This window comes from Streptomyces sp. NPDC059832 (genome assembly GCF_042731715.1).
In the GTDB taxonomy this organism is placed as follows: domain Bacteria; phylum Actinomycetota; class Actinomycetes; order Streptomycetales; family Streptomycetaceae; genus Streptomyces.
Genome location: NZ_JBHWIY010000007.1, coordinates 340,233 through 383,278, shown reverse-complemented (window position 1 = coordinate 383,278; position 43,046 = coordinate 340,233). Strand labels below are relative to the sequence as shown.

General features: G+C 72.7%; 40 protein-coding genes and 1 riboswitch (1 of these 41 only partly in view). Of the genes, 30 read left to right on the top strand and 10 right to left on the bottom strand.

Going from position 1 to position 43,046, the window contains the following annotated elements; translation table 11 throughout:
• Positions 1 to 113 precede the first annotated feature (113 nt).
• Positions 114 to 1,754, bottom strand: a complete 1,641-nt coding sequence (gene pgm, locus ACFV8T_RS15980; RefSeq protein ID WP_385327886.1) for a phosphoglucomutase (alpha-D-glucose-1,6-bisphosphate-dependent) — start codon at positions 1,752 to 1,754, stop codon at positions 114 to 116.
• A gap of 216 nt (positions 1,755 to 1,970) precedes the next feature.
• Here pgm and ACFV8T_RS15975 point away from each other — a divergent pair, with 216 nt between their 5' ends.
• From ACFV8T_RS15975 to ACFV8T_RS15965, 3 genes are all read left to right on the top strand, one after another.
• Positions 1,971 to 2,453, top strand: coding sequence for a GNAT family N-acetyltransferase (locus ACFV8T_RS15975; protein WP_385327884.1), 483 nt, complete (start codon positions 1,971 to 1,973; stop codon positions 2,451 to 2,453).
• Between the two features lie 156 nt (positions 2,454 to 2,609).
• On the top strand, positions 2,610 to 4,262 hold the full coding sequence (locus ACFV8T_RS15970; protein WP_385327883.1) for a glycoside hydrolase family 13 protein: 1,653 nt from the start codon (positions 2,610 to 2,612) through the stop codon (positions 4,260 to 4,262).
• A 61-nt stretch (positions 4,263 to 4,323) separates the two neighbouring features.
• On the top strand, positions 4,324 to 4,641 hold the full coding sequence (locus tag ACFV8T_RS15965) for a cupin (RefSeq protein ID WP_326763967.1): 318 nt from the start codon (positions 4,324 to 4,326) through the stop codon (positions 4,639 to 4,641).
• Here the strand turns inward: ACFV8T_RS15965 and ACFV8T_RS15960 are convergent.
• On the bottom strand, positions 4,631 to 5,899 hold the full coding sequence (locus ACFV8T_RS15960) for an MFS transporter (protein WP_385327881.1): 1,269 nt from the start codon (positions 5,897 to 5,899) through the stop codon (positions 4,631 to 4,633). The two genes, ACFV8T_RS15965 and ACFV8T_RS15960, sit on opposite strands and share 11 nt — an antisense overlap.
• An 80-nt stretch (positions 5,900 to 5,979) precedes the next feature.
• On the opposite strand from ACFV8T_RS15960, the gene ACFV8T_RS15955 reads away from it, so the two are divergent.
• Positions 5,980 to 6,867: a LysR family transcriptional regulator gene (locus ACFV8T_RS15955; protein WP_385327879.1), complete on the top strand. Its 888-nt coding sequence runs from the start codon at positions 5,980 to 5,982 to the stop codon at positions 6,865 to 6,867.
• A gap of 30 nt (positions 6,868 to 6,897) precedes the next feature.
• On the opposite strand, the gene ACFV8T_RS15950 is transcribed toward ACFV8T_RS15955, so the two are convergent.
• Positions 6,898 to 8,376 (bottom strand): MFS transporter, encoded by a 1,479-nt coding sequence (locus ACFV8T_RS15950; protein ID WP_385327877.1) that lies wholly within the window; start codon positions 8,374 to 8,376, stop codon positions 6,898 to 6,900.
• Positions 8,377 to 8,522: 146 nt separating this feature from the next.
• On the opposite strand from ACFV8T_RS15950, the gene ACFV8T_RS15945 reads away from it, so the two are divergent.
• The 5 genes from ACFV8T_RS15945 (at position 8,523) to ACFV8T_RS15925 (ending at position 13,162) form a co-directional block, all read left to right on the top strand.
• Positions 8,523 to 9,386 (top strand): helix-turn-helix transcriptional regulator, encoded by an 864-nt coding sequence (locus ACFV8T_RS15945; RefSeq protein WP_385327876.1) that lies wholly within the window; start codon positions 8,523 to 8,525, stop codon positions 9,384 to 9,386.
• Positions 9,387 to 10,102: 716 nt separating this feature from the next.
• A complete protein-coding gene (locus tag ACFV8T_RS15940) occupies positions 10,103 to 10,984 on the top strand; it encodes an ABC transporter substrate-binding protein (RefSeq protein WP_385327874.1) in 882 nt (293 codons plus the stop codon).
• A 138-nt stretch (positions 10,985 to 11,122) separates the two neighbouring features.
• Positions 11,123 to 11,377 carry a type B 50S ribosomal protein L31 gene (locus tag ACFV8T_RS15935; RefSeq protein WP_093540855.1) on the top strand — a complete coding sequence of 85 codons (255 nt, stop codon included), beginning with the start codon at positions 11,123 to 11,125 and terminating at the stop codon, positions 11,375 to 11,377.
• A 538-nt stretch (positions 11,378 to 11,915) separates the two neighbouring features.
• The gene (locus ACFV8T_RS15930; RefSeq protein ID WP_385327873.1) at positions 11,916 to 12,215 is read left to right on the top strand and encodes a hypothetical protein; all 300 of its coding nucleotides are present in this window, start codon (positions 11,916 to 11,918) and stop codon (positions 12,213 to 12,215) included.
• A gap of 14 nt (positions 12,216 to 12,229) precedes the next feature.
• Positions 12,230 to 13,162, top strand: a complete 933-nt coding sequence (locus ACFV8T_RS15925) for a carbohydrate kinase (protein WP_385327871.1) — start codon at positions 12,230 to 12,232, stop codon at positions 13,160 to 13,162.
• 40 nt (positions 13,163 to 13,202) lie between these two features.
• On the opposite strand, the gene ACFV8T_RS15920 is transcribed toward ACFV8T_RS15925, so the two are convergent.
• Positions 13,203 to 14,495: a hypothetical protein gene (locus ACFV8T_RS15920; RefSeq protein ID WP_385327869.1), complete on the bottom strand. Its 1,293-nt coding sequence runs from the start codon at positions 14,493 to 14,495 to the stop codon at positions 13,203 to 13,205.
• 198 nt (positions 14,496 to 14,693) lie between these two features.
• Here ACFV8T_RS15920 and ACFV8T_RS15915 point away from each other — a divergent pair, with 198 nt between their 5' ends.
• The 7 genes from ACFV8T_RS15915 to ACFV8T_RS15885 all read left to right on the top strand — a co-directional run bounded on the left by ACFV8T_RS15915 (position 14,694) and on the right by ACFV8T_RS15885 (position 22,849).
• On the top strand, positions 14,694 to 15,971 hold the full coding sequence (locus tag ACFV8T_RS15915; protein ID WP_385327868.1) for a beta-ketoacyl-[acyl-carrier-protein] synthase family protein: 1,278 nt from the start codon (positions 14,694 to 14,696) through the stop codon (positions 15,969 to 15,971).
• 13 nt (positions 15,972 to 15,984) lie between these two features.
• Positions 15,985 to 17,835: an acyl-CoA dehydrogenase gene (locus tag ACFV8T_RS15910; RefSeq protein WP_385327866.1), complete on the top strand. Its 1,851-nt coding sequence runs from the start codon at positions 15,985 to 15,987 to the stop codon at positions 17,833 to 17,835.
• Between the two features lie 259 nt (positions 17,836 to 18,094).
• On the top strand, positions 18,095 to 18,373 hold the full coding sequence (locus ACFV8T_RS15905; RefSeq protein WP_385327865.1) for a phosphopantetheine-binding protein: 279 nt from the start codon (positions 18,095 to 18,097) through the stop codon (positions 18,371 to 18,373).
• On the top strand, positions 18,370 to 19,593 hold the full coding sequence (locus ACFV8T_RS15900; protein WP_385327863.1) for a beta-ketoacyl-[acyl-carrier-protein] synthase family protein: 1,224 nt from the start codon (positions 18,370 to 18,372) through the stop codon (positions 19,591 to 19,593). Before ACFV8T_RS15905 ends, ACFV8T_RS15900 begins: the two co-directional genes overlap by 4 nt.
• A 79-nt stretch (positions 19,594 to 19,672) precedes the next feature.
• A riboswitch (cobalamin riboswitch) is annotated at positions 19,673 to 19,864 on the top strand.
• Between the two features lie 35 nt (positions 19,865 to 19,899).
• Positions 19,900 to 20,967, top strand: coding sequence for an ABC transporter substrate-binding protein (locus tag ACFV8T_RS15895; protein ID WP_385327862.1), 1,068 nt, complete (start codon positions 19,900 to 19,902; stop codon positions 20,965 to 20,967).
• Positions 20,964 to 22,055: a FecCD family ABC transporter permease gene (locus tag ACFV8T_RS15890; RefSeq protein ID WP_385327860.1), complete on the top strand. Its 1,092-nt coding sequence runs from the start codon at positions 20,964 to 20,966 to the stop codon at positions 22,053 to 22,055. Before ACFV8T_RS15895 ends, ACFV8T_RS15890 begins: the two co-directional genes overlap by 4 nt.
• Positions 22,052 to 22,849: an ABC transporter ATP-binding protein gene (locus ACFV8T_RS15885; protein ID WP_385327858.1), complete on the top strand. Its 798-nt coding sequence runs from the start codon at positions 22,052 to 22,054 to the stop codon at positions 22,847 to 22,849. Before ACFV8T_RS15890 ends, ACFV8T_RS15885 begins: the two co-directional genes overlap by 4 nt.
• A 177-nt stretch (positions 22,850 to 23,026) precedes the next feature.
• Here ACFV8T_RS15885 and ACFV8T_RS15880 read toward each other — a convergent pair whose 3' ends face one another.
• Positions 23,027 to 24,085: a PRC and DUF2382 domain-containing protein gene (locus ACFV8T_RS15880; protein ID WP_385327856.1), complete on the bottom strand. Its 1,059-nt coding sequence runs from the start codon at positions 24,083 to 24,085 to the stop codon at positions 23,027 to 23,029.
• A gap of 753 nt (positions 24,086 to 24,838) precedes the next feature.
• Between ACFV8T_RS15880 and ACFV8T_RS15875 the strand changes: the two genes are divergently transcribed.
• From ACFV8T_RS15875 to ACFV8T_RS15865, 3 genes are all read left to right on the top strand, one after another.
• A complete protein-coding gene (locus tag ACFV8T_RS15875) occupies positions 24,839 to 26,257 on the top strand; it encodes an alpha/beta fold hydrolase (protein ID WP_385327855.1) in 1,419 nt (472 codons plus the stop codon).
• A 135-nt stretch (positions 26,258 to 26,392) separates the two neighbouring features.
• Complete coding sequence (locus ACFV8T_RS15870) at positions 26,393 to 26,977, top strand: adenosylcobinamide amidohydrolase (RefSeq protein ID WP_385327902.1); 585 nt, start codon at positions 26,393 to 26,395, stop codon at positions 26,975 to 26,977.
• Positions 26,978 to 27,033: 56 nt separating this feature from the next.
• Complete coding sequence (locus ACFV8T_RS15865; protein WP_385327853.1) at positions 27,034 to 27,942, top strand: NAD(P)-dependent oxidoreductase; 909 nt, start codon at positions 27,034 to 27,036, stop codon at positions 27,940 to 27,942.
• A 93-nt stretch (positions 27,943 to 28,035) separates the two neighbouring features.
• Here ACFV8T_RS15865 and ACFV8T_RS15860 read toward each other — a convergent pair whose 3' ends face one another.
• Together ACFV8T_RS15860 and ACFV8T_RS15855 are read right to left on the bottom strand one after the other, a co-directional pair.
• The gene (locus ACFV8T_RS15860) at positions 28,036 to 28,944 is read right to left on the bottom strand and encodes an RNA polymerase sigma factor SigF (protein WP_385327852.1); all 909 of its coding nucleotides are present in this window, start codon (positions 28,942 to 28,944) and stop codon (positions 28,036 to 28,038) included.
• Positions 28,945 to 29,301: 357 nt separating this feature from the next.
• Positions 29,302 to 29,757, bottom strand: coding sequence for a hypothetical protein (locus tag ACFV8T_RS15855; protein WP_385327850.1), 456 nt, complete (start codon positions 29,755 to 29,757; stop codon positions 29,302 to 29,304).
• A gap of 163 nt (positions 29,758 to 29,920) precedes the next feature.
• Between ACFV8T_RS15855 and ACFV8T_RS15850 the strand changes: the two genes are divergently transcribed.
• From ACFV8T_RS15850 to ACFV8T_RS15815, 8 genes are all read left to right on the top strand, one after another.
• Positions 29,921 to 30,667: a hypothetical protein gene (locus ACFV8T_RS15850; RefSeq protein WP_385327849.1), complete on the top strand. Its 747-nt coding sequence runs from the start codon at positions 29,921 to 29,923 to the stop codon at positions 30,665 to 30,667.
• Positions 30,668 to 30,866: 199 nt separating this feature from the next.
• A complete protein-coding gene (locus tag ACFV8T_RS15845; protein ID WP_385327847.1) occupies positions 30,867 to 31,787 on the top strand; it encodes an NADP-dependent oxidoreductase in 921 nt (306 codons plus the stop codon).
• Positions 31,784 to 32,554: a GNAT family N-acetyltransferase gene (locus ACFV8T_RS15840; protein ID WP_385327846.1), complete on the top strand. Its 771-nt coding sequence runs from the start codon at positions 31,784 to 31,786 to the stop codon at positions 32,552 to 32,554. Before ACFV8T_RS15845 ends, ACFV8T_RS15840 begins: the two co-directional genes overlap by 4 nt.
• 176 nt (positions 32,555 to 32,730) lie before the next feature.
• Positions 32,731 to 33,945: a PP2C family protein-serine/threonine phosphatase gene (locus ACFV8T_RS15835; RefSeq protein ID WP_385327844.1), complete on the top strand. Its 1,215-nt coding sequence runs from the start codon at positions 32,731 to 32,733 to the stop codon at positions 33,943 to 33,945.
• 88 nt (positions 33,946 to 34,033) lie between these two features.
• On the top strand, positions 34,034 to 34,705 hold the full coding sequence (locus ACFV8T_RS15830) for a TetR family transcriptional regulator (RefSeq protein WP_385327842.1): 672 nt from the start codon (positions 34,034 to 34,036) through the stop codon (positions 34,703 to 34,705).
• Entirely contained in the window at positions 34,702 to 35,475 is a 774-nt protein-coding gene (locus ACFV8T_RS15825; protein WP_385327840.1) for an SDR family NAD(P)-dependent oxidoreductase, read from the top strand. Before ACFV8T_RS15830 ends, ACFV8T_RS15825 begins: the two co-directional genes overlap by 4 nt.
• A gap of 56 nt (positions 35,476 to 35,531) precedes the next feature.
• On the top strand, positions 35,532 to 36,572 hold the full coding sequence (locus tag ACFV8T_RS15820; protein WP_385327838.1) for an NAD(P)-dependent alcohol dehydrogenase: 1,041 nt from the start codon (positions 35,532 to 35,534) through the stop codon (positions 36,570 to 36,572).
• A gap of 148 nt (positions 36,573 to 36,720) precedes the next feature.
• Positions 36,721 to 37,044, top strand: a complete 324-nt coding sequence (locus ACFV8T_RS15815; RefSeq protein ID WP_385327837.1) for a DUF6191 domain-containing protein — start codon at positions 36,721 to 36,723, stop codon at positions 37,042 to 37,044.
• An 89-nt stretch (positions 37,045 to 37,133) separates the two neighbouring features.
• Here the strand turns inward: ACFV8T_RS15815 and ACFV8T_RS15810 are convergent, their stop codons facing one another.
• Both ACFV8T_RS15810 and ACFV8T_RS15805 read right to left on the bottom strand, forming a co-directional pair.
• Positions 37,134 to 37,736, bottom strand: a complete 603-nt coding sequence (locus tag ACFV8T_RS15810; RefSeq protein WP_385327836.1) for a phosphatase PAP2 family protein — start codon at positions 37,734 to 37,736, stop codon at positions 37,134 to 37,136.
• Positions 37,736 to 38,404: a DedA family protein gene (locus tag ACFV8T_RS15805; protein WP_385327834.1), complete on the bottom strand. Its 669-nt coding sequence runs from the start codon at positions 38,402 to 38,404 to the stop codon at positions 37,736 to 37,738. The genes ACFV8T_RS15810 and ACFV8T_RS15805 overlap by 1 nt, the downstream gene beginning before the upstream one ends.
• Before the next feature lie 255 nt (positions 38,405 to 38,659).
• Here ACFV8T_RS15805 and ACFV8T_RS15800 point away from each other — a divergent pair, with 255 nt between their 5' ends.
• Together ACFV8T_RS15800 and ACFV8T_RS15795 are read left to right on the top strand one after the other, a co-directional pair.
• Positions 38,660 to 38,992 (top strand): BlaI/MecI/CopY family transcriptional regulator, encoded by a 333-nt coding sequence (locus ACFV8T_RS15800; RefSeq protein ID WP_385327900.1) that lies wholly within the window; start codon positions 38,660 to 38,662, stop codon positions 38,990 to 38,992.
• The gene (locus ACFV8T_RS15795) at positions 38,989 to 39,933 is read left to right on the top strand and encodes a M48 family metalloprotease (protein ID WP_385327832.1); all 945 of its coding nucleotides are present in this window, start codon (positions 38,989 to 38,991) and stop codon (positions 39,931 to 39,933) included. The genes ACFV8T_RS15800 and ACFV8T_RS15795 overlap by 4 nt, the downstream gene beginning before the upstream one ends.
• A gap of 39 nt (positions 39,934 to 39,972) precedes the next feature.
• On the opposite strand, the gene ACFV8T_RS15790 is transcribed toward ACFV8T_RS15795, so the two are convergent.
• Positions 39,973 to 40,545 (bottom strand): NUDIX domain-containing protein, encoded by a 573-nt coding sequence (locus ACFV8T_RS15790; protein WP_385327831.1) that lies wholly within the window; start codon positions 40,543 to 40,545, stop codon positions 39,973 to 39,975.
• A gap of 313 nt (positions 40,546 to 40,858) precedes the next feature.
• Between ACFV8T_RS15790 and ACFV8T_RS15785 the strand changes: the two genes are divergently transcribed.
• A protein-coding gene (locus ACFV8T_RS15785) for a phosphodiester glycosidase family protein (RefSeq protein WP_385327829.1) crosses the window boundary here: on the top strand, positions 40,859 to 43,046 show its 5' portion. Its footprint extends 1,241 nt past the window's final position; 2,188 of the gene's 3,429 nt are visible here — the first part of the coding sequence; its start codon is at positions 40,859 to 40,861; the stop codon falls past the right edge of the window.

The window sequence follows — 43,046 nt, the reverse complement described above, 5'->3', positions numbered from 1 at the left end:
CGGGGAAAACCTGGGGTGGAACACTGGGTTTGAAACCACCTTTTTTTTGTGGAAGGTTCTCCGCGAACCCCCCCCCGTGCCGGGGCCCCCCCGGGGGGCGCCCCCGGCCGGACTCAGGCCTCCAGCGCCGCGGAGACCACGGCCCTGGCCTCCTCCTGCACCCGGCCGAGATGGTCGGCGCCCAGGAAGGACTCCGCGTAGATCTTGTACACGTCCTCGGTGCCCGAGGGGCGGGCGGCGAACCAGGCGTTCTCGGTGGTCACCTTGATGCCGCCGATCGGCGCGCCGTTGCCGGGCGCCCGGGTCAGCACGGCCGTGACCGGTTCACCGGCCAGGGTGTCGGCCGTGACCTGCTCGGGGGAGAGCCGCGCGAGCACCGCCTTCTGCTCGCGGTCGGCGGGGGCGTCGATCCGGGCGTACGCCGGCTCGCCGAACCGGGCGGTGAGCGCGGCGTAGCGCTCGGACGGGGACTTGCCCGTCACCGCGAGGATCTCCGAGGCGAGCAGCGCCAGGAGGATGCCGTCCTTGTCGGTCGTCCACACCGATCCGTCGCGGCGCAGGAACGAGGCCCCGGCGGACTCCTCGCCGCCGAACCCGAGCGAGCCGTCGACCAGGCCGTCCACGAACCACTTGAAGCCGACCGGCACTTCGACCAGCTCACGGCCCAGACCGGCGGCGACCCGGTCGATCATCCCCGACGAGACCAGCGTCTTGCCGACCCCCGCGGAGGCCGGCCACTGCTCGCGGTGCGCGTACAGGTAGTCGATGGCGACGGCGAGGTAGTGGTTCGGGTTCATCAGCCCGGCGTCCGGTGTCACGATGCCGTGCCGGTCGGCGTCGGCGTCGTTCCCGGTCGCGATCTGATAGCGGTCGCGCTGCCCGATCAGCGAGGCCATCGCGTACGGCGACGAGCAGTCCATCCGGATCTTTCCGTCCCAGTCCAGCGTCATGAACCGCCAGGTGGGGTCGGTCAGCGGATTGACCACCGTCAGATCGAGCCGGTGCTGTTCGGCGATCCGGCCCCAGTACGCGACCGACGCGCCGCCCAACGGGTCGGCGCCGATACGCACTCCGGCCGTGCGGACCGCGTCCAGGTCGAGCACGGACGGCAGGTCGGCCACATAGGTGCCGAGGAAGTCGTACGTCCCGGTGGTCGACGCCGCCCGTGCGCGGGCGTACGGCAGCCGGCGTACGTCCTTCATCCCGGCGGCGATGATCTCGTTGGCCCGCTCCTGGATCCAGCCGGTGGCATCGGACCCGGCGGGGCCGCCGTTCGGCGGGTTGTACTTGAACCCGCCGTCGCCGGGCGGGTTGTGGGACGGGGTGACCACCACACCGTCGGCGAGCCGCGCCGTCCGGCCCCGGTTGTGGCCGAGGACGGCGTGCGAGACCGCCGGGGTCGGGGTGTAGCCGTCGGCCGGATCGATGAGCACGGTCACGTCGTTGGCGGCGAACACCTCGACGGCGGTGATCCGGGCCGGCTCCGACAACGCATGGGTGTCGGCACCGAGGAAGAGCGGCCCGTCCGTGCCCTGGCGCGCCCGGTACTCGCTGATCGCCTGGCTGGTGGCGGCGATGTGGTCCTCGTTGAACGCGGTGGCCGTGGACGACCCGCGGTGACCGGAGGTACCGAACGCCACCCGCTGGTCCGGCTCGGCCGGGTCCGGGTGCAAGGCGTAATACGCCGTCACCAGCCGGGCCACATCGATGAGATCCTCCGGCCGGGCCGGCTGTCCAGCTCGTTCGTGCGGCATCTGCCCACTCCTCCGTATCGGTCGGTCGCTTCGGTCTTCCCCCGCCACATTTTCGCGGGTGGCCCGAGCCGCCCCGCGACTGCCCCGCCCGGATCGGACGGGCCGAAACCCGCTGGCGGCCGCGACGGGGCCCGGCATAGGTTCGTCCACGATCATGAGCAGTCCGCCGCGGACTGCGCGAAGCGGCGGGTTTCCGGCCGGACCAGGAGAGACGAGATGACACCGAACGATCTTGCGCCGGACAGCCGGGTGGAGCTGCGCGGGGCCACCGCCGAGGACGCCGGGCCGCTGACCCGGCTCTTCCTCGACTCCCGCGCCGCGTCCATGCCGTACCTGCCCAAGGTGCACAGCGACGAGGACACGCTCGCCTGGATGACCCATGTCGTCCTGCCCGGAACGACGGTGCGGATCGCCGAGACCGGTGCCGGGGAACCGCTGGGCTTCGCCTCCCTCGACGGAACCGAGCTGGAACATCTCTACCTGCGCCCCGACGCACGGCGCCGGGGCATCGGCTCACTGCTCCTGGCCGAGGTGCGCGAGCTCTCGCCCGAGGAGCTCACGCTGTACGTCTTCCAGCGCAACACGGACGCCCGCGCCTTCTACGAGCGGCACGGGTTCACCGCGGTCGGGTTCGACGACGGCAGCCGCAACGAGGAGCAGGAACCGGACGTCAGGTACCGGTGGACGGCACACGGCTGACACGGCTGGCGCGGTCCGCGGTCCGCGGTCCGGGACGAGGATCCGGCCGGAGGCCGAGGTGTTGATCTCCTCCGTGTGCGGTGGTTGAGTGTGCCGCGTCCCGGTGGAGCCCCCGCCGAGGGCGCTGTGTCAGCTCCCCGCGAGAGGAACACGTACGTGGCAGTCGGCCCCGCGCCCCGGGACACCGCGGACTGGTGGCGGGACGCCGCCATCTATCAGATCTACGTACGCAGCTTCGCCGACGGCGACGGGGACGGAACCGGCGATCTCGCGGGCGTACGCGCCAAGCTGCCCCACCTCGTCGAACTGGGCGTGGACGCGATCTGGTTCACGCCCTGGTATCTGTCGCCGCTCGCCGACGGCGGATACGACGTGGCCGACTACCGCACCATCGACCCCGCGTTCGGCAGTCTCACCGAGGCCGAGGGACTGATCGCGGACGCCCGTGAACTGGGCATCCGTACGATCGTCGACATCGTCCCCAACCACGTCTCCGACCAGCACGCGTGGTTCCGCGCCGCCCTGGCCGCCGGGCCGGGCAGCCCCGAGCGGGAACTCTTCCACTTCCGGCCCGGTCGTGGCCCGGACGGCGAACTCCCGCCCAACGACTGGGTCTCCGAATTCGGCGGCGTCCCCTGGACCCGGCTCGCGGACGGCGAGTGGTACCTCCACCTGTTCGCCGCCCAGCAGCCCGACCTCAACTGGGCGCATCCGGCGGTCCGTCAGGAGCACGAGGACGTGCTCCGCTTCTGGTTCGACCGGGGCGTGTCGGGCATCCGGATCGACTCGGCGGCCCTGCTCGCCAAGGACCCCGCACTGCCCGACTTCGTCGCGGGCCGCGACCCCCACCCGTTCAGCGACCGTGACGAACTCCATGACATCTACCGCTCATGGCGGGCCATCGCCGACGAGTACGGGGCCGTCTTCGTCGGTGAGGTCTGGCTCCCGGACAGCGAGCGCTTCGCCCGCTATCTGCGCCCCGACGAACTGCACACCGCCTTCAACCTCAACTTCCTGGCCTGCCCCTGGGACGCCGGGCGGCTGCGCGCCACGATCGACGACACGCTCGCCGAGCACGCCGCGGTCGGCGCCCCCGCCACCTGGGTCCTGTGCAACCACGACGTGACCCGGACCGCCACCAGATACGGCCGCGAGGACACCGGATTCGCCTTCGGCGCCAAGACCTTCGGCACGCCGACGGACCTGGCACGGGGCAGCCGACGGGCCCGTGCCGCGGCCCTGCTGTCGCTCGCCCTGCCCGGCGCGGTCTACCTCTACCAGGGCGAGGAGCTGGGACTTCCGGAAGCCGACATCCCGCGCGACCGGATCCAGGACCCGATGCACCTGCGCTCGGGCGGCACCGACCCGGGACGCGACGGCTGCCGGGTACCGCTTCCGTGGTCGGCGCAGGCACCGTACGCCGGATTCGGCTCCACCACGGAGCCATGGCTTCCGCAGCCGGCCGGCTGGTCCTCGTACGCCGCCGACCGGCAGAGCACCGACCCGGAGTCGATGCTCAGCCTCTACCGCGAGGCGCTGCGGCTGCGCCGGACCGAGCCCGGCTTCCGCGCGGCGGGGGCCGGTGGCCGACAGCTGACCTGGCTGCCCTCCGCACCCGGAGTGCTCGCCTTCACCCGCACCGGCGGACCGGCCTGTGTGGTCAATCTGGGGGAGGAACCGGTGGAGCTGCCCGAGGACACGGACACCCTCCTCCTCAGCGGTCCGCTGGACGAGCAGGGGCGGCTCCCGCGGGACACCGCGGCCTGGCTGCGGCTGCAGGACCGCCCCTCCGGTCAGGCGGACGGATGATCCGCGCGGCCGGGCGGGCGGCAGGATCGCGGGGGGACGGGCACTGCGGCAGAGTGGGCACATGGACGATCTGAATGCCCTCGCCGACGAGCATCTGGCCGCGGCCCGAGCCTCCGCGCACGGCCGCAGCGCCCACCGCCTGCTGCACGAGGAACCCCTGAGACAGACCGTCATCGCCCTCACCTCGGGTTCCGCCCTCGACGAGCACAACGCCCCCGCCGCGGCCTCCCTCCAGGTGCTCCGCGGCCGGGTCCGTCTCACGGCGGCCTCCGGCGATGTGGAGCTGAGCGCCGGAGGGCTCCAGCCGATCCCGCAGGAACGGCACGGGCTGCTGGCACTGGAGGACGCCGTCGTGCTGCTGACCGCCGTCAACGACTGACGGTGACGGCGCCGGGACGTGTGGCGGAGGCCGCCCGCAGGCGCTCCAGGATCCACAGCACCAGGCTGCCCGCGGCGAGCGCACCGCCCAGGAGGCAGATGCCGCTCCAGCCCGCCCGGGACCAGACCACCGAGGCGAGTGCCGCTCCGGCCGCCCCGCCCATGAAGAAGAGCGTCATGAACGCGGAGTTGATCCGGTTGCGGGCCTCCGGGCGGAGCGCGTAGATCACGTTCTGGCTGCTGTTGAGTCCTGCCTGCTGGGCGATGTTCAGCAGGATCACGCCGACCGTCAGCCACAGCAGGGACGACTCACCGGCCAGCAGCGGCAGCCAGGCGAGCGTCAGGAGCGCGGCCGCCGTTCCCGATACGGCCTGCACCCGGCCGCGGTCGCTCAACCGGGCCGCGATGTTCATGCCCACCACACCGATGACGCCCACCAGACCGAAGAGGCCGATGGCGGCCGCGTTCCAGTGGAAGGGCGGCCGGGTCAGCAGGAACGTCAGCGCGGTCAGCTGCACGCTGTACGAGGCCATGGAGAACGCGCCGATGGCCGCCCGCCGGCGCAGCAGGGGCTCCTCCCGCAGCAGGGCCAGGGTGGAGCGCAGAAGCCCGGTGTACGACATCGTGGACGTGGAGCGCGGCCGGGGCAGGCGGGGGAGCCGGTTGTGCAGAAGTATCGCCATGGCGGCCATCAGCAGCGCGTTCACCCAGTACACGGTCCGCCAGCCGCCGAGTTCGGACAGCGCGCCGGCGGCCAGCCGTCCGAACAGCCCGCCGAGCAGCACGCCGGACATGACGACGCCGACGATCCTGCCGCGCTCGGCCGGCGCCGCGAGGGCCGCCGCGAACGGCACCACGACCTGGGCACCGACGGAGGTCAGCGCGGTCAGCAGGGTGCCCGCGATCAGCCACGGGCCGGTGGGAGCGGCGGCCGTGACCAGGAGGAAGAACGCGGTGAGTGCGAACAGGCCCACGGCGAGCCGCCGTCGGTCCATGACGTCCCCGAGCGGGACGAGCAGGATCAGCCCCAGCGCGTATCCGGCCTGGGCAGCGGTGACGATCAGCCCCGCCGCGGTGACACCGATGTGCAGATTCACCTCGATGATGTCGAGGAGCGGCTGCGCGAAGTAGTTCCCGGCGCAGGAGAGGGCGGCGGCCAGAGCCATCAGCAGAACCAGACCGCGCCCGAGCGACGGCGGTTCGGAGAGTGCGGCGCGGGGCACGGCCCGGCTGCGGGATTCGTGAATGGAGTGAGCCATGTGCCCCAGCGTCCGGGATCGACTATCCATGAGTCCAACACATGTTTTTCATTCCATCGATCGTGGTTCACGATGGATGGATGGAACTTCAGCAGATGCGGTACGTCGTCGCGGTGGCGGAACTGGGCAGCTTCACGCGCGCCGCGAAGCGGTGCCTGGTCGTCCAGTCGGCCCTGAGCCATCAGATCGCCCGGCTGGAGAAGGACCTCGGGGCCAGGCTCTTCGACCGCACCAGCCGTCAGGTACGGCTCACCGCGGCGGGCGAGGCCTTCCTGCCGGAGGCCCGGCAGGCGCTGGACGCGGCGGAGCGGGCCCGCGCCGAAGTCGCCGCGACGGCGGGGGAGGTCCGCGGGCGCCTCGCGGTGGGCGCCATTCCGACCGTGGCCTCGGTCGACATCCCGGCGGCGCTGCGGGTGTTCCACCTCCGCTACCCGAAGGTGCACATCGTCCTGCGGGACGGGGCGAGCAAGGACCTCGTCCAGGAGGTGCGGGACGGGACGCTCGACGTGGCGTTCCTGGGGGTGCTGCCCAGCTACCGGCCGAAGGGCGTGAGCGATCACGAGCTCACCACGGGCGAACTGGTCGCCGTCGTGGCGCCCACCCACTCCCTGGCCGGGCAGGCGCAGGTGGGTCTCGACCGGCTGGCGCAGGAGATGTTCGTCGACTACCCGGACGGCACCGCGGCACGGGCGCAGTCGGAGGAGGCGTTCGCGGCGGTGGGCCTCACCCGCGAGGTCGCGTTCGAGGTCAGCGGCACCGACTTCATCGTCCGGCTGGTACGCAGCGGGCTCGGCATCGCCATGCTGCCGGCCGCCTTCGCGGCGGAACTGACCGGCGTGCACGTGCTGCCCGTCCGCGACGCCCCCGTACGCACGGAGCGCCTGGTCTGGAGCCGCTTCCGCCCCACCCCGGCCGCCGCGGCGTTCCTGAGCGGACTCGGTGTCGACCCCGGTACCGGGACCGGCTGACGGGCCCTGTCCCGGTGACCGGAGTACGGCTCAGCGGTGGGGAGCCGCCGGATGCGGGAGCAGGCGCAGGAGGGCCGAGACGGCGACGGCCGCTGCGAGGTCGAGGACCAGGGCAGCGGTCAGGGCGTGCCCGTAGGCCGCGACACCCGTGTGGACGCCCTCGCCCAGCGTGCCGTAGAAGATCACGCCGAGGACGGCCACCCCGACCGAACCGCCGATCTGCTGTCCGGTCGACAGCACGCCCGAGGCCATGCCGATCTCGGCCGGGCGGACGCGCGAGAGCACGGTGTTCAGCAGTGGCGTGACCAGTACGCCGTTGCCCATGCCGGTCAGTACCAGCGGCGCGGCGAGGTGCCAGGCCGTCAGCGAGCCACCGGCACGGACCACGACGGCCAGGGTGGCCGCGTGGCCGAGGACGAGGACGAGCGCCCCGGCACGGAGCAGGCGCCGTCCGTGCCGGGCCATGCGTCCGGCGACGAGGCTGCCGGCGAAGAAGGCGGCGGCGAACGGCAGGTGGAAGACACCCGCGCCCAGGGCGTCCAGGCCGAGGCCGTCCTGCACCGTGACGGACAGAACGAGGAAGAAGGAGTTGATGCCGAAGTACGCCAGGAGAACCAGGACCATGCCGATGGCGAACGCACGTGAGCGCAGCAGCCCCAGCCGCAGCAGCGGGGAGCCGCCGCGCGACTCGACCCGGTGTTCCACAGCCGCGAAGACCGGCAGCGCCAGCACCCCGGCGGCCAGGCTGAACCAGGTCCAGGACGGCCAGCCCGCCTCACGGCCCTCGATGAGGGGGATGACGAGGAGGGCGAGAGCCAGGGTCAGCACGGCCATCCCGGCCAGGTCCGGCCGGCGGCCTTCGGCGGTCCGGGACTCGGGAACGAGGACGGCCGCCAGTACCAGTGCGAGCAGGCCGACGGGAACGTTGACCCAGAAGACCGGGCGCCAGGACGTACCGAAGAGGTCGGCGGAGACGAGGAGACCGCCGAGCAACTGGCCCGAGACCCCGGCGACGCCGATGACGGCGCCCAGGACACCGAAGGCCCGCGGACGCCGCTCCGGCGGCAGGAGCACCTGGATCGTGGCGAACACCTGCGGGAACATCACGGCGGCGCCGACTCCCTGGACGAGCCGGGCCGCGATCAGCGCATCGGGGCCGGGAGCGGCGGCACATGCCACGGAGGCCAGGGTGAACACGGTCATGCCGATGAGGAAGCACCGCTTGCGGCCGAACCGGTCACCCAGCCGGGCCCCGGTGATCAGGACCATGGCGTAGGTGAGTTGATAGCCCGCCAGGACGAGCTGGACATCGGCGTCCGAGGCGTTGAGGTCCTCCTGGACGGTGGGCGCCGCCACGAGCACGATGAAGGTGTCGAGCACGGCCATGAAGACGCCGATGAGGATGACGGAGAGGGCGCGCCAGGGGGAGGGCGGATCGGTCGGCACCGCGGCTTCGGCGGTGGTGCGGGCAGGTGGCGCGGGATCGGCGGGCGGCCGGATGCGGGTCATGATCCCGATCCTGGGCGGGGCGCGGGAAGCACAACAGGGGCAGTTCATGCTGGTGGCCGCAGTACCACCCTCGGGCCGGTGGGGCCGTCGTCCCGAGGGCGGGCGGTAGTGTGCACGCAGGGCGGCAGGACCGGGGAGCGGGGGCCATGACGGACGAGGCACGGCGCCGGGTCCTGGCGGAGTTCCTCCGCACGCGCAGGGAGCGGGTACGGCCCGCCGACGCCGGTATTCCCGCCGGGCCGCGCCGACGCACTCCCGGTCTGCGCCGTGAGGAGGTCGCCGTGCTCTCGGGCGTGAGCGTCACTTGGTACACCTGGCTCGAACAGGCCAGGGACATCACCGTGAGCCGCCAGGTGCTGCACAGCCTGGCCGGGGTACTGCGGCTCTCCCCGGCCGAGACCCGCCACCTCTTCGATCTGGCGGGCCAGGTGCTGCCCCGGACCACCGGAGCGGACCACGACGGGCGGGTGCTGCAGCGCCTGGTGGACGCGCTCGACCCGAACCCGGCGTATCTGCTGGCGCCCAACTGGGACCTGCTGGCCCGGAACCGGTCCGAGACGGGTCTCATCGGCGACCCGGCCGACGGTCACGTGCCCGAACGCAATCTGCTCCGACTGGTGTTCACGCATCCCAGGATCCGCACGCTCCTGGCCGACTGGCCGGGACAGGCGCGGGCGCTGCTGGAGCAGTACCGCGCCGGTGCGGACCGGCACACCGGCGACCCTGCATTCGAGCGCCTGACCGCCGACCTGTACCGGAGGAGCGACGAGTTCCGCATGTGGTGGGACACGCACGACGTCGCCGAATTCCGTCCCGCGCGCAGGACGTTCGACCATCCCCGGCTGGGAAGGCTGACGTTCGACTACGTGAAGCTGGCGGCGGTGGACGCACCGGGAGTCACCCTGGTCTCGTGTTTGCCGTCCGACGACGAAACGGCTGCGAAACTACCGGAGTTGAGCGGATGCGCCGAGCCCCCGCCCACCTCGTCCCCCGGTCCGGACGACCGCTGAGCGCATCACCCGCGACGCGGCTTTCCAGCCCGCCACCTCAACTCCGAGCTGGGCACCGACTTCTGGGCCGGAATGCATCCCTTCGATACCGACATCGACCGAAGGGCGTGCCCACCAAGGCCTTTCCGAACGTCGGGCCCTTCGCCAGCCCGGGTGTGGCCGGCCCGAAGGTCATCGCCGACGCCATCCGTTCCGGCCCCCAGGGTCTTCCGTTCGGATCGGGCCGGACCAGGGAGTGGGGCCCGGTGCATGCGCTCACAAGGCGATCTTTTGTCGCGCGGCTGAGCCGCCGGTGCTCAGCCGCGGAGTCGTACGGGACCGGACCGGACTACCCCCGGAGCGCCGCGCGCAAGCGCTCTCCCATTGCCGCGGATTCCTCGTCCCACCGTGACGTGCGCGGCACCAGGGGCACCCGCCACGAACTCGCAGACGAAGCAAGGGCCGTTGCGCACTCGGGCCTCATAGGCTTCGAGGTCATGGGACCGCTGTTCCGGTGACACGCTCTTCCTCCCTGTCGGTCCGCCGGCACCGCAAGGTGCAGGTGGCCGAGCATAGGTTCCACGGGCGACGTCACCGTGCCCGACGCGATCAGGCCCGGCATGCGCCGGGGTGCCTGCCGGGCCAACAGGTGGGGTGTGGCCGGAGTTTGGTGGGCAGGTACTGGTGTACGACCCCGGAGCGCGGGGTGCAGTGACCGGTGGCGAGAGGCGTGTGACGTGAGCGAGCGGACCGTGTGGCAGTTCTCCGACGATCGTGGACAGTTGTCGACGGCCGGGCGGCGCCCGGAGCGGGTGCTTGCCTATGTCCAGGCCGGAGCGACCCTGTGGGACCACGGGATCCGCCCGAGCGCGATATTCGGCTCCGATCACGACGACCGGGCCGTACCGGACGCGGCGAAGACCGGTTCGCTTCCGTTGGCCGAGGTCGGCTACCTCGGTGCGGGCAGCACCCTGGACGTGGAAACGCTGCTGAGCGGTGAGCCGGATCTCGTCGTGGCGGTCAGCTACGGCGGCGGCCATGTCTACGGGATCGCCGCGGAGACCGCCAAGCATCTGGAGGAGCACGTCCCGGTCGTCGTCATCGACGTGGGACAGGCGCGCACCCTCGCCGAGATCGGTGACCGGTTCGCCCTGCTCGCCCGCTCGCTCGGTGCCGAGGAGCCCGGGACGGCGACACAGGACCTGGACGCCGCGCGGCACCGGCTGCGCACGCTCGTGGCCGGAGGGGACGGGCCCCGGGTCGTCGCCCTCTCCCCGGCCGGGCAGGAACAGACGCATCTCGCCCGCCCCCGGATGTGGCCCGAGCTGCGTGTGCTGGCCGAGCTGGGCGTCGGCATCGTCGAGCCGGCCGAGGGGCCCGGCCTGAACTGGTCCACGGTCGGCTGGGCGGAAGCGGTGGCCCTGCGCCCCGCGGTGGTCCTCGCCGACGTCCGGTCCAACGCCACGCCGCTCGACGAGCTGCGGACGAACGCGGACTGGTCGGCGATCGAGGAGGCCGCCCGGGTGGTGCCGTGGAACCCGGAGCCGGTGTGCAGTTCGCGGGCCCACGCACGGTTCCTGACGCTCGTGGCCGAGGCGCTGGAGGCGGCCGGGCGCTGAGCCGGAAGGTGGGCGTACGCCCGTACGCGTGCCCGGCGACGCCCCCCGTACGGACGTGTCCGATCGCGCGGGCCGTACGGGTTCGCGAGGCTGGACACGACCGCCCCGCGCCGACCCCGTACGTCCCCAGGAGCAGGCATGCAGCAGGACAAGCACCCTTCCTACCGTCCCGTTGTCTTCCGCGACCGTTCGGCGGGCTACGCCTTTCTGACCCGGTCCACCGCGTCGAGCGAGCAGACGATCGACTGGGACGACGGCAACAGCTACCCCGTCATCGACGTGGAGATCTCCGCGGAGAGCCACCCCTTCTTCACCGGGAAGGCGCGCGTCGTCGACTCGGAGGGGCAGGTCGCCAAGTTCGAGCGCCGGTACGGGGGCGAGGACGCCTCCTGACCTGCTTGTGGACCCGAGTCCCCCGGCCCCGTCGAAGGGGCGGGGGACTCGGTCCGTCACAGCTCTCGACACCGCCGGCCAACCCCTCGTCACCTGCCTGCACTATCGAACCAACGCGCGTGACCGAAGTGCGTGACCCGTCGCGCTCGTCCCCGGCACGGAGGGCCCCGACCGGGACGGCTGCTGGTCCGCCGTCCTCGTCGACGACGGCGGCACACCGACACGCGTCCACTCCGGCCGGCACGGCGAGCGCGAACTCCCCTGTGTGGCCACCGGATCGCCCGATCCGCGCAGCCGGCACAAGGCCCCGCCGGCCCGGTGATGGCCGCTCCGCCGCAGGACGACATCACGGCCTTCCGCGATTTCTGCGTATGGCGCGAGAACGGGAAGTGGCGCCAGGTCGTCGGCTCCGGCATCCGGGGCGTCGGCGGTCCTCGACCGGGACCCGACCGCCGTCTCCAGCACCGAGTACGGCGATCTGGAACTGACCTCGGTCGTCCGCTTCGGCGGTCCGGACGGGACCGGCGGCGCCGGATCGGTGCTGCTGCGCGCCACGCCCGACGGATACGCCCTCGACCTCGATTCGAACCTGCGGACGGTCAGGCCCTTCCGCAAGGACGGAGGACGGGCGACCGTGCTCGCCGAGGCACCCCTGCCGGTCCGTGCGGGGGTGAGCCTCCCGCTGCGGATCAGGGCCCGCGGCGGGCGGATCGAGGCGTTCCTCGGCGGCCGGCAGGTCATCGATGTGACCGACACCCACCACACACGCGGCAGGATCGGGCTCAATGTGTTCGGGGGCCGCGCCGCCTACCAGGACACGTTCGTCACCGCACTGTAGGAGACTCCATTCCCATGCTCGAAAGACTCGACCTGCTGGTCATCGGTGAATGCGTCGCCGACATCGTCCGGCTGCCCGATGCGGCCGACCGGGTACACCCGGGCGGCAGCCCGGCCAACGTGGCGTACGGTCTGGCCCGGCTCGGGCACGGCGCCACCCTGCTCACCCAACTCGGCCCCGACGACAACGGCCGGCTGATCAGGGACCATCTCGCCGGCGCCGGCGTCGAGGTCCGCACGGACGAGGCCAGGGCCCCCACCCCGTCCGCCGCCGTCACCCTGGACGACGCGGGCCGGGCCGCGTACACCTTCGAGATCGGCTGGACGCTCGGCCCGGTCGCCCTGGACCGGCCACCGCACCACGTCCACACCGGTTCCGTCGCGGCGGTGATGGAACCGGGGGCGGCCACCGTACTCGGCGCCGTCGAATCGCTGCGGACGGCCGCGACCGTCAGCTACGACCCCAATGTGCGGCCGGAGCTGATGGGGGACCACGCGTCCGCCGTCCGCCGGGTCGAGCGGTGCGTCGCGCTCAGCGACGTGGTGAAGGCCAGCGACGAGGACCTGGACTGGCTGTATCCGGGCCGGCAGCCGGAACAGGTCGCCGAGCGCTGGCTGGCCACCGGTCCGGCGGTCGTCCTCGTCACCCGGGGCGGCGACGGCGCGCTGGCCGTGCTGCCCGGCGGGCGGGTGACGGTCGACGCGCTGCCCACCGAGGTCGTCGACACGGTGGGGGCGGGCGACGCCTTCATGTCGGGCACCCTGCACGCCCTCGCCGCGCACGGGCTGCTCGGCACGGACGGCCGGGAGCGGCTGCGCTCGCTGGACCTGGCCCGGACGGCCGACGTCCTGCGGCACGCGGCGGCCTCCGCCGCGGTCACCGTCGCACGGGCAGGCGCCAACCCGCCGGACGAGGCGGAGCTGGCGGCGGCGCTCGCCCGGAGCTGAACACGCCCTGGTCGGGGGAGGGGGTGCCCGGAGCCCTTGCTCAGCCGGGCGCCACCAGGTGCGGGCGGCTGTCGTCGTCGAGGAACTCGACGACGGCGAGAACGAACAGCGCGCACAGCGCGATCCACACGGTGACCAGACCGGTCGGCCGGTCCCACACCACCAGGACCGCGGCGGCCACCACGACCACCGTCCAGTTCAGCGGACCCCTGGCGCGGTGCACCCACCGGCCGACCGGTCCGCCGGTGAAACCGGCCGCGTCCCGTACCGCACCGATGCCGCCGCTCCACATCGCCATCACGCGGGTGGCGGCGCGGCCGTCACCGGTGAGCCACGCGGCGAGGGCCACCACGATGCCGAGCGTGACGACCATCCGGACCAGGGCACGCATCCGGCCGACCAGGGCGTCGAAGACCGAACCGGCCGCCGGCTGCGACACCCCGGACGGCAGGCTGTCCAGATAGAACCCGCGGCCCACCCACAGGGCCAGGCCGAGCACCGCGGCCCCGACCGCGACCGCGAGCGCCGTCGTGATCAGGGCGCGGCGGCGGCGCACCGCGAGGAGGACCCCGCCCGCGGCCAGCACCAGAGTGACCAACGGCAGCCAGAACCCGATGATCTGGAGGGCCCGGAACCACTTCTTGGCCTTGCCCACCGAGTCGGAGGTCAGCACCGTGAAATCGGTGTGGATCTCGGGGAGTTTCGCCGCGACGCCCAGCCCTCGGTCGACGAGGCGTTGCTTCACCCGGTCGATGACCGGTGCGAGGTCGATGGTGACGGTGTCGTCGGTGAGCTTCACCGCCCCGCCGCCGCTGCCGGACAGCGCCTTCACCGCGGCGGACTGGGCGGTCCGGTTGAGGTCGGTCCAGATCCTCGCGAAGGCGTCGCCGGCGACGAACTTCTCCACGGTCCCGTGCACGAAGTTCGAAATGCCCGTGGTGAGGGGGCCGTTCAGCTTCGACAGCGCCTTGTCGAGCACCGGCCGGTCGGCGGGGGAGACATCGGCCAGCAGGGTCTTCACATCCAGGTGCTGCATGACGGCACCGGTGACGCGATCGGTCACCGCGGTCCGCACATCGGGGTCGGAGGCGAGCGGCGCCATCATCGCCACATAGTTGTCGGTGTCGCCGATCTGGTTCTTCGCCCAGGTGGAGACGATGCTCAGTGGCGTGAGGACGGCCGCGACGAGGACGAGCAGCACGGCGAGGAAGGAGCGGGCCCGCGGCCGGTGCCGCGCCGGGGCACCGGCCTCCAGCACGGCCACCCTGGCGCGCAGCGCCTCCAGCTCGGCACTTTCCTCCGGGGGCTTCGGCTGATCATGGTCCGCTTCCATCCCTCCAGGGGATGGCCTGCCGACGCGCACGGCACGGCGGACTGCGGTGGACGGGTGAACAAGGTCACCGTGACGTGCGGCACCGTTCGGCCCGCCGGAGGTATCGATGACCCTTTCGGCTCATTGGCCGCATCCTCGCCGGGGCTACTGCCGTTCGACAACCGGTAGGCGTGATCGATTACGGAGGAGGGGGCGGACATGACGCGGGTCGACAGGGACGTCGCGGTGACGGGACTGGGCATGGTGACTGCCGCGGGCGCGGACGAGCACACCTTCTGGGAGGGGCTGTGCGCCGGTGTGTCCATGGCTCGCAGCTGCGAGGAACTGGCCGGACTGCCGGTCGACTTCGGCTGTCCGGTGGACGGGATCGACCTGGACGAGGCGGTCGGCGGGCGTGCGGTGTGGCGGATGGCGCGGTTCGTGAAGATGGCTCTGGTCGCCGCCCGCCGGGCGGTGGCGGACGCCGGTCTGTCGCCGGAGCGGTGGGACGGCGACCGGGTCGCGGTGGTGCTCGGCGTCGGGGTGGGCGGGGTGTCCGTGCTCGTCGACAACGTACGCAGGCTCGACGACGGCGGCGCGGACGCGGTGTCGCCGCTCCTGGTCCCGATGATGATGCCCAACGCGGCGGCCGGGGAGGTGGCCATCGCGCTGCGGGCCCACGGCCCCAGTCTGGCCCCGGCGACCGCCTGCGCGTCCGGGGCGACGGCCCTCGCCGTCGCCCGCGACCTGCTGCTGAGCGGCCGGTGCGATGTGGTGGTGGCGGGCGGTGCGGAGGCCGTACTGACGCCGCTGGTGGTGAGCGCCTTCGCCGGAATGGGCGCGCTCTCGCCGCGCACCGGCGATCCGGCGGGGGCGTCGCGGCCGTTCGCCGCGGACCGGGACGGGTTCGTGATCGGCGAGGGCGCCGCCGTGCTCGTACTGGAACGGACGGCCGATGCGCTCGCCCGGGGCGGACGGCCGCGCGCCCTGCTGACCGGTGCGGGTTCCGCCACCGATGCCCATCACCCCACGGCCCCGGACCCGGACGGCGGCGGCGCGCGCAAGGCCGTCGAGGCCGCGCTGCGCGAGGCGGGCTGGGCGGCCCACGAGGTCGACCACATCAACGCGCACGGCACGTCGACGCCGCTGAACGACGCGATGGAGACCGCACTGATCTCCGGGCTCTTCCCTCACCGGCCGTCGGTGACCGCCCCGAAGGGCGTGCTCGGGCACACCCTCGCGGCGTCCGGGGCGATCGAGGCGGTCGCCACCGTACTGACCCTGGAGCACGGCCTCGTCCCGCCGATCGCCAACCTGGACTCGCTGCCGGACGGGTTCGACCTCGACTGCGTGGTCAAGGAACCCCGGATCCAGCAGGTCGAGCGGGCGCTGAGCCACTCCTTCGGCTTCGGCGGGCACAACGTCGTACTCGCTTTCCAACGCGTCGACGTGGACGGGCCGCCACCCGCGGACCCGGGTGTCCTCGCCGTTGCTTGATCGTTATATTTTCATGACCGCAACGATCGACAGCTCTTCCACAAAACGGTCCACGGACCTCCTCACCGGTGTGCTCCTCGGCGACAACTTCCGCCGGGAGCACGGTTTCTGGCAGCGGCTGATCAGCACCGAACCCTTCCGCCGCCCCGACCGCAGCACGACCGAGGAACGCCTGGCTCTCACGTACGAGCGGCTGCGCGTCCTCAACGACTGCCTGGACAGCGGCGCCCGGCTGGCCGCCGACCACCGCGCCCTCGCGGCCCTGCACGAATGGCTGGGCCCGGTGGACCCGGCGCTGACCACGGTGGCGGGCATCCACTACAACCTCTTTCTCGGCAGCCTCCTCGACCACGGCGGCGACCGCGATCTGTCGGACTTCCTGAGGCTGCGGCGCATCGGCACCTTTCTCTGTACGGAGGTGGCACACGGCAACGATGCCGCGGCCGTCGAGACCACAGCCGAGTACGACCGCGAGCGCGACGGATTCGTGCTCGGCACACCGCACGCCGGGGCCCAGAAATTCATGCCCAACACCAGTCCGGCGGGCGGCCCCAAGACCGGGCTCGTGGCCGCGCGGCTGCTCGTCGACGGCGCCGATCAGGGGGTCTTCCTCTTTCTCGTACCGCTCACCGACGGCGTACAGGCTCTGCCCGGCGTACGGATCCGCAGGCTCCCCACCCGCACCGGCAGCCCGGTGGACCACTGCCTGACCTCCTTCGACCAGGTCTTCGTGGGACGCGCCGCGCTGCTCGGCGGGGACCACGGACGGATCGGTGCGGACGGCGGGTTCAGCAGCACCCTCGACAACCGAAGGCGTCGCTTCCTCGCGTCGATCGGGCGAGTCACCTCCGGCAAGATCTCGATGACGGCCTGCGCGGTCGGCTGCGCGCGGGCCACACTCGCCGTCGCCGTCCGCTACGGCGGCCACCGGTACGTCTCGGGCCCCCGGGGCTCGCGGCAGGTGCCGGTGATCGCCCACCGCAGCCACCACGGACCGCTCGCCTCCGCCACGGCCACCGTCTTCGCGATGAGCCTGCTGCACCGCAGGGCCCTGGACCGCTGGGAAGGGGGCGGGCAACGGGAGGAGGCGGAGCGGCTGGTCGCCGTCGCCAAGGGGTGGGTCACCTGGCAGGCCAGGTCAGTGATCGTCGAATGCCGTGAACGCTGCGGCGCCCAGGCGCTCCTGGAGAACAACGGCATGAGTGAACTCCTCACGGGAGTGGAGGGTGCCATCACGGCCGAGGGCGACAACATGGCCATCCACGCCAAGGCGGCCGCGGAGATGCTCTTCGCCACCGCACCGGGCGGACCCGAGGCTTCCTCCGGCGGCGGACCCGGCGAACTCGACGACCCCCGGTTCCTCGGGGGGCTGCTCGCGGAACTGGAGCGGATCTGGTTCGGGCGGGCCCGGGAGCGGATGCGCCTCGCACCGCACGGTGACCCGCTCGCGCGGTGGAACGTGGCGTCCGGGCCGGCCCTGCGCGGCGTCGAGGCGCACGCCCAATGGCAGGCGGCCGAGGCGTACGAGGAAGCGGTGGCCGCGCTGCCCGAGGGGCCCGCCCGCGAACGGCTCGGCGAGCTGCAACGGCTCTTCGCGCTCGACCGGATCGCCCGCAACAGCGGTGATCTGCTGGCAGCGGGCCTGTTGACCGCCGACCAGGTCAACGGACTGCCGGACCGGGTGGAAGAGCTCATCACCATGGTCGCCGCCCGACTGCCCGACCTGGTCGAGTCCTTCGCGCTGCCGCCGGAGCTGCTCGCCGACTGGCCCATCGCCGGAGCCGACTACGTGGCTGCCTACGACGAGCCGGGAGCCGCCTGGCGGACGGGCGGGGACCGGGCGACGGTTCAGGACGGGCGATGAGGGCCATGACGAGGAGGGGAACAGCTGTACGGGGTCACCGGATCAGGGAGGCGGCCGGGGCTCTCGGAGTCCGGGTTGTCCTGCTGGCCTACTGGGGTACGGCGTCCGTCCTGGCCCGGTGGTGCGGGGAGCGCGGGGAAGACGGTGCCGAATCGGTTCGGCACAAGGCGTAACTGGAGGCACTCCACCCAGTTGATTCGGCGTCGGGACGGTGTCACCGCCGGCCCGACAGCCGGACCGAATGATGGAGAGAAAGCTCATGAGTGCGATTCATCCCAAGATCACCGAGGTTCTGACACACACCTTCAAAGTGCCCGTTGCCGAGATCCACCCGGGCTCCACGATGGACAGCCTGGAGATGGACTCCCTCGCCGTCGCCGAGTTCGCCGTCCTCATCAGGGAGACGGCCGGCGGCAACCGGGACTTCGACCAGCTCCCCAAGGACGCGACGCTGGCCGACATCACACGGTTCATCGACCTGGCAGCCGGCCGCGGCGCGCGGGTGGGCGGCGGGACCGCGATGAGCAACGCCCGATGAACAGGCCGGCCGTCGCCGTCACCGGCCTGGGCATGATCACCCCGGTCGGCAACGACACCGAATCCACCTGGCGGGGCGTGTGCGCGGGAGTGTCACCGGCCCGTACCGTCGCCGAGCTCGAAGGGTGCGCGATCGACTTCGCGTGCATGGTCGACGGCATCGACCTGGACGCCGCGATCGGCGGCCGGGCGTCCTTCCGCATGGGGAAGTACGTGAAACTCGCCGTGCTCGCCGCCCGGGAGGCGGTCGCCGACGCGGGGCTGGACCCGGCCCGGTGGGAGGGCGCCCGGGTCGCGGTGGTCGTCGGCACCAGCAGCGGGGGTTCCGCCTCGCTGACCGAGCAGGCCGTCGTGCTCGACCGGTTCGGAGCAGGGGCCACCTCTCCCTCGGGCATCCTGCTCACCATTCCCAACATGCCCGCCGCCGAGATCGCGATCCAGCTGCGGGCCACCGGACCCAGCATGGCCCCGTGCACCGCCTGTTCGTCCGGTGTCACCGCGCTGTCCGTCGCCCGCGACCTCCTGGTCACCGGGCAGTGCGACATCGCTGTCGCCGGAGCCACCGAGTCGATCGTCTACCCGGCCGCCATGGCCGGGTTCGCCAGGTCCGGAGCCGGGGCCCGGACGGATGGCGACCCGGCCACGCTGTGCCGTCCCTTCGCGGCCGACCGGGCCGGTCTGGTCATGGGCGAGGGCGCGGCCGTCATGGTGCTGGAACGGGTGGACGACGCCGATGCCCGGGGCGCGGCCCCACGGGCGCTGCTCGCCGGTACCGGCGCCACCACCGACGCCTACCACCCCATCAGTCCGCATCCGTCCGGCACGGTCGCCCAGGCGGCGGTGGAGGCCGCGCTGCGCGACGCGGGCTGGGCGGCCGAGGACGTCGAGCACGTCAACGCACACGGCACGGCGACACCGGTCAACGATGCCACCGAGGCCGCCCTCATCGCCCGGGTCTACCCGCACCGGCCGCCCGTCACCGCCCCCAAGGGTGTACTGGGGCACTGCATGGGGGCGGCCGGTGCGATCGAGGCCGGACTCACCGTCCTCACGCTCCAACGCGGAGTCGTACCACCGATCGCCAACCTGGACGCCCCGGCGCCCGAGTTCGACATCGACTGCGTCACCGAACGACCGCTGCGGCAGCCCATCCGGCGCGCCGTCAGCCATTCCTTCGGCTTCGGCGGACACAACGCCGTCATCGCTCTTCAGCGTCCGTAGGCATCCGGCAGGTGGTGCGACGGGACACACAGCCCGGCGTACCACCGGCCACACCCCCCATGAGCTGCGCAGAGCCTCGTGATAGCTTGCCGGAGCCAGTCGAACTCCACGTAATGGGGTCAGGGAATCCGGTGAGAATCCGGAACTGACGCGCAGCGGTGAGGGGGACGGGCGGGGCCACGGCCACTGGGACCACCCTCGGGTGTCCTGGGAAGGCGTCCCGTCCGAAGGAACCCGAGTCCGAAGACCTGCTGGCGCCCGCGACCCGGCACCGGGCCGCGGAACTCCGTACAGCGGGCTCCGCGCATGAGCCCTCAGACGCAGAGGGACTCCGTGCCGTCCATAGCCAGCCCCATCCGCATCATGGCCCTGCTCTCGGCGGGACTCGTCCTGCTGACCGGCTGCGGAGGCGGGACCGACGACTCCGCCGCGAAGCCGGACTCCGCGGACGGATACCCGGTGACGCTGAAGAACTGCGGACGCACCGTCACCGTCGAAGCCGCGCCACGGCACGCCGTCTCGGTGGACCAGGGATCGACGGAGATCCTGCTCTCCCTCGGCCTCGCCGACCGGATGGCCGCCACCGCGACCTGGACCGACCCGGTGATGAAGGGTCTGGAGAAGGCCAACGCCGAAGTGCCCAGGATCGCGGACAACCGGCCGTCGTCGGAGAAGGTCCTCGACCGCGAGCCCGACTTCGTCAGCGCGTCGTTCGAATCGACGCTCGCCAAGGGCGGCGTCGCACCGCGCGAACAGTTCGAATCGCTCGGCGTCCCCACCTATGTCTCGCCCGCCGACTGCACCGGCAAGGACAACAGCGGCGGCGGCGACGGCGCCCGTACCGCCCCGCTGACCATGGACAGCGTCTACGGCGAAGTGCGCGAACTGGCCGAGGTGTTCGGCGTACCGGAGCGCGGTGACGCGCTCGTGGCGCAGTTGCGGGCCCGGGTGAAGAAAGCGGCCGAGGGCATCGACGCCTCCGACGCGACCCTCCTGTACTGGTTCTCCGACTCCAAGGCCCCGTACCTGGCCGGCTGCTGCGGAGCGCCCGGGATCATCACCGAAGAGCTCGGCGCGAAGAACGTCTTCGACGACACCCATGAGGAATGGCCCCAGATCAGCTGGGAGACCGTCGCCGACCGCAACCCCGACGTCCTGGTCGTCGGCGACCTGACCCGCAAGGCCCAGACCGCCGAGAGCGCCGCGAAGAAGATCGAGTTCCTGGAGTCCAACCCCGTCACGAAGAACATGGACGCCGTCAGGCACAAGCGGTACGTGCTGCTGAGCGGCCAGTCCATGAACCCGTCCGTCCGGACGGTCGAGGGCATCGAACGCGTGGCAGCCGGACTGCGCAGGTTCGGGCTCGCCGGGTGACGGGGACCGAACGGGGCACGGCGGTGGCCGCACCGCCCGCCCCCGCCACCTCCCCCCGGGCCACGAAGGGCGCACGGCGACTGCGCGGCGGGGCCCTGTGGGTCTGCGGCGCCGCGTTGCTCGTCGTCTCCGTCGCGGTCGCCGTCACCATCGGCCCCGCCCGGATCTCCGTGGCCGACGTCTGGTCCGCGGTGGCCTCCCACCTCGGCTGGGGGCGTTCACGGCTCTCCCCGATCCGGGACGGCATCATCTGGAACCTGCGGATGCCGCGCACCCTGCTCGCAGCGGTGTGCGGTGCCGGGCTCGCGGTGTGCGGCACCGTCATGCAGTCGCTGCTCCGCAATCCGCTCGCCGACCCCTTCGTCCTCGGTGTCTCCTCCGGAGCGTCCACCGGCGCGGTCGTGGTCGTCGTCCTCGGCGTCGGCGGGGGAGCGGTGTCGATCTCGACCGGCGCGTTCGTCGGAGCGCTGTGCTCGTTCGCCCTCGTGCTGCTGCTCAGCCACACCCTGGGCGGCACGACCGACCGGGTCGTGCTCTCCGGTGTCGCGGCCATGCAGCTGTTCTCCGCGCTCACCTCCTTCGTCGTGATGACCGCCGCCGACGCCGAGCAGACCCGCGGGGTGCTGTTCTGGCTGCTCGGCTCGCTCAGCGGGGTCGGCTGGACCGACGTGTGGATCTGCTCCGCCGTCCTCGTCGTGACCCTGCTGATCTGCCTGGGTCACGCCCGTACCCTCGACGCCTTCGCGTTCGGGCAGGACGCCGCAGCCACGCTCGGCGTCCATGTCGCGCGCACCCGGATCGTGCTGCTGTGCACGACCGCACTGCTGACCGCCGCACTCGTCAGCTCGGCCGGTGCCATCGGCTTCGTCGGTCTGGTGCTGCCGCACGCCGCCCGCGCCCTCGCGGGTTCCGGGCACCGGCGGCTGCTGCCGGTCACGGCCCTGGCCGGGGCGGTGTTCCTGGTCTGGGTCGACACCCTCGCCAGGACGGTCCTCGACCCGCAGGAGGTGCCCGTGGGCGTGGTCACCGCACTGATCGGCGTACCCGCGTTCGTCCTGGTCCTGTACCGCACCCGGAGGACCGCGTGACGGGGGCGGCCACCTCGGGACTGCGTGCCGAACGGGTCGGCCGGGCGGCGGGCGGCCGTCTCATCCTCGACGGGGTCGACCTCGCCCCGCCGCCCGACGCCACCGTGGGGCTGATCGGACCGAACGGGTCCGGCAAATCGACCCTGCTGCGGGTGCTGGCGGGGGTCCTCGCCCCGGAGACCGGCGTGGTCACCCTCGACGGACAGCGGCTCGCCGGGATCGGCCGCCGCACCGTGGCCCAGCGGATCGCCGTGGTCGACCAGCACGCCGTCACCCAGGTCGAGCTGAGCGTGCTGGACGTCGTACGGCTCGGGCGCATCCCGCACCGCAGGGCCTGGTCGGCACCGACTGCGGAGGACGACGAAGCGGTGCGCGAAGCACTCGCGCGGACCGGCCTCGCCGACCGCGGCGACCAGTCCTGGCACACCCTTTCCGGCGGCGAACGCCAACGCGTCCAGATCGCGCGGGCACTGGCCCAGCAGCCGCGCGAGCTGCTGCTCGACGAGCCGACGAACCACCTCGACATCCAGCACCAGCTGGAACTCCTCGCGCTGATCGCCTCCCTGCCGCTGACCGGTGTGATCGCCCTGCACGACCTCAATCTGGCCGCGATGTTCTGCGACCGGATCGTCGTGCTGAAGGAGGGGCGGGTGGTGGCCGCGGGCACCCCCTCGGAGGTGATCACCGAGGAGCTGATCGCCGACGTCTACCGGGTCACGGCACGCGTCACGCCGGACGGGCCGGCCGGGCGGCCCTCGGTGCGTTTCCTGCCGGAGCGTCCTGCGGGGACGTAGGGCCTTTCGTTCTGGATCATGGATCATGCCGGGCGCGTGGGCCGTGCCGGGCCGGTGGAGCATGCCGGGGCCGCCGTCGTGGCGGGGGCCCCGACGGCGAGAGGGCGGACCCCGGCACTGCACGGGTCCGCCCTCGTTCTCCGGGCGCGGCTGTCCGCCGCGGTGCGCGGGACGGGGTCAGCGGCGGCGTCCTCGGCCGAATTCGCCGCCGATGTCCTTGCCGCCGATGTCCGCGCCGTCCGCGTAGTCGATCTGCTCCTTGCGGAGTTCGGCGGAGACCTCCTGCTGCTCGGTCACCTTCTTGGTCTCCATCCGCACCCGCTCGACGGGCACGGTCTCCTTGCGTGTGGTCGCACGTTCCGCGTGCAGGGTGACCTCGACGTCCTGCTCGCGGATGGCGGCACGTTCCGCCGCCTTGTCGCCGGGCTTCAGCGGCTCGCGGATCAGGCGCACCTCTTCGTGCGTCACGGGTACCGTCCTGGTGACGTTCTCGGTGACGACGTACTTGTGCAGCCGTGCCGTCCCGCTCTCGTACTCCTCCGTTCCGACGAGCAGCTGCTCCTCGGAACGGATCATCTCCTCCTTGCCGCCCAGGTCGGCGGCGGACCGCTCGGAGCCCGCCCCGGCGCCGGCGAGGGGACGCGAGGTGCCGGCCGCCCCGGTGTCCCGGTGCTTGCCCTGGCCCATGCCGGTCCCGCCTGCTGCCATGCCGGACGAGGTGGTGCGGGCTGTGCCCGTACCGGAGGCGGTGGTGCCGGTCATGGCCGTCTTGTCGGATCCGGGGGTGCGTCCGGCGCCGGCCGCCCCCATGGCCCCGGCTCCGGCGGCTCCCGCCGCCCCCATGGCCGTGGTGCCCTTCCCGGACGCCGTCGTGGTTCCCGTGTCCGTACGGCCGCCGAGCTTGGCGGTGGTGTTCCTGGCGAGGCCGTAGTGCTTGTAGAGCTCTTCCTCCTCCGCCACGGACAGATGCGCGTCCGCGTCCACCCGAGGAGCTTCCTTGACCCGGTCCTTCGGATGCGAGATGTGCAGATCGGATCCCACGCGGCGGGCTCCGGCAAGCGGAACGAAACTCTCCTTCATGCCGAACAGGCCGGTCTTCACCGTGATCCAGTCCGGCCGGCCGGTGTTGTCGTCGACATACACCCGGCCCACACTGCCGACCTTCTCGCCGTCGGTGTCGTACACCGTCAGACCGTCGAGCTCTCCGGAATCCGTGAAACCGTCAGCGGCTCCCATGACCGATTCCTCCTCGTCCGGGCGCGTCCTGTGGCTGGGGCCATCAGAGGAGGCGCGTCCGCATTCCATCGCGCCTCACCCGGATGGACGCTGCAACCTCCCGGGCCGCGGCGGCCGGCTGCCGCATGCTCGACGGTTGGGCGGTGACCGCCTGCCACGGCGGTGTGCACCCCGTTCCCGTGTTAGGCCATTCGGGTGAGGTGTGGAGGCTGCGCGCCGGGCATCCGGGACCGGGGCCGGGCGGGCGGGTGGCGCGGGGCCGGTCCTTCCCGGAGGCCGGAACGGCAGGGTGCCGCCGGGCAGGCGGCCGCGCCACGAAACCGGGGGATCCGCCCGGTGTTGTACCCGGCATGAACACGCTGCGTGGCACATTCGAAGACGCGGAGCTCCACGACCGGATGCGCCCGCGCCGTCCGCCGGAGCCGGTCGCCGGGACCGTGAACCCGGCCGGACTCACCCCTCGGAGCAGGGCGCTCGAAGTCTGGCCCGGCGCGGGGAAGTTGACGGCTCCGCTCGCGGAGCCCGGGTACGGGGGGAGGGCCGTCGCCCTGGGACGGACCCGTGTGGGTGAGCCGGTACGCACGGGAGATCACGTACACGGCCGAGCGGTACTCGCGACCCGCTGATGACCTGCTGATGACCTGCTCGGGCCACCCCCGGTGCGGGCCCGCCCGCCACCCGTGAAACCGTTCTGCGACCAGGCCCTGATCCGCCGGACAGGCCCCTGCCCCGCGCAACGTGAAAGGAGCGCCCATGTCCACCCCCGCCCCCGTCTCCTACCGCCACGGCGGCCTGGTCTGCACCGACCACACCCTCGACGTGCCGCTCGACCACCACACCCCCGACGGCCCCACCGTCGGCCTGTTCGCCCGCGAAGTGGTCGCCGCCGGCCGGGAACACGAGAACCTGCCCCGCCTGCTCTGGCTCCAGGGCGGGCCCGGTGGCCGCGCCGAGCGTCCCGACGCGGCGGGCGCCTGGCTGCGCCGCGCCCTCGCCGACCACCGAGTCGTCCTGCTGGACCAGCGCGGCACCGGCCGCTCCACCCCCGCGGACCGGATCACCCTCGCCCGCTTCGGAACCGACTCCGTGGCCGCCGCCGGGTACCTCGCGCACTTCCGCGCCGACTCGATCGTCCGCGACGCCGAACTGCTGCGTCGGCACCTCCAGGGCGAACAGCCGTGGAGCGTCCTCGGCCAGAGCTTCGGCGGATTCTCCACCCTGACCTATCTCAGCCTGGCCCCCGAAGGACTCGCCCAGGCCTACATCACCGGCGGGCTGCCGACCCTCACCGGTCACGCCGACGACGTGTACCGGGCCGCCTACACGCGCACCCTCGCCCACAACGAGCGTTACTTCGCCCGCTACCCCGGCGACCAGCCGCTCGCCGATGCCGTCGCCGCGCACCTCGAAGCGCACGACGTCCGCATGCCGACCGGCGAGCGGCTCACCGTCCGCCGCTTCCAGACCGTCGGCATCACGTTCGGCACCTCGGCGAAGTTCGACTCGCTCCACTACCTCCTGGAGACCGCCTTCACCGACGGAGCCCACGGCCCGGAGCTCACCGACACCTTCCTGCGCGGTGTCGACGCCGCCGTCTCCTTCGCCGAACGCCCCCTGTACGCCGCACTCCACGAGCCGATCTACGCCCAGGGGGGCCGCCCCACCGGCTGGTCGGCGCACCGCATCCGGGAGGAGTTCCCCGCCTTCGACGCCACCTCGGGAGGCCCGCTCCGGTTCACCGGAGAGATGGTCTACCCCTGGCAGTTCGAGGAGGACCCCGCGCTCGTCCCGCTGCGCGGCGCCGCCGAGGCCCTCGCCGCCCGCACCGAGTGGCCCGCTCTCTACGACCTGGACCGGCTCGCCGCCAACGAGGTCCCCGTCGTCGCGGCCGTCTACCACGACGACATGTACGTCGACCGCGAGCAGGCCCTCGCCACGGCCGACGCGGTCCGCGGTCTGCGGACCTGGGTCACCGACGCCTACGCCCACGACGGGGTGCGTGCCGACGCCGCCGTGCTGGACCGGCTGATCACCATGGCCCGCGGTCAGGACCTCTCGTCCGGACCGGGCCGGGGCACGCGAGCCCGGCATGATCCGGACGAGAGACCCGATGTCCGACCGTCCGTGCCGGGGCGGAGCACCTGCGGGAGTGCCCCGCCCCGGCACATATGATCGACGGGCCACGTGCCGACCGTCGTCCTGCCGCGCCACCGGGGGTGCCCCATCCGTTCCGTACGCAGCCGGCTGCCCGAACAGCGCGGTGAACTGCTGGCCCGTCACGAGGACGGTGCGGACCTGCACCATCTGGTGTGGCGGCTCGGGCCGGGGTGGCGGGTCTGCGGCAGCGCCGTGCTCGGCGGCGGCATCGGTCCGCGCGACTGGATCCTCAACGCCCAGGTGCCCGGCGGCTATCCGCGCCTGGACCCCGACCGCCACCTCGCCGAGATCGCCGCCGCCGAACACCTCACCGGACCCGGTGCCGGGCTGATGACGGCCGCCGACGTGACCGCGTACACGGTCGCGGCCGACGAGGGCGTGACGGCGACCGCCACCTGCGGACTCGGCGTACGCGGCTGGGCCGCCGCCCCGGTGGAGGGCACCGGGGGACCGCCGCGTCCGGGCACGATCAACATCGTCGTCACCCTCCCCGCGCCGCTCTCCGACGCCGCACTCGTCAACGCCGTCGCCACGGCCACCGAGGCCAAGGTCCAGGCGCTCCTGGACGCGGGTCTCGACTGCTCGGGCACCCCCACGGACGCCGTCTGCATCGCCGCGCCCTCCCCGGGACCAGCCCCCGCCGAACCCTTCGCGGGACCGCGCTCCCGCTGGGGCGCGCGACTCGCCAGGGCCGTGCACGCTGCCGTCCTCGAAGGCGCGCTCCGGCAATCCTGAGAACTCACAGTGCCGCGGGCCGGCCCGGGGCGCGGCCGACGCAAGGGAGTCCCCTCATGACATCGAGCGCTGCCGACACCACCCCGGAGCGGCCGGTCGTCGCCGTTCTCGGCACCGGAATCATGGGATCGGGAATGGCCCGGAGCCTCCTCCGGGCCGGACTCGTGGTCCGCGCCTGGAACCGTACGCGGTCCAAGGCGGACCCGCTCGCCGCCGACGGCGCCACCGTCACGGAGACGGCGCAGGAGGCGGTACGCGGTGCGGATGTCGTCCTCACCATGCTCAACGACGGCCCCTCCGTCGCCGCCGCGCTCGCCGCCGCGTCCGGGGGACTGCACGCCGGCCAGGTCCTGCTCCAGAGCACGACGGTCGGGCCCGACGCCACCGCCGATCTCGCCCAGCGTGCCGCGGACCTGGGCCCGGTCTATCTCGACGCACCGGTCTCCGGTACCAGACAGCCCGCGGAACAAGGCGCGTTGACGGTGCTCGTCGCCGGTCCCTCCGCCGTCCGCGCGACGGTCGAACCCGTGCTGGACGCGATCGGGCAGCGCACGGTCTGGGTCGGTGAGGTCCCGGGAGCGGCCTCGCGACTGAAACTCGTGGTCAACACCTGGGTGATCACCATGGTCAACAGCATCGCGGAATGCCTCAACCTCGCGGAAGGGCTGGGCATCGATCCGCAGATCTTCCTCGACGTCATGAAGGGCGGCCCGCTGGACTCGGCGTATCTGCAGGGCAAGTCCGCCGCGGTCCTCTCCGGCGATCTCACCCCGAGCTTCGCGCTGTCCACCGCGCTCAAGGACACCCGCCTCATCCTGGACGCCGCGCAGCCCTCGGGGGTGCGGCTGGACCTGGTCGCGGCGTCGGCCGACCGTTTCCTGCGCGCCGAGGCTGCGGGGCACGGCGGCGAGGACATGATCGCCACCTACTACGCGGGCCGCGCCCCGGAGAAGGACGGCGGCTGAGCCTCCCCACCGGCCGGCCCGAGGACGCCGGGGCGAACCGCTCCGGGCCTGCGTGACGGGCCGGCCCGCTGGCCGCGGGCCGGCCGGCCGCGGTCACTCCTCGACGAGCATTCCGCTGCGGAGCTTCCGCAGAATCCTGCTGATCAGCCGCGACACATGCATCTGCGAGATGCCGAGTTCCGCGCCGATCCGGGACTGTGTCATCTCCTGGCCGAAACGCATGTCGATGATGCGACGCTCGCGAGCGTCGAGACAGCCCAGCAGCGGTGCGAGCGCATGCAGATTCTCGACCGTCTCCAGGGCGGGATCCGGACCGCCCAGGACATCGGCGAAGGTGCGCCCCGGCGCGTGGCGCCGCCCCGCCTCCGAGGGATCGGCCGGCATGTCCAGCGAACCCGCCGCGTACCCGTTGGCCGCCACGATGCCCTCGGTGACCTCGTCCTCGCTCAGCCCCAGCTGTTCGGCCAGCTCCGGGACCGTGGGGTCACGGTCGAGTTCCGTGACGAGCGACTCCTTGGTCCTGGCGATGTCGACCCGCAACTCCTGCAGCCGGCGCGGGACATGCACGGCCCAGGTGGTGTCGCGGAAGAATCGTTTGATCTCCCCGGTGATGTACGGGACCGCGAAGGAGGTGAACTCGACCTCGCGGGACAGTTCGAACCGGTCGATGGCCTTGATCAGCCCGATGGTGCCGACCTGGACGATGTCCTCCATGTCGCCGCCGCCCCGGTTGCGGAACCGTCCCGCGGCGAACCGTACGAGAGAGAGGTTCATCTCGATGAGGGTGTTCCGCGCGTACTGATGGGCGGGGGTCCCCTCCTCCAGGACCTGGAGGCGGCCGAAGAACAGCCTGGACAGCTCGCGCGCGTCACAAGGAGCGATCTTCCCCGCGTCCTCGATCCACGGCAGGCCGCCGATGTCCCCGGCCGGCACGTCCGCCGGTGTCGGGCGGGCACTCTCCGCTCGCTCAGCACCGGCGGTCCGCGCAGTGTGCGCCGTCATCTCGTCACGCTCCCCTGGTCGTAGCCCATGAGGTGTATGCACCTGCCCCCGGACGGAAATCCCATGCGGAAAAGCGGAAGTTGATCAGGTCACACGGCATCTATGGCCGGGAATCATCGTGACTGCCCGTCATGTCCTCACGGCTCGGGGGCGGGACAGCAGAACCGCCCCACCGGTACGGGGGAGCCCGGTGGGGCGGTCGCTCAACAGACTGCCACAGCCGAGGGGCAATGGGGACCGACCGGCGTATATCCAGCGGTAGTTGAGTCGAAATCGACGGTGTTCCGACTTCGGTGGTGCAGGTTCGGGAGAAGGACGGCAACTTCGGCCGGCGGACCGTCCCGTCGCTCCGCCGCCTCACACCGGGTCCGCGGTACCGAGGCGCGCGGCCGCGATGGAACGGCTGCGCGCCGCTGTGACGGCACCCACCACCGGCATGGCCAGCACGGCCAGGACGACGGGTCCGAAGCCGCCCTCGGACGACACGTCCATCACCACCACCTCGCCCACGGACAGCGTGGTCCCCAGCACGAAACAGGCCAGGCCGCGCAGGGGAGCGGAGGCGAGCACGCGTGACGGCGCGACAGCCAGCACCACGCCGGTCACCAGGCCCAGCCCCGCCCCCACGGCGAGGGAACCCAGCACGGCGACGGAGCCCGCCGCGGGCTTGTCGAACGTGCTTCCCACCGGCCCTCCGAACAGCCCCGCCAGCGCGATCACCGCCCACAGCACGGCGCACATCCCGGCCGGGACCGCCCCTGCCCGGATGCCGAACAACAGCCCACGTCGCACCACGGCACCCGACGCTCCCATGTGTGTCCCCCTGCCCGTGCACCGCGCGTCCGCTGTCTCCCGAAGCCCGGCCCCAGGCGATGCGTTTCAGTGGGGCCGCGACATCTTCGCAGGTCCACCGGTCCCGTGGTCATCGCGTGGGCCATCATGTGGTGGTCGGATGGCGTGGCCGAGGGGGGCACAGGTGATCTCCGAGCCGGAGATGGTGGGCGAGTTCGGTGCGGTCGGGGCGGGCGAGGTGGTGGGCGACTTCGACCGGAAGCCCACGGGAGGTCCCCGCACGCGCCGCCCGTGGTTGTGGGCGCTGGGCGGAGCCGTCGTGGCTTCGGCCGTGTGGGCAGGCGCGGTGTACCTGCATCCCTTCGGCGACCGGAAGCCGGACATGCACGGATACCGGCTGGAAGAGGACCCGTGCCCGACCGTGCGGCTGAGGGCGATAGGCGCGGCGATAGCGCCGAAGGACGAGACGCCCAGGCTCAAGCCGGAGCTCCTGAACGACCCGGCCCTGGACCGGGCGGAGTGCTTCATCTCCCTTCGGTCACCGGCCGCGAAGAAGCCGCTCGGGAACCGCTGGTACACCGACTACTCCGTCGGGATCACGGTGGCACTGCACAAGAGGTCCGACCCCGCAGCCGAATTCGAGGCGATGCGCGGGGTGACCGATGCCGGTGTCGACGCCGATGTGAAGGTGGAGAAGGTCCCGAACCTCGGCGACAGCGCGTACGTGCTGACGCAGGACGACGGCACTGCGGAACTGCGGGTGCTGGAGGGCGGCGCGGTCCTCTCGCTGAGTCTCGTCGCCTACGCGCAGTACAACAGTGACGGGGGCGAAGTCCCGTCCGACGAGGGGCCGGACACCTCGGACCTGTCCCCGTACCAGTCCGCGATGATCAGCGACATGCGTGACCTGATGAGGAGCCTCAAGCGCTGACCCCGGCCCCCGGTACCGGTACCGGGGGCCGGTCCGGCGAGTCCCGTGGACCCGGTCGCGGGCGGCCTGCGCCGAATCATTGCGGCCCGGTGAACACTCCGCCGAGAGGGAATACGTGCCCGGACGAGTGCCTTCCTGCTGCTGTGGTGATCGGTGACCGGCCCGGCCGCCGGTGCCGTGAACAGGAGAGAGGAAGCTCATGCCCAAGGCGTACGTGTTCACCCGCAACGGCGGACCGGAGGTGGAGGCCCTCATCGAGCAGGACGTGCCGGTGCCGGGCCCAGGTGAGCTGCTCGTCGCCGTCCGGGCGGCCGGGGTCAACCCGGTCGACTGGAAGCTGCGCACGGGGTACATCAGGCCCGGCAGCGCGTCGCAGCCCTTTCCCGCCGTCCTCGGCAGCGAGGCCGCCGGGGTCGTCGCGGGGATCGGCCCGGACGTCGAAGGGTTCGCGATCGGGGACGAGGTCTTCGGCAACCCCGTGACCGGCGGGTACGCCGAGTACACGCTGCTGCCCGTCGCCGTGACCGCCCACAAGCCGGCCGGGCTGTCGTTCACCGACGCGGCGGTACTGCCGGTCGCGGCCGCCACCGCGTACGACGGTATCCGTCAGCTGGGCCTCGCCCCCGGCTCGACCCTGCTCGTCACCGGGGCCGGGGGCGGTGTGGGAACCGCGGCCGTACAGCTCGCCCGGCACGGCGGCGTCCATGTCATCGGCGCCGCGAGCGCGGCCAAGAAGGACTTCGTCGAGTCGCTCGGCGCGGTGCACGTCGAATCCGGCCCCGGACTCGCCGAGCGGGTGCGGGCAGCGGCCCCCGACGGCGTGGACGCGGTCTTCGACCTGGTCGGCGGCGACACCCTCAGGGCCGCGGCCGCACTGCTCACGGACCCGGCCGCACTGATCAGCGCCGGGGGCAAGCCGCTGGCCGTGGAGCTCGGCGGGGCGGCCGTCGAGCGGGCCCGCACCGCGGCGGTCCTCGACGGGGTGGCGAACCTCGTCGTCACCGGCGCCCTGCGCACCCATGTGAACCGGGCCTTCCCGCTCGCCGGGGCGGGGGACGCGCTGCGCGCCGTGGAGAACGGACACACGCTCGGCAAGATCGTGATCGAGGTGGTCGCGTGAGCACGCCCCGTGCCGCTGCCGGCACCGTGCACCCGCTGGACAACCCGGTCCGCTCCGCACTGACCGGCCCGCACGCCCACTTCGCCGAGCGCCGCGGCCGAATCCTGCGCTACCAGGCGGACGTGGCCCCGTGGGTCGCGATCCCGGACGCCCCGGAGGCCGAGGACTGGGACGACGCGGCGGCGCTGGCCGGACCCGGCGGCGCCGTCACCATCACCGCCTTCCGCGAGCCGCCGCCGGACGACTGGGAGATCGTCTTCCGGGCCGAGGGCGTCCAGCTCGTCGACGCCGGGGTCGCGACGGCGCCCTGCCCCGAGGCCGTACGGCTCGGCCCCGCCGATGTGCCCGACATGCTCGCCCTGGTCGAGCGCACCCGGCCGGGCCCGTTCCTGCCCCGCACCGTCGAGCTCGGCACCTACCTCGGGGTACGGCGCGAGGGGGTGCTCGTCGCCATGGCCGGCGAACGGCTGCACCTGCCGGGCTGGTCCGAGATCAGCGCCGTCTGCACCGACGAGTCCGTACGCGGTCAGGGGCTCGGCACCGGACTCGTGCGCGCCGTGGCCCACGAGATCGGGCAGCGCGGCGAAACCTCGTTCCTGCACGCCGCCGCCTCCAACACCAACGCCGTCCGGCTCTACGAATCCCTGGGATTCGTGCTCCGCCGCCGGACGTCCTTCCTCTCGGCGCTCGTCCCGCAACCGCTGCCGACACGTCTGCCCGCTCCCGTCGGCGGTGAGCGCGAGACCCGCACGGCAGCCGTGGGCTGATCCGCGATTCGGGACCTTCGGCCCACCGGCGGAGGGCCGAAAGTCATTGCCGCCTCCCGTCTCGGGACCTTCGGCGCGGCCCGAGAGGCCGTAAGCCTCGTGTGCCACCCCCCGGAGCCGGGTGAACTGGGACGGAACGCCGGCGCCGGGTCGGCAGATCCCGGGAGGAGCCGGCCGTGACGATCGGGCTTCAGCGCCTGCTTGCCACACGTGGAGAGACGCTCCCGGGGGCGGACGCGGGGGAGGCGGCCGTCCACGCGCCACGGGTCGGGAACCCCGCGCTGTTCGGCTGTCTGGCCCTGCTGACGGCCCTGGTCGTCCTGCTGGACATCCGGACCGGTGAGGACCTGCGCCTCGTACCGCTGCTGGTGGTCGTGCCCGCACTCGTGTCGGTCTTCGGAACGATCCGGCAGACCGTGGGCGTCTCCACCCTGATCATGATCGTCGTCGTCGGCTCGCACCTGGTGTCCGGCGGCACGTTCTGGGACGTCACCACCGGCGTGATCGTCACCGTGCTGGCCTGCTGCCTGGGCATCGGCGCCTGCGCGCTGCGGATCCGCCACGCCACGCAGATCGCCCGGCTGCGCTCCGCCGCCGTCGCGCTCCAGCGCCAGATCCTGCGCCCGTTGCCCATCCTGACCGACCAGGTCCTCGCCCACGGCATCTATACGCCGATCGAGGAGGACCGCCTCGTCGGCGGCGACATCTACGAGGTCGTCCAGTCGCCCTACGGAACCCGAGTGATCATCGGGGATGTCCAGGGCAAGGGCCTCGCCGCGATCGGGGCGGGCTTCGCCGTGCTCGGAGCGTTCCGGGAAGCCGCCATTCGCGAGCCCGCCCTGACGGGTGTGGTCGATGCCCTGGAGGACGCGGTCGCCCGGCACAACGTGTTCTCCGCCCAGACCGGGGAGACCGAACGCTTCGTCACCGCGCTGGTGCTCGGCTTCGACGGGAGCGACCGGGTCCAGGCCGTCAACTGCGGTCATCTGCCGCCCCGGCTGCTGCACGACGGCGTGGCCGGTGCCGTTCCGCTGCGCCGCACCTCCGTCCCGCTGGGCATCGCGGAACTCAGCCGCGAGGCGAGGGCCGCCGAGTGGCTGGACTTCCCGCCGGGTGCCACGCTGCTGCTCTGCACGGACGGGGTCACCGAGGCGCGCGACGCGTCCGGCGCCTTCTATCCGCTGGATGCCCGGCTGGGCCGCTGGGCGGAACGGGCGCCGTACGAGGTGCTGGAGGCGCTCGACGCGGACCTCGCGGCCTTCTCCGGAGGCGTGCGGCGCGACGACATCGCCGCGCTCGCCCTGCACCGGACAGCGGCCGGCAGCGTCGACCGGCCCAGGGCCGCCGACCACGGCGCCCGCCGGGCGGCCGCGGTGTTCAGCGGCCGGTAGCGAGGCACGGAAGGCACCTCTCGCGCCGATGGAATGTCCCGACGAGACTCATGTCGCGTCGGGACATTTTTAGGTGTACGGTGCACTTATGAATCCGGAACGGAAGACCCCGGAGCGGCGGAGCCGCAAGGCCCGCAGGACCCGGGACACACTGGCGCAGGCCGCGTTCGAGCTCGTACTCGACCGGGGCCTGAAGAATGTGACGGTCGAGGAGATCGCGGAACGCGCGGACGTCGACCGGCGCACCTTCAGCCGGTACTTCACGAGCAAGGAAGCCGCGGTCCTGGACTCGCTCCGGGGCGACGGCGACCGGATCAACGACGCCCTTCGGGCCCGCCCCGCCGACGAGCCCCCGCTCACCGCCTACCGCAGGGCCGTCCACGACTGGCTCGAAGACCCCGGCACGCAGGCCTGGCACCGGCGCGAGCGGATCTTCGACCTGCTGGTCCTCGCCGAACAGGAGCCGACTCTCTACGCGGCCTTCCACCACATCCGGGTGGACGCCCAGGAGGACTCGGTCGCCATCGTCGCGGACCGGCTCGGGGTCGACCCGCGACGGGACATCCGCCCCGCCGTCACGGTCGCCGCGGGCGCCGGGGCACTCCTCGCGGCCCAGGCCGCCTGGGCGCGCGCCGGGCAACCGGACGACCTGCCCCGACTCATCGGGCAGGCCTTCGACGCCCTCGCCGGGGAACTGCTCGCGCAGCCTCCCGCCGGGCAGGCGCCGCACAGCACCACGGAAGGAAGCACAGACTCATGAGCACCACCCCCACCTCCGCCGACCAGGAGTTCGCGGGCAGGACCGCCCTCATCACCGGCGGAGCCTCCGGCATCGGACTGGCCCTCGCCCACCGACTGGCCGCGGGCGGTGCGTCCGTCGTCGTCGCCGACTACGACGAGGCCAGTGCCCGCAAGGCGGTCGCCGAACTGGAGAGCGCCGGCGCCAAGGCCGCCGCCGTGGCCATGGACGTGACCGACCCCGCCTCCGTCGAAGCGGGTGTGCGCTTCGCCGTCGACACCTTCGGCGCCCTGCACCTCGCCGTCAACAACGCGGGAATCGGCGGCCCCAGCAGCCCCACCGGCGAGTACGGGATCGAGGACTGGAACCGGGTCGTCGCCACCAACCTCAGCGGTGTCTTCTACTCGATGCGCTACGAGCTTCCGGCCATCGTCGAGGCGGGCGGCGGCGCCGTCGTCAACATGTCGTCGATCCTCGGCACCAACGGCTTCGCCGGATCACCCGCCTACGTGGCCGCCAAGCACGGCGTCGTCGGCCTCACCAAGACGGCGGCCCTCGAGTACGCGGCCCGGAACGTCCGGGTCAACGCCGTCGGCCCCGGCTTCATCGACACGCCGCTGCTGCGCAACACCGACAGCGTGGCCCGCGAACACCTGATCTCGCTGCACCCGGCCGGCCGCCTCGGCAAGGCGGAGGAAGTCGCCGAACTCACCGCCTTCCTGCTCTCCGACCGCGCCTCCTTCATCCACGGCAGCTACCACCTGGTGGACGGCGGCTACTCCGCCTCCTGAGCGGCGAACGGGGGAACGGGGGCGAGCAATGGAACAAAGAACGTGAGGAGAATTCCATGAAGGCCGTTCAGTACCGCACCGTGGGCGCAGCACCCGAGGTCGTCACCGTGCCCGACCCGGAGCCCGGCCCCGGCCAGGTGATGCTGAAGGTCACCGCCGCGGGTGTCTGCCACTCCGACATCGCCGTGATGAGCCGGCCCGCGGAGCAGATCCCGTTCCCGCTGCCGCTCACCCTCGGCCATGAGGGCGTGGGCACCGTCGCCGCCCTCGGCGACGGAGTGAGCGGGCTCTCGGTCGGCGATTCCGTCGCGGTCTACGGCCCCTGGGGCTGCGGCACGTGCGTCAAGTGCGCCGAGGGCAAGGAGAACTACTGCCTGCGCGCCAAGGAGCTCGGCATCACGCCGCCCGGACTCGGCTCGCCCGGCGCCATGGCCGAGTACATGATCGTCGACGACCCGCGCCACCTGGTGCCGCTGGGCGGCCTCGACCCGGTCCAGGCCGTGCCGCTCACCGACGCGGGCCTGACCCCGTACCACGCGATCAAGCGGTCGCTGCCCAAGCTGGTACCGGGCGCCACCGCCGTGGTCATCGGCACCGGCGGTCTGGGCCATGTCGCGATCCAGCTGCTGCGCGCCATGACGGCCGTCCGGGTCATCGCCCTCGATGTCGCCGAGGACAAGCTAGCCCTCGCCCGCGCCGTCGGCGCCCACGAGACCGTCCTGTCCGACAAGGACGCCGCGGCGAAGGTCCGGGAACTCACCGGCGGGATCGGCGCGCAGGTCGTCCTCGACTTCGTCGGAGCGCCGCCCACCGTCGCCACCGCCGGGGCCGCGGCCGCCGTCGACTCCGACGTCACGATCGTCGGTCTCGGCGGGGGTGCCCTGCCGGTGGGCTTCGGCTCCCTGCCTTACAACACGACGGTGACCTCCCCGTACTGGGGATCGCGCTCCGAGCTCGCCGAGGTGCTCGACCTGGCCCGTGCCGGAGCGGTCGAGGTCCATGTGGAGACGTACGCCCTGGACGAGGCGCCGCTGGCGTACGAGCGGCTGCACCACGGCAAGATCAACGGCCGCGCGGTCATCCTTCCCAACGGCTGACCGGATCCTCGACGCCCGATCGGCTCCCAACGGCTGACCGGCCGGGTGCTCCTTCTCACGGCCCCGCGGGCCGTCGCACGGTGCGACGGCCCGCATCGTCATACCCGCGACCGATGCGCACCGTGCCGCCCGAGGAGAGACTGGGCGGATGGAATTCGTCGCGCTGATGACATTGCCCGGACTGGTGATCGGGCTGACCGTGGTCGCCTTTCTCGATCAGCTGATGCTGCGCGCGGGGCGGGCCGGTCTGCTGCCCTGGCGCAACAGCGCGCGGCAGGGGCAGGTGTCGGCGACGGGGTTCGAGCAGCTGCACGCGAGCTTCTCGCCCGGCAAGCAGAGCGAGCTCAAGGAGCGCCAGAGCGCCCTGCTGATGCGAGACGACGAGGAGGACGGCGCGCCGCCCCACCGCTCCACCGTCGACCTCGACGGCGGCCGGGCCGTCATCCGCCTGCCCGGCAGCGCCACCCGGTAGGGCATCGTCCCTCGTGCGCCGCTCGCGGCCTCGCGGCGAGGCCGCGAGCGGCGGGCCCGGTCATGGGCCCGGCCGCCCGAGCCCTCGGGTCACCGCGTCGCGACCAGGGGGCGCAGCGGGGTGTCGCGCAGCCGGAGCACCGCCGGGGCGCAGCGCCGTGCCGCGAGCGTCAGCAGCCAGGCGACGAGCGTGCCGGTCACCAGCCCGATCAGCACATCGTGCGGGTAGTGCACACCGATCCACACCCGGGACGCGGCCATCAGCACGGCGGCGGGCACCGCGATGGCGCCGAGCCGGCGGTCGGTCAGCCAGATCGCCGTCGCCGCGGCCGCCGCGATGGCGGCGTGGTTGCTGGGGAAGGACCAGTCGCCGAGTGCCGGGCACGCCTCCACCGTCACGACATGGAGGGTCTGGCACGGCCGCTGCTCGTGGAAGACCGATTTCACCAGGTCGTTGGCGAGATACGCGGCCACCACGACGAGCGGGGTGCAGAGCGCCATCGCGGTGCGAGCGGGATCGGTGGAGCGGGAGCGCCACCAGGAAGCGAGCATCAACAGGGCGAACAGGGCGAGCCCGTAGTCCGACCAGATACGGATGACGGAATCCAGGGCGGTGGGGGAGCGCTGGGCCAGCTCGGTGATCCAGGTGTACAGGCCACCGTCGATCGAGGTGGCGGTGGAGGCGAGTGGCATCAGCTGTTCTCCCCTTCGGTGGTGCGCCGGCCCCGGGAGCGGAGCAGTTCGGCGGCGAGCGGGACGAGGGAGACCACGACCACGAGGGCGACGATCGGCAGCAGATAGCGGTCGACGTTCGGCACCGAGGACCCCAGTGCGTAGCCCGCCAGGACCAGCCCGACGGTCCAGACCACCCCGCCGACGGCCTGCCACAGGGTGAACAGCCGGGCCGGGACGTTGAGCGCCCCGGCCAGCGGGTTGAGCACCGTGCGCACGACGGGTACGAAGCGGGCCAGCACGATCGCCCGCGCGTGGCCGTATCTGCCGAGGAGCTCCTCGGCGCGGGCGGCGCCCTCGTGCAGCCGTTTGGCGCGGCTGCGGGCGAGCAGGGCCCGGCCGCCCCGTCGGCCGATCCAGTAGCCCACCTGGGCGCCCAGCAGCGCACCGGCCACGGCGGCGATCAGGACCTGCGGCAACGACAGCTGCACCGGACCGTGGGCGCCGGACACGCAGAGAAGGCCCGCCGTGAACAGCAGGGAATCGCCGGGCAGGAAGAAGCCGACGAGCAGTCCCGTCTCGGCGAAGAGCACGACGGCGATGCCGAGCGCACCGAACGCTCCGAGCAGTGACCCCGCGTCCAGCAGGTTCACCGCCTGTGGCGCGGACGCCAGTGAGAATACGGACACGGTGGAGGGTCTCCCATAATGGTGAGCGGGCGGACCGACGGAACGCCCGGACTGACTACAGTGATGTAGACGGTCTACATCACTGTAGACGCCCGAAGGGGGAGGAGAGTTCCCATGTCCCAGGTGAAGGGGATATCGAGCGGAGAACCCCGCCCCCGCCCGCACGGCGAACCGGCTTCCGGACCGGCGCCGGAAGTCGCCCCGCAGCATCCGTCACAGCCTCCCGCCGCATCGGAACGCCGACCCGCCGGCGAGCTGGAGTCCACGATCCTGGCGGCGCTGTGGGCAGCCGGAGCCCCGCTCACCCCCGGTCAGGTCCAGGGTGCGATCGGTGCGGAACTCGCCCGCACCACCGTCGCGACGATCCTGTCGCGCCTGTACGAGAAGGGCACGGTCGCCCGGACCAGGGCCGGTCGTGGATTCGCCTACACCCCCACCGAGGACGCGCCCGGCCTGACCGCCCGCCGGATGCACAGCGAGCTGCGGAAGCAGGAGGACCGCAGCACCGTCCTGGCCCGGTTCGTCTCACAGCTCACCGACGAGGACGAGCAGCTGCTCCGGGACCTGCTCGACGGAGAAGCCCCATGATCTACGCCGTGTGGGTTCCGCTGCTGATGCCGTTCCTGGCGGTGCCCGCGGCCCGCCGTCTGGCGGACGCGCTGTCGCCGGTGCGTGCCGTACGGCTGCTCGCCGCGACGGGGATCGGCCTCGCCCTGTGCAGCGTCCTCGCCCTGGTCCTGCTCGTGGTGCCCGGCGCGACCCGGTTCTCCGCGGTCTCCGCCGTGGGTGAACTCGTCAGACCGCTCTCCGACTCCGCCCCGGCCGTCACCGTGTCCCTGGCCGTCGCCGCACTGGCTCTCCTCGTGGGCTGCGCCGCCGCCGTCGCCCGCGCCGCCCGCCGCCACTGGGCCGAGTTGTGCCGGGCCGGACGGTTCGACGGGCGCGCCGCCGGTGAGCTGGCCGTCCTGCGCGACAGCCGCCCCGACGCCTACGCCCTGCCGGGCCGCCCCGGGACTCCCGGCCGGATCGTCGTCACCACGGGAATGCTGCGCGCACTCGACCCCGCCGAACGCGATGCCCTGCTGGCACACGAACGCGCCCATCTCGTGGGCCGACACCATCTCTTCATCGCCGCAGCCGAAGCCGCCGCGCTCTGCCACCCCGCGCTGCGTTCCCTGCGTGCCCCCATGGGCTACGCCCTGGAGCGCTGCGCCGACGAGGCGGCTGCCTCCGCCGTCGGCGACCGACGGATCGCCGCCCGCGCCATCGGCCGGGCCGCCCTCGCCGCCCGCGCCGCCGAAGGCGCTCCGCAGCCCCGCCCACGGGTGGCGCTGGCCGCCGCGGCCGGGCCCGTACCGCGCCGCGTCGCCGCGCTGCTCGGCCGCAATACGGCACGGCCCCGCGTCGGCCGTGCCGCGGCGGCGGCGCTGCTGGCCTGCCTGGTCGTCTCCGGGGCCGCCGCGCTCGACGCGACGAGCGACCTGCACAGCAGCATCGAGGCGGCGCAGGGCGAGAGCGCGCACCACTGACCCGTCCGCCCCCGTCCGTCCGGTCGTGGAACGGTCCGGTCAGCAGCCGCCCTGATCGGGCGTCCCCCGCCCGTCCGCCAGATGCTCCCGCAGCCGGTCGAGGAAGACCCGCTGTCCCGTGACGAGCCGCTCTGCCGCGTCCCGGGGCGTGCACCAGGCGAACCGGTCGACCTCCGGGAACTCCCGCAGCACACCCGACCCCCTCGGCCACTCCATGGTGAACGTCCCGGGGACCGCCGTCGCGGCATCGAGATCCGCCTCCAGCGCCCACACCGTCACCGTCTTGCCGCCGGACTGACGTGCCTCACCCAGCGCCACCCACTCACCGTCCGGCGCCGGATGTCCGAACTCCTCCGCGAACTCCCGGCGGGCGGCGGCCTCGGGTGCCTCCTCGGGGCCGTACTCCCCCTTGGGGATCGACCAGGCCGCGCTCTCGCGGCCCGCCCAGAACGGGCCGCCCATGTGCCCGATGAGCACCTCGAACCCGGCGTCGTCGTCCACGGCCGTGACGTCCACGGCCGTATCGTCCATGGTCGCTTCGTCCACGGCCCCGTTCGGCCGCCGGAACAGGAGAAGGCCCGCACTGCGCCTGACGCGCTTCTGGGTCGGCATGCCGTCCAGTCTGCGTCCCGGCCGGGCCACACCGCCGTGGACGACACCCCTTTCCCGGTGATCACTGCCGTCATCGAGCCGACGCGTCCTGTTCGCCGCGAGGTTCCCGATGCCCCCTGGTGCGCGGTTGCGCGCGCGGCCATGCTGTCCGCCGACAGCGCCTTTGCCCGGAACGGGCCGCGCAACCATCGGGATTCCAGGAGGACTTGTGGGCCTTGGCATAGTCGGCAGGACAACCGGACCGCGCGGGAGGGCGGCGCGAGGACACGGGACGGTCGCGCGCCCGCTCGTGCTGCTCGTGACGGTGTCCGCCATGACCATCGGCGCGATCTCTCCCGCACTCGCCGGTTCGAACCCCGACCCACGTCCCCGCACCCCCGCCGAGATCCTCAGACCGGTCGCTCCGCCACCCGCGAGCAACGCGGCGGGGGCGCTCCGATCGGTCGCGGACGGCGACGGCATCGAGACCGCGCGTACGTCCCGCCCGGTCGCCCCGGGGGTCCGCCTCAGTTCGTACGACCGGCTCGAGTCCGACAAGTGGCTGCGGGTCGACAACCTCTCCGTCGACCTCACCGGCAGCGGCGTACGCGCCGACTACCTCTCCTCCGGCAAGGTCTCCGAGCGGCACACCGTCTCCGAACTGGCCGCCGGACACGACGCGGGCCGCGGCCGTCGCACCGTCGCCGCGATCAACGCCGATTTCTTCGACATCAACCAGACCGGCGCACCCGAGGGGATCGGCATCAGGGACGGGGTCACCGTCCAGTCGCCCGCCCCCGGGATCAACCGGGCCGTCGGCATCGGTCCCGACAGCGCGGGCCGCATCCTGAACCTGTACTTCGAGGGGACACTCACCCTGCCCGCCGGGCAGCGGCCGCTCGCCGCGTACAACGCCGCCAATGTGCCGGCCGGCGGAGTCGGCGCGTACACCTCGGCCTGGGGAACCGCCGACCGTGCCCTGACCGTTGACAACGCGACCCCGGTCGCCGAAGCGGTCGTACGGGAGGGCAAGGTCGTCTCCGTCTCGCACGCACCCGGATCGGGGGCCGTCCCCGACGGCACCACCGTCCTGGTCGGCCGCGAAGCCGGAGCCGGCGCACTCGACGCCCTGGAGCCCGGCGACCCGGTGTCCCTGACCTACCGGGCACGCACCGACGGCGGGGCCGTGCCGCGCACCGCCGTCGGCGGCCGGGAACTCCTCGTCGTCGACGGAGTCGCGCAGAACCACGACGGCGAGGGCAACAACACCGCCGCGCCCCGTACCGCCGTCGGCTTCTCCAAGGACGGCCGGACCATGCAGATCCTCACCGTCGACGGGCGGCAGGCCGACAGCGGCGGCGTCACCCTCACCGAACTCGCCCTGATGATGCGGCGCGCCGGCTCGTACAGCGCACTCAACCTGGACGGCGGCGGATCGTCGACCCTCGTCGCCCGCGCACCCGGCAGCGATGCGCTCCAGGTGGAGAACAGCCCCTCCGACGGCAGCGAACGCACCGTCCCCAACGGCCTCGCCCTCACCGCCCCCGACGGCAGCGGACGACTGAAGGGCTACTGGGTCCAGCCCCGGACCCCCGCCGGCTCCGCCCCGGGCGTCGACCCCGTCAAGGGCGGCCACCCCGACCGGGTCTTCCCCGGCCTCACCCGGCGCCTCACCGCGACCGGGTACGACGAGACGTACGGCCCCGCGCAGGGGACCCCGCGCTGGCACACCGCACGCGGCTCCGTCGGCACGGTCGACGGCAACGGGCTCTTCACCGCACGCCGCAGCGGCACCACCGACGTACGGGCCGAGCGCGGGCCGGCGCACGGCAGCACCTCCCTGACCGTCCTCGACGAGCTGGCCCGGATCCAGCCCACCACCCAGCGGGTGGGTCTCGCCGACGCCGGGGCCACCGGCACCTTCGGCATCGTCGGGCTCGACGCCCGCGGCACCAGCGCCCCCGTCGAGCCGCGCGACATCGCGCTTGAGTACGACCGCGCCCTCTTCGACATCCATGACGACGGACAGGGCTCCTTCACCGTCGCCTCGCGCACCGGCTCCGGCGCCGGACAGATCAAGGCGACCGTCGCGGGCACCACCACCGTCCTCGCCGTCAGCGTCGGCCTCACCGAACAGGCCGTCTCCTCCTTCGACGACGCCGGGTCCTGGAAGTTCAGCCAGGCCCGCGCGGACGGATCACTGGAGGCCACACCCGAAGGCCACACCGGCACCGGACTGAAGCTCGGCTACGACTTCACCCTGTCCACCGCGACCCGTGCCGCCTACGCCGCCCCGCCCCAGCCGGTCACCGTGCCCGGCCAGCCCCAGTCGTTCAAGCTGTGGATCAAGGGCGACGGCCGGGGCGCCTGGCCGACCCTGCACCTCAAGGACGCGGCGGGCTCCGACCAACTGCTGCGCGGACCGTACGTCACCTGGAACGGCTGGCGACAGGTCACCTTCGCCGTGCCGCCGGGAGCCGCCATGCCGCTCTCCGTCTCCCGCTTCTACCTCGCGGAGACCG

Bases quoted from the DNA above. Each gene is read 5' to 3' on its own strand.
- ACFV8T_RS15880 (WP_385327856.1), bottom strand. From the start codon at position 24,085: ATGGGAGCCGCTGACGGTTTCACGGATTCCGGAGAGCTCGACGGTCTG.
- ACFV8T_RS15945 (WP_385327876.1), top strand. From the start codon at position 8,523: ATGACGGACGAGGCACGGCGCCGGGTCCTGGCGGAGTTCCTCCGCACG.
- ACFV8T_RS15910 (WP_385327866.1), top strand. From the start codon at position 15,985: ATGACCGCAACGATCGACAGCTCTTCCACAAAACGGTCCACGGACCTC.
- ACFV8T_RS15860 (WP_385327852.1), bottom strand. From the start codon at position 28,944: ATGACGGCGCACACTGCGCGGACCGCCGGTGCTGAGCGAGCGGAGAGT.
- pgm (WP_385327886.1), bottom strand. From the start codon at position 1,754: ATGCCGCACGAACGAGCTGGACAGCCGGCCCGGCCGGAGGATCTCATC.
- ACFV8T_RS15865 (WP_385327853.1), top strand. From the start codon at position 27,034: ATGACATCGAGCGCTGCCGACACCACCCCGGAGCGGCCGGTCGTCGCC.
- ACFV8T_RS15955 (WP_385327879.1), top strand. From the start codon at position 5,980: ATGGAACTTCAGCAGATGCGGTACGTCGTCGCGGTGGCGGAACTGGGC.
- ACFV8T_RS15935 (WP_093540855.1), top strand. From the start codon at position 11,123: ATGCAGCAGGACAAGCACCCTTCCTACCGTCCCGTTGTCTTCCGCGAC.
- ACFV8T_RS15830 (WP_385327842.1), top strand. From the start codon at position 34,034: ATGAATCCGGAACGGAAGACCCCGGAGCGGCGGAGCCGCAAGGCCCGC.
- ACFV8T_RS15965 (WP_326763967.1), top strand. From the start codon at position 4,324: ATGGACGATCTGAATGCCCTCGCCGACGAGCATCTGGCCGCGGCCCGA.
- ACFV8T_RS15790 (WP_385327831.1), bottom strand. From the start codon at position 40,545: ATGCCGACCCAGAAGCGCGTCAGGCGCAGTGCGGGCCTTCTCCTGTTC.
- ACFV8T_RS15815 (WP_385327837.1), top strand. From the start codon at position 36,721: ATGGAATTCGTCGCGCTGATGACATTGCCCGGACTGGTGATCGGGCTG.
- ACFV8T_RS15925 (WP_385327871.1), top strand. From the start codon at position 12,230: ATGCTCGAAAGACTCGACCTGCTGGTCATCGGTGAATGCGTCGCCGAC.
- ACFV8T_RS15825 (WP_385327840.1), top strand. From the start codon at position 34,702: ATGAGCACCACCCCCACCTCCGCCGACCAGGAGTTCGCGGGCAGGACC.
- ACFV8T_RS15975 (WP_385327884.1), top strand. From the start codon at position 1,971: ATGACACCGAACGATCTTGCGCCGGACAGCCGGGTGGAGCTGCGCGGG.
- ACFV8T_RS15810 (WP_385327836.1), bottom strand. From the start codon at position 37,736: ATGCCACTCGCCTCCACCGCCACCTCGATCGACGGTGGCCTGTACACC.
- ACFV8T_RS15950 (WP_385327877.1), bottom strand. From the start codon at position 8,376: ATGACCCGCATCCGGCCGCCCGCCGATCCCGCGCCACCTGCCCGCACC.
- ACFV8T_RS15915 (WP_385327868.1), top strand. From the start codon at position 14,694: ATGACGCGGGTCGACAGGGACGTCGCGGTGACGGGACTGGGCATGGTG.
- ACFV8T_RS15960 (WP_385327881.1), bottom strand. From the start codon at position 5,899: ATGGCTCACTCCATTCACGAATCCCGCAGCCGGGCCGTGCCCCGCGCC.
- ACFV8T_RS15845 (WP_385327847.1), top strand. From the start codon at position 30,867: ATGCCCAAGGCGTACGTGTTCACCCGCAACGGCGGACCGGAGGTGGAG.
- ACFV8T_RS15795 (WP_385327832.1), top strand. From the start codon at position 38,989: ATGATCTACGCCGTGTGGGTTCCGCTGCTGATGCCGTTCCTGGCGGTG.
- ACFV8T_RS15895 (WP_385327862.1), top strand. From the start codon at position 19,900: ATGAGCCCTCAGACGCAGAGGGACTCCGTGCCGTCCATAGCCAGCCCC.
- ACFV8T_RS15905 (WP_385327865.1), top strand. From the start codon at position 18,095: ATGAGTGCGATTCATCCCAAGATCACCGAGGTTCTGACACACACCTTC.
- ACFV8T_RS15855 (WP_385327850.1), bottom strand. From the start codon at position 29,757: ATGGGAGCGTCGGGTGCCGTGGTGCGACGTGGGCTGTTGTTCGGCATC.
- ACFV8T_RS15920 (WP_385327869.1), bottom strand. From the start codon at position 14,495: ATGGAAGCGGACCATGATCAGCCGAAGCCCCCGGAGGAAAGTGCCGAG.
- ACFV8T_RS15900 (WP_385327863.1), top strand. From the start codon at position 18,370: ATGAACAGGCCGGCCGTCGCCGTCACCGGCCTGGGCATGATCACCCCG.
- ACFV8T_RS15875 (WP_385327855.1), top strand. From the start codon at position 24,839: ATGTCCACCCCCGCCCCCGTCTCCTACCGCCACGGCGGCCTGGTCTGC.
- ACFV8T_RS15820 (WP_385327838.1), top strand. From the start codon at position 35,532: ATGAAGGCCGTTCAGTACCGCACCGTGGGCGCAGCACCCGAGGTCGTC.